This window comes from Gordonia sp. ABSL11-1 (genome assembly GCF_030315685.1).
GTDB lineage: Bacteria > Actinomycetota > Actinomycetes > Mycobacteriales > Mycobacteriaceae > Gordonia.
Genome location: NZ_JASXSI010000016.1, coordinates 1 through 57,671 on the forward strand (window position 1 = coordinate 1; position 57,671 = coordinate 57,671).

Below are 57,671 nucleotides of genomic sequence, written 5' to 3' on the forward strand. Positions count from 1 at the left end.
TGTCGACGGCGAAACCGTGCCCCTCGACGTCGGCAGAGACAAACGGCTGTTCACACCCGCCCAACGAAAGGCCCTCTACATCCGCGACCGATGCTGCATCAAGTGCGGTGCGCCCGCTGAACGTTGTCACGCCCACCACTTCGTCCATTGGAGCGATGGCGGTGACACGTGTTTGGAGAACGGCTGCCTGCTGTGTCCGTCGTGTCACGCCGATGTCCACCACAACGGGTGGGACGTGTTCATCGGCGCCGACAAACACGCCTGGCTGATACCGCCGACAACCGTCGACCCCCACCGACGACCCGTACCCAGCTACAACCGACGCACCCTGACCCTCGACACCGCCGCCTGACCCGACCACCATCCCTGGACCAGTCAGCACCCCTGCACCCGGTCACCACCGGGACCGCATCCGTACTTTGACAACTCCACAGTGTGAAAGCCGGCATCGTAGGATGTCGCGTATCCGACGGCCCGATCAGACACCCATCTGCCGGAGTGCGCGATACGTGGCATCCACGGCGGGCGAGCGATCAGCCCACCAGCTCGGCGAGCCTCCGGATGGCGAACTCGTAGCCGCGGATGCCGTAGCCGACGATGATGCCGGCGGCCACTGGCGAGACGTAGGAGTGGTGACGGAACGCCTCGCGCTTGTGCACGTTGCTGATGTGCACCTCCATGATCGGCACCTCCGGGACCACCAGGGCGTCGGCGAGTGCCACCGAGGTGTGGGTCCAGCCGGCCGGGTTGATGACGATGCCACTGATCTGTTTACGGGCGTCGTGGATCAAGTCGATCATCTCGCCCTCGTGATTGGTCTGCGCGGCCCGCAGACCGAAGCCGAGTTCGGACGCCGTCCGTTCGGCGAGATCGACTACGTCGGCCAGCGTCGCCGACCCGTACACCTCCGGCTGCCGCACACCCAGTGTGTTCAGGTTCGGGCCGTTGAGCAGCAGGATCGGGAGCGGTTCGCGGCTGGTCTCGGTGTCCGGCATGGCATCAACCATAGTTGAGCGGTTCGGCCGGACAGGGCGCCCAGGGCCAACGGTTACCATCTCTCTTTGTGCCAGTGCAGACGGTCCGACGAGCCAAGATCGTCGCCATCATCACCGGACTGCTCGGTTTGCTGATGGCACTGGCGACACCGCTGATGCCGGTGCACCAGACGACGGCGCAGATCTCCTGGCCGCAGGACGGCACCGTCGGGTCCGTCGAGGCGCCGCTGATCAGCTACGTCCCGATCGATCTCGACGTCCACGTCCCGTGCAGCGCGATGGAGCAGCTCGGCGACGGGGAATCGGTCCTGTTGTCGACGACACCGAAGCAGGCGGAGAAATCTCCCGAGCGCGGCCTGTTCATCCGCAAGACCGGGCAGCCCGGCGACCCGGCGGATAGACAGACCGTCGAGGTCGTCATCCGCAACATGCCGCTGGTATCGGCGACGCTCGCGCAGATCCGGTCCCAGGATTGCCGCGAGATCTCCGTGCACGCCGACTCCGAGGCGGTGTCGGCCGAGTTCGTCGGCATGCGCAACGACGACGGCGAACCGCTCGACGGCACGACCGCCGGACGTGAGTCGAACACTTACAGCGAGGATCAGCGTCCGCAGGTCACCGGACTGTTCACCGACCTCGACGGCCCGGCTGCCGGCATCCCGGGTCTGCGCGCCCACGTCACCATCGACTCCCGCTACTCGACCGCCCCGACGATCCTGAAGTGGCTGGTGCTGATCGTCGGCATCATCGCCACCCTCCTGTCGCTGGCCGCGCTCGCCGTGCTCGACTCGACCGACGGTCGGAAGCATCGTCGGTTCCTGCCCGCCCGATGGTGGCGACTCAACGCCCGCGACTACGTGGTCATCGGGTCGCTGATCCTGTGGCACTTCATCGGACCCAACACGTCCGACGACGGTTATCTGCTGACGATGTCGCGAGTCGCGCAGGACGCCCAGTACACAGCGAACTACTTCCGCTGGTACGGCGCGCCCGAAGCGCCGTTCGGCTGGTACTACCAGGTCTTCGGTCTACTCAGTCACGTCAGTGTCGCCAGCCCGTGGATGCGGATACCGGCGCTGTTGTGCGGTATCGGCGTCTGGCTGATCATCAGCCACGAAGTGCTGCCACGCCTGGGCCGGGCCGCGATCACCCGGCCTGCCGTCGGGTGGACAGCCGCGTTCGTGTTCCTCATCTCCTGGTTCCCGTTCAACAACGGACTGCGCCCCGAGCCGATCATCTGTCTCGGCGCATTGCTGACATGGTGCTCGGTGGAACGCGCCATCGCGACGGGCCGCCTGTTGCCCGCCGCAGTCGCCTGTCTGATCGGCGCGTTCAGCCTGGCCGCCGGACCCACCGGCCTGCTCGCGGTCGCCGCGTTGATAGCCGGTGCGCGGCCGATGATGCTGGCGTTGATCAAGCGCGCCAAGGTGATCGGCAATGATCGGTGGGCATATGTGGCCCTGCTGGCACCGATCGTCGCCGCCGGGACGTTCGTGATCTTCGTGGTCTTCTCGAACCTGACATTGCGGTCATTCGTGGAGGCGTCGCAGATGAAGTCGGCGCTCGGGCCGTCGCTGCACTGGTACAACGAGATCGATCGCTACTCGTCGCTGTTCGCGTTCTCCGCAGACGGATCGATCGCCCGACGCTTCGCGGTCCTCGCAATGATCCTGGGTCTCGTCGTGTCGGCGGCGATGTTGATCCGACGCAGTCGCATCCCCGGCACGGCGTTGGGACCGTCGCGACGCATCGTCGGGATCACGTTCGCGTCGTTGGTGTTCCTGATGTTCACGCCGACCAAGTGGACGCATCACTTCGGCGTGTTCGCCGGACTGGCCGCGGCGCTCGCCGCCATCGCGGTGATCGCCGCGAGCAACGACACGATGCACTCACGGCGCAACAGAACGCTTTTCGCGGCGCTCGTCCTGTTCATCGCGGGCCTCGCCTTCACCGCACCGAACTCCTATTACTACTCGTCGTCCTGGGGTATGCCGTGGGGCATCCAGCAGGTCACCTTCGGTCTCAAGCTCGCCGACATCCTGCTCTACGGAGCATTGGCATTGTTGCTCGCCGCCCTGTGGTTCCACTTCCGGGAACCATTCGCGGGCACCGACCCCGCCGACCCGGCGCATCACCGACCGCGGACCTGGTATCGCCGCGCGTGGTCGGTCGTCGCATCGGCGCCGTTGGCGTTCATCTCCGGCGGAGTCGTGATCTTCCTATTGATCACCGCGGTGTTCGCCGGGATCCAGCAGAGTTCGTCGTACTCGGTGCCCCGCTCCAATCTCGAGGCGCTGCGCGGCCAGGAATGCGGCATGGCCGACAAGGTCTGGGTGGAGACCGACCCGAGTCGCTATCTCCTGCAACCCGTCGACGGGTCCATCGCCGATCCGCTCGCGGGTCCGGCCACCGCACCGCCCGACGGCACCCGTCCCGCGACAACCGGATTCACCGCGAACGGCGTGCCGGTCGATCTCGAGACGACCGCAACGGAAGGATCGTTGGGCGTTCTTGCCGGGTCGGCCTCGGCGTCGCCGGACGTGTTGACAGCCAACACCGGTGGCACGGGCGGCGGCGTCGAATCACGGGCCGGCGCCAACGGCAGCTTCGCAAAGCTGCCGTTCTTCCTGGACCCGGCGACGACCCCGGTGATGGGCAGTTACTCGACGACGGATCAGGTTCCGGCCCGCCTCACGTCGGCCTGGTATGCGTTGCCGACGGATTTCCGTGACCGTCCGCTGCTGACTTTCTCCGTCGCGGGCCTCTACGACAACCCCAACCTGTTGTTGGAGTACACGACCGACCCGGTCGGACCCGGCACGCGGGACGCGTCGTTGAAGGCTGCCGGTGACACCGAGCTGGTCGACCCCGGCCCCCGCCCGTCGTGGCGCAACGTGCGGGTCACCACCGACACCATCCCGGAGAACGCCACCGCCGTTCGGATCGTCGCCGACGACGACAACCTGTCGACGGATCGCTTCATCGTCGTCACGCCGCCGAGGTTGCCGGAGATGGAGACCCTGCAGCAGGTCGTCGGCCGTGAGGATCCCGTCCACGTGGACTGGACGTCGGGACTCGTGTTCCCGTGCCAGCGTCCCTTCACCCACAAGAACGGCGTCGCCGAGATCCCGAAGTGGCGCATCAAGCCCGGCGCCGACCTCGCCGCCGCGGTGTCGGCCTGGCAGGACTCGTTCGGCGGTGGGCCACTCGGCTGGATCGAGGTGTCGCAACAAGCTGATTCGATGGCCACCTACCTGCAGGGTGACATCGGACGCGACTGGGGCTCACTCGAGCGGTACACCCCGTACGGGGACGTCACAACCCTCGCCGACATCGACACCGGCACCGCCACCCGCAGCGGGTTGTGGAGCCCGGCACCCATCCGTCACTGAGCCACGCCGCGAGCCACCACGCGCTTCGTAGTACGAACACGCGCCAGCCGCGTGTACGTACTACGAGGTCGGGTCAGTTCTTGATCGCCCGCATCGGACCCGGCGTCCACATACCGCCGTGCACGTCGTCGGTCACCGTGATCTCGGCGTCGACCTGAGGCTTGAGCGGAGTCAACCGTTGCAGACTGCCCCAGTCCTTCGCCCAGTCGTTGCGGAGGTACGCGGGCAGTACGACGGGACGGAGCTCGTTCTCGACGATGCCCAGCGGTCCGCCGTAGTCGCCGGCCATCCAGCGCCGCGAGTTGACGCGCTCACCCTCGGCGTCCGGGGTGATCCGCCACTGCGGTGTCTCGAACACGCCGTTGACCGCGGACGCCGGACGCTGACACGGAAACGCGAACGCAACCTCCCAGTCGAGCAGGACCGGGTCCTCGCTCCCCACGAGATCGTTGAGCGTCACCATCGACGACACCCGCGGCGGCGTGACGGCCAACCACTGGGCGGGATCACCCGAGGTGTCGTCGGCGACGATGCGCGCGACCGTCGCGCGCGGCGGGGCCTGATCGAGCGGGAACCGCATGTTGCGCCACTCAGGTGCCGAGTCGAGTCCGAGCGGCATCATCGACGCCACCGTCGTGACGCGGCCGTCGGGCTCCACTCGCCCGAACTCCAGTCGCAGCTTCTGTCCCGGGTGCGTGACAGCCAGTTCGTCGACATACTCGACCTCACCGGCCACCGCCATGGTGACGATCGGGCGATCGTCCGCACGCGGTGGCAGCTGATACCAGTCGGACGTCAGATGTCCACGCCCGGTCGGTGTTCCGTAGGTACCGAGCACCGGCACGCGCTGCTGATCGAGACCGAAGGGCAGTTTCACCGACGACCCGTTGACGCCGCGGGTCGAGGTCGTGCCGCCGCCGGTGTCGGCGGTATTCGCCGTCCCGCTCGGCTCCTCCTGCGCGTCGGCCGGATCGGTCTGGGTGCGGTCCTGCCCGGTCGCCGACGACGAGTCGGAACTCTCACCGTCGGCGGAACTCTCGAGGTGCGCCGACACGCCGTTCGGATCGAACCCGGTCGTTTCGCTGCCGGTTGAACCGGCGCCCGCCGAACTGGGCCCGCTCGCTGCGCTCCCGGCGCCCGCCGAACTGGGCCCGCTCGCTGCGCTCCCGGCGCCCGCCAGCGCCGCACCCGGCGACGGATTCCGCTGTCCCGCGACATCAGCCGCCGACAGCTCGCCCTCGTTCGGGTCGGCCTCGACGAGCACCGCATCGGCCAGCGCGCACGGGTTGCCGCGCAACGCATCGATGTTCGAGCTCGTCCACGACCACGAATCACGCTGTGTCTGATACGCCTTGGCGAACGACACGAACGTGAACAGCAGCATCACGGCGGAGATGATCGCCAATGAGTAGGTGGGCATCCGCTGGATCAGACTCGGGTTGCCGCTGGTCTCCGGCAACTCACCGCGCTCGGCGAGACGGTCGTCGCGGTAGTACTGCCACGCTCCCCACGCCGTCAGCAGCACCGCGACGATCAGGATCGGGATGAACAGTCCGTACCCGCGCACATTCGGTGTGTCGTCGCCCCACGGGATGCCATAGCTGCCTACGTACCACCACTGGTTCCGGCCGGCGAACGCGACGGCCAGCGCATAGGCGCACGCAGCGGCGATGAACGTGCGGTTGCATCGTCGGCGCATCACCGAGGGAGCGAGGAAAGCCGTTGCAGCAGCGGCGAGTACACCGGTCAGGCACGCGAAGGCGCCCATCTGGTGGGTGGCCTTGGTCGGCACGAACGCGAGCACCGCGACCGCGCCGGAGGTGACGGCGACCAGCCGCCACAACGGCGCACCGGCGATACCGGGGACCCGCCGCTTGCTCAGCAGGGTGAGCACGATGATGAGGACGGCCAGAATGGTCACGAAGATGCCCACGCGGCGTGCGATCGAACCGTCGGGAGTCGGATTGAGCAGGATGTAGTACCGCATCGCCTCGGTCCACCACTTGTTGGTGGGGCCGACGATGCCCTGCACCTCGATGCCCTCCAGGATCGCGGCCAACGGTTGATCGGCGAAGATCTCGAACAACACCGCCAACCCGGCCGCCACGATCGGCACCAGCAGCGGCAGTAGGCCGTCACGCCGTCGCCTCTCCCGCAGCCGTTTCAGCAACGGGCGGATCGCCGCGAGCAATGGCAGAACCGCGATCGCACCCGCCGGATGAATGGTCAGCGTGAACGCCGCCGCGATGATGCCCAACGCGAGCGGCAGGAATCGTCCACTGGCGATGGCCCATTCGATCAGCACCCAGGTGAGGAGGATGCCGACACTGAGCGCGGGTTCGACGCGCAGTCCGTTGTTGAACGGCAGCCACACCGCGAGGAAACCCAGTGCGGCGGCCCATCGGGCGGCCTGCGACGACCGCACCGCATGACCGAGTCGCGGCAGTGCGGCACGGCTGATGAGCAACCAGCCGACGAGCGCGAACAGCAATGGCAGCAGACGAAGCCACGGCGTCGCGGTGCTCACCTGCATCCACAGCGCGAGGTACTGGTAGTGCCAGCCGAACGGATCCTGTGGCGCACCGAAGTAGCGGTAATAGTTGTCCAGATAGCCCGCGCCGGGAGCGATCCGGCCGACGGTGACCTGGTAACCGTCGTCGGCCGTGTTGCCCCCGACGAACAGCCACACGATCAGGATTCCGGTCACCACCAGATCGAGCGGCGTGACCCGCCACCAGCGGGCCGGCAGCAGCCGACGGAGGCGTCTGCCGTCCTGTGCGTCGAGGACGGCCAGCGCGATGAGGGACACGATCGTCGACAGCACGCCGACGATGAGTGCGAGTCCCTTGATGAATGTCGGGCTGGAGATGAACCGGGTGTCGATCGTCGACCGGTACGAGAGTCCTTCGGTGGAAGCCGATTTCGGCAGATCCGTGTACACACCGATGATCTGCGGACGGGCGTTCGGATCGGCGAGGTCGAAGTCATGCTGCCCGCCATCGGGATCGGCGAGGCCCTCGATCGCGCCGCGCGTGCCGCTCGTGTCGGAGTGGATCACCACGCGGCACTGGTCATTGCCCTGCGCCTCGGCGCGGGGGACACTCAGCAGCACGGCATTTCGCTGGGTCACCAGGATGCGGTCGGCCGTGGCACGAACGAACAGCCCGACGGTCCCGGCCTCGGCACCGTTCTCCGGCACTGTCGACAGGAGCACACCACCCGACGCCGGCAGGTCGGCCGCGAGATCGCAGGGGACCGAGATGTCCATCGACACCGGCACATACGACACATTCGGCGCCGCGACGTTCTCGACGACGTTGTTCTGCGGCCACTGGAGCTCGGACTTGGTGTAGGTGACCGGCAGAAAGGGCGAGGCCAGCGCCAGCAGGATGCCGAGGGCGCCCGCGACGACCGCGACGATCTTGGCGGTCCGGATGGTCCTGTCACTCATACGTGTGCGTTCAGTCATCTTGCGGCACCACCCTGATCGCGCCGGGTCGTGTCCAACCCCATCTCGTCGTCGTCCCGGATGTCACCTCTGCCGGTGTTGCGTCCGGTATCAGTGGTGACAGTCGTTGCAGGCCACCCCAGTCCCGGTACCAGTCGTTGTTCAGGTAGGTGGCGACGGTGCTCGCCCGGGTCAGCGCCTCCGGTGTGGTGAGGATGCCGCCGTTGACCGAGGCCTGCCACGTCTTCGATTTCGAGTTCGTGGTCGTCTGGTCCGGCACGATCCGCCACTGGGGGACCTCGGACACCCCGTGGCGCGAACTCATCGGGTGCTGGCACGGGAACTGGCTGCCCACCGACAGATCCAGCAGCACCGGCGTCTCGCTGCCGACGACCTCCTGCAGCGTGCGCAGTTCCGGTGCGCGCGGCGGGGTGAACGCCACCCACTGATCGGGGCTGAGGTTGTTGTCCTCGGCGACGATCCGCATGGCAGTCGCATTCGGCGGCACCGCCGTCATCGGGATGCGGAGATTTCGCCACGGCCGATTCGGACGCTCGGGGCCCGGGTCGATCGGGATGAACGGCTCACCGACCTGCGTGAACTCGCCGCCGTCGGTGCGACCGAACTCGACTTGCAGCGAGCGTCCCAACTGCCCGATGCCGTCCTGGTCCAGGGCGAACACCGGGCCGGCCGCGGTGATCGCCAGCAGCGGCGACGCCGCGCGGTCGGGCAGTCGATACGGCATCGAGGTGAGCTCCGCGGTGCCGTTGTCGTGGCCGTAACTGCCGAGTACCGGGGTGGTCTCGGGATCGAGGCCGAACGGCAGTGCAGCGGTCGACCCGTTGATCGTGCGGGGCCCGGTACCGCCGGTGGTGCCGGGCGGACCGCCGGTCACGACGAACGGTCGCGACAGATCGCCGGACGTGTTGATGGTGCCCGCACCGAGCGACGTCGGCTCGGGCATCAGGTCGCCGGCCACCCCGTCGGGGGTGAACCCGGTCGACTGCCCCCGCAGGGCACGAGAGATGTCGGACGTTCCGATCGGCTGCAGCGCACCGCGATTCGGGTCCTCCTCGACGAGGACGTCGTCGGCCATACCGCAGGGATTGCCGGCCAGCGCCTGCATGTTCGCGCTGAAGGTCGTGTACGTGTCGGTCCGCGCGGCGGCCGCCTTGGCGAACAGCGCCAACTCGCCGACGACGACGAGAGTGGCGATCACCAGCATCGGCGCCGAGGCGATCGCGATCTGGGTCTTCGACACCGGGCGGTCGTCCCGGCTCACGCCGCGCCCGCCATCCCCGCGTTCTGCCTCGATGTCGATCCGCAGGTGGAACCAGATCGCCACGGCGAGCGCCAGCACGGTCAGCACCAGGAAGACCGACGACAGTTGGGTTCCCGCGATCGTCGGCGCCTTGTCGAACCAGGAGATGCCGAAATCGTAGGCCCAGCCCCACGCGTTCTCGCCGGCGACGGCGACCGCACACGCGAACATCAGGACGGCGATGTACATCCACAGGTTTCGTGGTGACCTGCGCGCCGACTGTGCGACCGCGACGGTCGCGACCGCGGCCATCGCGGCGGCCACCCCGGCGTAGACGCCGAACTGCACCGTCCACTTGGTGGGGGTGAACGACAGCAGCAGCACGGTGAGCAGGATCGCTCCGATGAGGCGCCACACCGGGCCGGGATCGACACCGCGGATGTGCTTGCGCCGCAACATCACCGCCATCGTGACGAACACCGCGGCCAGCAGCAGCAACAGCGGGACGCGACGGACGAGGCTGCCGTCCTGAGTCGTGAGCGACAGATAGTAGAACCGCAGCAGCTCCTGATACCAGACCAGCGTCGGTCCGACGGTGTACCGGATGCGGATCGTCTCGGCGATCGTGGCCAGAGTCTGATCGCGGAAGACGACGATCACCACGAACGCCGCGGCGGCGCCGACCGGCGCCAGCAGCGGCAGGAGTCCGTTCTCCCCGCGTCGTCGGCGGATGGTGCGCAGCATGGGTCGCGAGCCGGCGATGAGGAGAGCCACGGCGATGAGCCCGTGAGGGGCGACGGCGAGGGTGAGTCCGGCGGCCAGGGCCGCGCCCGCCGCCGGGAGCATGCGCCGGGTGGCAACCGCCTGCTCCACGCCCCACCATGTCAGCAGCGAACCGAGGACGACGATCCCTTCGCTGCGCAGCCCACTGGCCAGCGGCATCCAGAAGGCGACGAACACCGCGGCGGCGGTCAGCATCGCCCATTGAGAACGGCGGACGGCGCCACCGAGACGCGGCAGCAGGACGCGACTGAGGATGAACCACGAGACGAGCCCGGCGATCAACGCGGGCAACCGCATCCACACACCGGCCGTCGACACCGACTCCCAGTGCGCGAGGAAGCTGTAGTACCAGTCGAACGGCGCCTCCGGGATCCCGAAGAAACGGTAGTAGTTCGCCAGGTAGCCGGCCTGGTCGGCATTGCGACCCATCGCCAGGATGTAGCCGTCGTCGGACGAGCCCGCACCGAGGAAGTGCCACACGACGAGCGCGGCGGTCACCGCCACATCGGCGAGGCGCGGTGCGAACAGATGGCGCGCCCGTGTCCACCATGATGTGGCCTGCCGGTCGCCGTCGCGGCGTCCCACGCGGCGGTGATAGCCATGGGCGACGTCGAGGGCGGCGATCGCGATGAAGGTGATGATCGCTGCGAGGATGCCCACAATCATCACGATGAGCTTGAGGATCGACGGGGTGGTGTCGAAGCGGTTGTCGACGTCGACGTGGACCGCGAGTCCGTCGGCGGCCGCTCGCGACACGACGTCGGGGTCCAGTGCGGTGAAGATGCCGGACACCTGTGGACGGTTCTCCGGTCCGGTGGTGCCGACCGCGCCGAGTCCGACGGCACGCGCCTCGACCCCGGCCGGCGACGACCGCAGCACGAGCTGGTCGCATCGGGCGAGGTCGGACCGGGGGACCCGCAGCAGATCCTTGCCGCGGACGGTGACCGTCACCGCGTCGGCGTCGGCGGTCACGTACAGCGCCTTGTCGCGTGCGTTGAGGCCCGACGTGGGCATGGTCGCGAGCACGGTCGTCGACGTGTCGCTCGGTGTCGCGGCGAGGGTGCGGCAGCCGATGCTCGCGTCCATCGCCGCAGGTGACTGGGTGGTCAGGGGTGCCGTGACCGACGCGCCGGCCGCGGTCGCGACATCCCGGTTCGGCCAGTCGATCGAGGCGGTGCGCTCGGTGACCGGCAGCAGCGGGGTCAGCACGGCAGCGACGATCGCGACGAGTCCGGCAACGGTGGCGATCAGCGCCCAGACACGCGGAGTCGCCGATCGAGAAAAGGCAGTCATCAGACGCAGACCCTATCGACCCAGGTTCGACTAGGTCCTCTCAGGTAAGTCGCTTAGCATCAGACATCGTGCCTGTGACAGCCCCGTCCTCCACGCCGGACGAGACGAGACCGACCGCGAGGGTGTCCACCGGCACCGCCCGAACGGTGGCCGTCGTCGCCGGGGTCATCGGCATCGTACTGTGCGCGCTGACACCGTTTCTGCCGGTCAAGGCCACCGACGCATCCTTCGACTGGCCGGCGGGCCAGAACCTCTCCGAATCGTCGGCCGATGTCGTCGCGCCGCTCATCGCACAGACCCCGCGGTCGCTGGACGCCCGCATCGGATGCCGTGTGCTCGAGCAGCTGCCCGCCGACGGCGGCGTGGTGCTCGCGACCATGCCGACCAACGCTCCGAAGAGCAAGTCATCGGCGCTCTATGTGACCGCCACCCGCGACACCGTCGCGGTCACCTTCCGCAACACCCTCGCCGCGAGCGCGCCCCGCGATCAGCTCGCCCGATGCACCGAACTGCACATCTGGTCGGCACCGTCGGGTGTGGGAGCCGAGTTCGTCGGAGGTGTGGGCGAGTCGACTCCCCTGCCCCCCGACAAGCGCCCACAGGTGGACGGCATGTTCACCGCCCTGAACGCCGCCGAGGTACAGGACGGTGACGTCCGCGTGCACGTGGAGATCGACAACCGCTACGTCAGCTCGCCGAGCGTCCTCAAACTGATCGTGATGGTGCTGGCCGTCGTCGCGGTGGTGATCGCGCTCATCGCGCTGGGGCTGCTCGACCGCGCGTACGGCTATCACCGACGGATCGGTCGACGCGCCGCCGAGTGGTGGCGGACAGCGATCCCGCGCACCACGGACATCGCCGTCACCGGCGTCCTGCTGATCTGGACCGTGCTCGGCGCGGGAACCCCCGATGACGGCTACATCCTGAACATGGGGCGCACCGCAGATGCGTCCGGCTACCTCGCCAACTATTACCGCTGGTACGGCATCCCCGAGGCGCCGTTCGACTGGTATTACAGCTTCCTCGCGCACTGGTCGTCGATCTCGCCGTCGCTGCTGTGGATGCACATCCCACCGCTCATCGCGGGGCTGGTCTCGTGGTTCATCCTCAGCCGGGTGTTGCTGCCGAGACTCGGTGCCGGTGTGCGGCGCAGTGGCTGGGCGCTGTGGGCGGCGGCACTGGTGTTCATCGCGTTCTGGCTGCCGTTCAACAGCGGCCTGCGCAGCGAGCCGATCATCGTCCTGGGGTCCCTGCTCACGTGGTGGGCCGCCGAGCAGGCGATCGCGACGCGACGGCTGCTCCCGGCCGCGCTCGGAGCGGTTGCTGCAGGTTTCACCCTCGCCCTCGCCCCGCAGGGGGTGATCGCGGTCGCCATCCTCCTGGTGTCGGCGCGACCGCTCCTGCACATCCTGCTCGAACGCCGCCGGGAGACCGGCGCGGCCGCCTTGTTCGCCCCCATCGTCGCCGGCGGCCTGCTGGTCGTGGTGGTCGTGTTCCGCGATCAGACCCTCGCCACGGTGCTCGAGGCGATGAAGCTGCGATACCAGGTCGGACCGGTGATCAGCTGGCACCAGGAGTTCCTGCGCTACTACTTCATCTCCGTCACCACCGACGACGGTGCACTGACCCGTCGGGTGCCGGTGCTGCTCCTGCTGGCCGGGCTCATCGTCACCGTCGCGGTCATGTTGCGGCGTACCCGCATCCTCGCCGTCGACCCCGGCCCCACCTGGCGTCTGATCGGGTCGATCGGTGTCACGCTGCTCCTATTGGCCTTCACCCCCACCAAGTGGACGATCCAGTTCGGCATCTTCGCCGGACTCGCGGCGGCGATCGCGGCGACCGCGACGCTGGCGGTCGCGCAGTCGGCGGCCCGCTCGGCGCGCAACCTCACCGTCTTCGTCTCGGGGCTGTTCTTCGCCCTGGCCGCCGCCATGGCCGGCTACAACGCATGGCCGTTCGCCTACGACTACGGCATCTCCTGGTTCGATCGCGCGCCCGTCCTCGCGGGACGCCCGGTCTCGACGGTGTTCCTCATCTTGGCCGTGATCACCGCCGCGATCGCGGTGTGGCAGCACCTCCGCCTCGACTACGTCGAGAACAAGGGACTCTCCCACGTCAGCGACGGGCCGGGCGAGACGCGCGCAGATCGTCGTCGCCTTTTCCTGGCGTCGTCGCCGATCGCGATCATCGCCGGTCTGATGGTCGTCGCCGAGCTGTTGGTCTTCACGAAGGGCGCGGTCACCAGGTATCCCGCGACGACGGTGCTGACCGAGAACCTGAACACGGTGCGCGGCAACAGCTGCGGTATGGCCGACGAGGTCCTGGTGGAGTCCGACCCGAATGCGGGCATGCTCACACCGGCAGACGGTGAGTCGGCGTCGGCGGCGCTGAACGGTACGGGGTCGGTCGGGTTCACCCCGAACGGTGTCGCCGAGGACTTGTCCCCCGAACCCGGCAGCCAGCGCCCCGGACAGATGAACGTGTCGGCAAGCCAGGCGAAGCCGTTCGCCATCACCGGCGGACTCGGCGCGGGGACCACCGGCGGTACCGGCCCACGGACGGTGAACGGCTCGACCGTTGCCCTGCCGTACGGACTGGATCCGGCCACCACGCCGGTCCTGGGCAGCTACGGCTTCCCGGGAGAGGCGCGATTGACGACCGGGTGGTACGACCTGCCCGCGCGCGACGCCTCCCCGCTGCTCGTGTTCAGCACGGCCGGTGCGGTGTCCACGATCGACACGTTCGGGGTCCGCAACTTCGGGCAGAAGCTCGTCGTCCAGTTCGGCCGCCCGGGACCGGACGGTTCGTTCACCCAGATCGGGCCGGACGTGCTGCCCATCGACCCCGGACCGGTCATCACCAACCGCCCGTGGCGCAACCTGCGGGTACCGATGAGCGCAGCTCCGCCCGCGGCGACCGTCATGCGGATGTCGTTGCTGGACAACAACCTCGGCCAGGACCAGTTCATCGGGATCACGCCACCGCGGGCCCCGCAACTGCGGTCACTACAGCAGGTCGTGGGGTCGACGTCGCCGACGGTGATCGACTTCCCCGTCGCCGCGCACTTCCCGTGTCAGCAGCCGCTGATGGTCAGCAACGGGGTCGCACAGGTCCCGCAGTGGCGCATCCTGCCCGACTACCCGATCGCCAACTCACAGTCGAAGACCTGGCAGGCGGCGGCCGACGGTGGCCTACTGTCGGTCTCCGAGTCGACGACGTCGGCGCAGGCGGTGCCGACGTATCTCAAGGACGACTGGGCGCGCGAATGGGGTGCGCTGGAACGACTCACACCGCTCGTCGAGGACGCCTCGATGGTGCGGGTCAACACGTCACAGACGACGCAATGGGGCTGGACACGTGCCGGTTCGATCAGGGTGGAGCCGCAATCCGATGACGAGTGACACACCGACGCCCGACGCGCCGTCGCGACCCGGCACGCGAGCCGTAGGCACGAGGACGAATTACCGCACCGTGAAGATCGTCGCTGTGGTGACCGGCCTGCTCGGCTTCCTGATGGCCATCATCACGCCGTTGCTGCCGGTGAATCAGACCACCGCCGAACTGAACTGGCCGCAGGGCCAGGCGGTCGGAAATGTTGCGGCACCCCTGGTCTCGTACGTGCCGATCGACATGGACGTGTCGGTGCCGTGCTCGCTGGCGCGTGATCTTCCCGCCGGCGGTGGGTTGCTGCTGTCGACGATCCCCGAAGGAGGACAGGACGCCGCGGCACGTGCGCTGATGATCCGCGCCACCGACGACGCACTGCTCGTCACGGACCGCGACGTCGTCATCCTCAACACCGAGCGCGCCGTCGCGCAGGCGAACCCCGACTGCGGCATCGTCTTCCATGCGGACGGCACCGGCGTCTCCGCCCGCTTCGACAACCTGGCTGCGACGGATCAGGGGTTGCACTCGTTCTCGGTGCCCGACCAGGAGATGCGACCGCAGATCGTCGGCGTGTACACCGACCTGCCCGCCTCGACCTCGCGAGACGGACTGTCGTTCCACGCCACGATCGACACCCGCTATGTGAGCACCCCGACGGCACTGAAACTCGCCGTGATCGTCCTCGGCATCATCCTGACGGTCCTGTCGCTGATCGCGTTGGGCATCCTCGATCATCGGGATGGCCGGGGTCACAAGCGTTTCCTGCCGTCGGGCTGGTGGACGATCCGCGGACCCGACGTCGCGGTGTTCGCGATTCTCGCGTTCTGGTGGATCGGCGGTGCCAACACCTCCGACGACGGCTACAACTTCACCGTCGGCCGCATCGCGGGCGAAGCAGGCTACGCGGACAACTACTTCCGCTACTTCGGAGTGCCGCAGGACCCGTTCGGCTGGCATTTCCAGGTGATCTCGGCGATGACCCACGTGAGTCTCGCCGCGCCGTGGATGCGGTTACCGGCCTTCCTCCTCGGTCTGCTCGGCTGGTGGCTGATCAGTCGCGAGGTGATCCCCCGCCTCGGACGCGCGGTACGCAACAGCACACCGGCCGTGTGGTCGGCGGCCTTCGTGTTCCTCGCGATCTGGTTGCCCTACAACAACGGTCTGCGTCCCGAACCCGCCGAGGCGGTCGGCGCCCTGCTGACCTGGTGCTGCGTGGAACGGGCCATCGCCACCCGGCGGATGCTGCCGTATGCGGTCGCCGTCGTCGCGGCGGCGTTCACGCTCGCGCTGGCACCCGGCGGCCTGATGGCGGTCGCCGCGCTGCTCGCGGGCGTCCGCCCGATCGTGAAGACGCTGGTGAGCCGACGTAGGCGCGACGGCCTGCTGCCCATGCTCGCGCCGGTCCTGGCCGCCGGAACGGCTGTGCTGTATCAGATCTTCTACGATCAGCCGCTGATGCCGCTCATCGTCGGCAACAAGGTCGCCTCCGACGTCGGTCCGACGCTGGAGTGGTGGCAGGAGCCCGTCCGCTACTACTACCTCATCCTGCCGACCGCCGACGGCACGCTCGCCCGCCGCTTCGGTGTGCTGATCATGATCCTGTGTCTGGTGGTCGTGCTGCTGCGACTGCTCCGTCGTGCACGCCCGAACGGTGTTGCGCGCGCACCGATCTGGCGACTGATTGCGGTCACCCTGGGCACGATGTTCTTCATCGCGTTCACCCCCACCAAGTGGACACACCACTTCGGCGTCTATGCAGGTATCGCCGCCGGCCTCGCCGCCGCGGCCGGAGCGATGATGGCACCGGCCATTCTGCGTTCGCGCCGTAACCGGACCTTCTTCGCGGCCGCGGTGTCGGGCGTGACCGCCATCGCATTCACCGGCACCAACGGCTGGTGGTTCGTCGGGAGCTTCGGCATCCCGTGGTGGGACCGCCCGCCGTCGATCGCGGGCATCAAACTCGGCTGGGCAATCCTGGCGCTCGCGGTGATCACCGCGCTCGTCGGTCTCTGGTTCCACTTCCGCGACGACTACGTCGACGACCGGACGCGCGCACGGGGTGGCACGGGCTGGACCTCGAAGCTCAAGTTCTCCCCGCTGCCGGTGATCTCGGGCCTGGTGGTCATCTTCATGGTGCTGTCATTCGCGAAGGGCGCGTACGAACAGCGCGACAGCTGGTCGTGGCTGAAGTCGAACGCCCGCGCATTGGCGGGCAACGAGTGCGGCCTGGCCAACGACGTCCTCGTCGAGGCCGACCCCAACACCGGTGTGCTGCGGCCCGCCGCGGTGAACGGGCAGCCCGCCCCGAGCATCTCGGCGGCGTTGAGCGGGCCGAATGCAACCGGCTTCACACCGAACGGCGTACCGGGCCGGCTGTCGGTCGACTCGACCGAGGAACAGGACACCGCGACGTCGACGGCACAGAACACCGCGCAGTCCGGTGCAGGTGCCGACGAATCCACCGAGACCAGCGAATCATCGCAGGGTGGGACCGAGGGCGGGCAGGGCGCGCGCGGGGTCAACGGCTCCACCGTCGGTCTGCCCTTCGGGCTGAACCCGGCGACCACACCGGTCCTCGGCAGCTACGGCTCGCCGACCGGGACCGGTTCGCTGACCACCGATTGGTACTCGCTGCCCGCACGCAACGCGGCAGCACCGCTGCTGACGATCGCGGTCGCCGGTTCGGTTGAGGCCATCGACGGTCTGGGCGTGCAGCACAGCGGTCAGCAGGTGCGGGTGCAGTTCGGCCGGACCGAGGCCGACGGGCGGGTCACGCCGGTCGGGATGATGTCGCCCATCGACATCGGTGAGGTGCCGACCTGGCGCAATCTGCGGTATCCGCTCGCCGACGCCCCGCCACGCGCGGACGTCGTCCGTGTCGAGGTCCGCGACACCGCCGGTGCGCCGTCGGAGTGGGTGGCCATCACCCCGCCGCGGGTCACCGAGATGCAGACGCTCAACGACGTCGTCGGCACCACCGACCCGGTGTTCATCGACTGGCTGCCCGGGATGGTGTTCCCGTGCCAGCAGCCGATGATGGTGCGTGACGGCGTCCTCGAGGTGCCGAAGTGGCGGATCATGCCGGACGCGGAGGCGACCCGGAAGAACAGCCAGACGTGGATGGCCGGCAAGGCCGGCGGCCCGCTCGGCATCACCGAGGCCATGCTGACACCGACCCTCGTCCCCACGTACCTGCGCAACAACTGGGGCCGCGACTGGGGCGGGCTGCAGCGGTTCATCGAGATCGATCCCGCGCCGCCCGCCCAGCTGGAGACGGGCACCGCACGGCGTTCCGGGCTCTACAACCCGGCGCCGATGCGATCCAGCGGGTACTGACGCCGGTCGTCGGTCACGGTTTCGTTGTCGTGGCATTGCAGTTTGTGCCGGATTCCGACACGAACCGCCGGTTGGCGCCCATGATGGGGCATGACCGTCGTCGACCGATACCAGCATGCCCACGTCTCCGACGTCCGGCCCGCACGACGGCGTCGGAACGTCCGCCGCACCGGCGACCTCGTCACCGGGCTCGGCCCGACGATCGCCGGTGCCAACGTCATCATGCAACTGGCGCATCCGAAGGTCGGGCACGGTGTCGTCGAGAGCCGGGTCGACTCGGGCAGTGCCGTGAAACATCCGATCAAACGCAGCCGGACCACCGGCACCTTCCTCGCGGTCGCGCTGCTCGGCGACGACGAGGACCGGGCCTTCGTCCACGACGAACTGCGGCGCATCCATGACCTCGTGTACTCGACCGAACAGAGTCCGGTCCGATACAGCGCCAACGACTCCCGTCTCCAGCTGTGGGTTGCGGTGTGTCTGACCAAGTACTTCATCGACCAGTTCGAGCTCCTGTACGGGCCGTTGAGCGATGAGGAGCGGGAGCGGGTCGTCGCCGACTCGCGATGGCTGGGCACGACACTGAACGTCACCGGCGATCAGTGGCCGTCCAGTTACGCAGAGCTGCAGGAGTATTGGGCCGCACAGCTGGAGTCGATGTCGATCGACCCGCCGGTTCGCGAACTCCTGCAGCGGCTGTCCGATCTCTCGTTCCTCTCCTATCGTCTCGGTCCTGCCGGAATGTTGGCGCACAAAGTGTTCGGCCGGCAGATGAACTTTCTGATCAATGCCGGACTGCCCGACGAGTTCCGACACATGATGCGCTGGCGATGGAGCGACCGGGACGAGCATGCGTACGAACGCACACTCGACGTCGCACGTGTCGTCGACCCGGCGGTAGGACGGCTCGTGCGCACCCTACTGCAGACCTACATCTACGACATGCGGCTTCGGCGTCGGTTGGGGCTGAAGGTGTTCTGAGTCGTCGTGTTCTGAGTCGTCGCGGATCGTCGGGAGTGTCGTGATTCGACCCGGTGTCACATGAGAGTCACCAGAGAGCGAAGCAAAGTGGATAATCCACTCGACGAGCCGCTGACGTGACCCTCATGTCGCCCGCCCCGATCATCTCGACTGCGCGATGCACCACCGCGTTAGGCAACCGTGTCCTTGCTTGCATGAAAGTCGCTGTGGCAGTTGAGTTGACCCATGTCCGTCGACCACGAGCATCAGCACGCCGACGAGCCGCACACCGGGACCCTCGCCAACCGGCTGAACTGGTTGCGGGCCGGTGTGCTCGGGGCGAACGACGGCATAGTCTCCACGGCGGGCATCGTCGTCGGCGTCGCGGCGGCAACCGCCGAACGTGCGCCGGTGTTCACGGCCGGTGTGGCCGGGCTGGCGGCGGGTGCGGTGTCCATGGCGCTGGGCGAATACGTCTCGGTGAGCACCCAGCGCGACACCGAACAGTCGCTGCTGGCCAAGGAGCAGCGCGAACTCGCCGAGCAGCCCGAGGTGGAGTTCGACGAGCTCGTCGGCCTGTACGAGGCGAAGGGGCTGTCGCACGACACCGCGTGCCGGGTGGCCCGCGAGCTGACCGAGCACGACGCGTTCGAGGCCCACGCGCAGGCCGAGTTGGGGATCGACCCGCACGAGCTCACCAGTCCGTGGCAGGCCGCGTTCTCCTCAGCGGTGTCGTTCACCGTCGGCGCGCTGATCCCACTCGTCGCCATCCTCATCCCACCCGCCTCCTGGCGGATCCCCGTGGCCTTCGTCGCGGTGCTCGCCGCACTGGCGTTGACCGGTGCGACCGGTGCGACACTGGGCGGGTCCCCACCCTGGCGGCCGATGGTCCGCGTGGTGATCGGAGGGGCCATCGCCATGGTGGTGACGTTTGCGATCGGGCGGCTAGTCGGACACACCGTGGTGTGAAACCCGGCCGAACCGCGTCGTTACGCTTCCGTGATGGGCGATCTCGGTTGGATTGCCGTCGCCGATCGGATATGGCCGAGGGCGCGTTGCCGGTCCTAGCGTCGATGACATGACTTCCTTCACCGCTCCCGGACTGTCCACCGACTCTGCCACTGTGGTGTCCGAGTGCCTGCAGGAACGTCTCAGCGCGCTCAACGACCTCCACCTCACGCTCAAGCACATCCACTGGAATGTGGTGGGCGCCAACTTCATCGGTGTCCACGAGATGATCGATCCCCAAGTCGACCTGGTACGCGGCTATGCTGACACCCTTGCCGAGCGCATCGCGACCCTCGGGTCGTCGCCGAGTGGCACCGCGAAGGCCATCGAGAAGGATCGCTCGTGGGCGGACTACTCGATCGGTCGCGACACCGCTCAGGCCCATCTCGGAGCGCTCGACCTGGTCTACGACGGCTTCGTCACGTCGCATCGGTCCGCGATCGAGAAGGTCGGCGAGCACGACCCGATCACCGAGGACATTCTGATCGGGCAGACGGCCCAGCTGGAGAAATTCCAGTGGTTCGTGCGGGCCCATCTCGAGAGTTACACCGGTGAACTCGCCAACGCCGGCCAGTCCAGTGAGGCAGGGGCCGCCGCGGCCGCCCGTGCGGCCGGATAGAACCCGACGATGAACGTCCCTGCCGCCGGCGGTGCCCGGGCCCAGCGCCCGCGGCGCCGCCGGAACCCCCGTTCCTCACCCGGGGACCCGGCAGCTCCTTTGTTATCCTGGCGAGAGGCACCATGCATGCTCTGACCAGGATGTGAAGAAATCGCATCCTCCCACATCACGCAGAGTTCTCTGCAGCTCTGCCGGGAGGCGCACGAATGACAGCGATTCACCATGACGTCTGAGGCCGGGCCCGCTTCGGTTGCGGACAGCGGTTTCACGCTGTTCGAGGATCTGGAGCTCCACATGCAGTTCGCCCCGGTGTGCCGTCTCACCGACGGTGCCGTCGCGGCCGCCGAATTGCAGCTCCGCGGACCCACGGGCACCCGTCTCGGCACGGCCGCGGCCCTGCGTCGCGCCGCGCGGCTGATGGAGGAACATCTCGTCGTCGACCGGCGCAAGCACGGGTTCGCACGTTCCGCACGGGCGGAGTCCGTCGCCAAGATCCTGCCACTGCTCGTCGGCTACGACCTCGACCTTCTGGACGACATCGACGACGCCGCAGTCGACACCCTCGAGCGGCACGTGATGGTCGTGTTGCCGACCGCCGTCGAGCGCAGCCCGCAGCACACCCTGGCGCGTGTGGCCAAGGCACGTACCGCCGGGAAGATCATCTGCGTCGACGGCCTGCAGAACAACGGACACGCGGCGACGCTGCTGTCACTGATCGAGCCGGACATCATCGTCACCCACGCGGATCTGTTGCGGCAGAACGTCAGCGAGGAATCCGCACACCTCGCCCACACGATTGCCGCGCACACCGAACGCAGCCGCGCGGTGGTGATCGCCGAGGGCGTCGACGACGAGGCGCGACGCGTGACCGCGATGACCATGGGAGCGTCCTTCGGCATCGGCGCTCTGTATCCGTCGGTCGAGAGCCCCGACGCGCTCGCCGTCCAGACCATCGTGCCGTTGCCGCAGATGCCGGTCTGGTCGACTCCCGGCCCCGATCGCGAGACCCCGTACGCCATCGCGTCGAGTTCCATCACCCCCCGACTGGGCGACAAACGGCTGCTGATCGAGATGAGCAAGGCCCTCGAACACCAGGCGTCCATCGGGGGCGCCGCTATCGTGCTGGGGACGTTCCAGCACGCCGATCACTTCACTTCGCGTACCGCCGAACGGTGGCGCGTCATGTCCGAGAACACCGGCCTCGCCGGCGTCTACGGGGTCGGCCTCGCCGACATCCGGGACGGCAACGTGCACCGCGCGCCACTGTCGCCCGACGACGACCTCGTGGACGAATGGAACGTCGCCGTCCTCGGGCCGCACTTCGCCGCGTTGTTGTCGGCACGCGATCAGCACAGCGGCGCAAGCGATCTCGACCGCACCTTCGATTTCGTGCAGAGCTACGACCGGATCACGGTCACGCAGGCCGTGCACTCGATCCTGAAGCGGTTCGCCTGAGGCGATCGCGTTCCCGGAACCGCACTTTCGACAGCGCACCCCGACCGCGCGCTTCCGGAAAACCGCCGTGCTAGATCGGCATCAGGAAGTGCTTGCGCGGGGTGCGGAGCATCTGCTTGTCCCGCAACTGCGCCAATGCCTTTCGGAGCTGCAGCCGGGTCTCCGACGGCTCGATCACGGCATCGATGTACCCGCGCTCGGCGGCAAGGTAGGGCGTCGCCATCATCGTGTTGTAGAAGCCGATGAAGTCGCGGCGGACCTTGTCGGCCTCGGCGGCGGACATGCCCTCGGTCTGACGGCGGGTGAGCACTGCCGCAGCCGATTCGGCGCCCATGACCGCGATCTTCGCTGTGGGCCAGGCGAAGTTGATGTCGGCGCCGAGCTGTTTGCAGCCCATCACCGCGTACGCGCCGCCATAGGCCTTGCGCAGCACCACCGTCACCTTCGGGACGTCGGCCTCGACGTACGCGAACAGGAAACGGCCGGAGCGGCGGATCGTGCCCTTCTGTTCCTCGACCAGCCCCGGCAGGATGCCCGGCGTGTCCACCAGGAACACCAGCGGGATGCCGAAGGCGTTGCAGGTCCGGACGAATCGTGTCGCCTTCTCCGACGAGTCGGTGTCCAGCACTCCCGACATCACGCTCGGCTGATTCGCGACGACGCCGACGGCGCGACCGTCGACTCGTGCGTAACCGGTCAGGATGTTCGGCGCGAAAAGCTCCGCGACCTCATGAAAGGCGCCGTCGTCGAACAGCTTGATGATGATGTCGTGCATGTCGTAGCCGGCATTGTCGTTGTCCGGCATGAACTCGTTGAGCGAGAGGTCCGTCTCGGTGATGTCCGGTTCGAGACCGGGATTGACGATCGGCGGCTCCTCGTACGCGCTCGACGGCATGTACTGCAGGTACTCCCGCACCCAGTCGAACGCCGATCTCTCGTCGGGCGCGACGTGATGGATGTTGCCCCACCGTGCCTGGTTGTGCGCGCTGCCGAGATCCTCGGCGGAGATGTCCTCACCGTTGACCTGCTTGAGCACATCCGGACCGGTGACGAACATGTAGCTCTTGTCCTCGACGGCGACGAGGATGTCGGTGTTAGCCGGGGTGTAGACCGCACCGCCGGCGCACTTGCCGAGGATCACCGAGACCTGCGGTGCGAGACCGGACAGCAGATCATTACGACGACCCATCTCGGCATACCAGGCCAGTGACGTGACCGCGTCCTGGATGCGTGCACCGGCCGAGTCATTGATGCCGACCATCGGGCAGCCGATCTTGCCGGCCCACTCCATCAGCGCGGAGACCTTGCGGCCGAACATCTCTCCGACGGTGCCGCCGAAGACGGTCTGGTCGTGTGAGAACGCCGCGACCGGACGGCCGTGGACAAGTCCGTGACCGGTGACCACGCCGTCGCCGTACCCGGAGTGGGCGGCACCCGGCATCTTCGCGAGCGCACCGATCTCGACGAACGTACCCGGATCGAACAGCATCGCCAGTCGCTCCCGCGGAGAGCAGATGCCCTTCGCCTCACGCTTGGCGATCGCCTTCTCGCCGCCGGGTTCCTGTGCGGACGCCAGCTTCTCGCGCAGATCCGCCAGTTTGGCCGCGGTCGTGGACGCCGGCTGTGCGGTCGTGCCCAGGTCGTCGGTCGTATCAGTCACGTTCACTCGCTTTCGGTGCTACTGCCGGCCGCGCGACCCGACCTCGCCGAGACGGCGGGTGAGGTCGGCGCCGATCTTGCCGATGTACGGCTCGTCGACAATGGAGAGGTGATCGCCACCGATGTGGATGATCTCGAGGTCGTCGACCACCTCACCCCAACGACCGTCCTCGTCGATGGTGGCCCACTGCGGTTCCAGTTCGATGGCGCCGTCGTGCATCTTGTCCGCGCGGTACAGGATGACCTTGCCGTCATAGGCCGTCGGCTCGATGTTCGTCAGGGCACGATTGTCGAGGAAAGAGGTCCGCTGATGCTCGATGATGCCGCCGGGGATCTTGGTGCCCGACATGGACATCATCTCCATGATGATCTGGAACTGCCCCTCGTCGTCGGCCTCCACGAGACGGTCCATCGGGATCGGCACGTCCTCGTCGAGGTCGTAGGTCTTCACCGCGAAGTCGCGCCACCGTTCGAGCCGGGCCCGTTTGGTGTCCGGGGTCTCGACGACCGGTTCGGACGGACGGACGACGTCGATCAGTCCGACGAAGTCGACGACCTCACCCTGCTCGCGCAGTATCTGTGCACAGCCGTACGCGAGCGCGCCACCGAGCGACCAGCCGATGAGCGCGTACGGGCCGTGCGGCTGTATCTCCCGCAGACGCGGCATGTACTGCAGCACACGCTCTTCGATGGATCCCTCGACGCGGTCGAAGCCGATCACCGGTTGATCCTCAGGCAGGCGCTTGAGCAGAGCCTCGTAGGCCGAGGTGTTGCCACCGGCAGGATGGAACAGCAACGCCGGGACGGGATCCCCCGCCGTCGGATCGTAGGCCTTCTTGCCGTCGACCAACCGCAGGTAGCGCAGGAAACCGTCGGTGTCGGCGCCGGCGTCGAGGAACTCCCGGACGTAGTTCGACATCTCCTCGATGGTCTCCGAGTCGAGGATGTCCTCCACGTCGATGTCACCGCCGGTCCGCTCGTTGAGGCGATCGGTGAGTTGCTGCGCGACAGCCTCTCCGAGGACCGGCAGCTTGGTGAAGATTCCTCCGGCCGACTTCTTGGTGACGACCGCGTACACACCGAAGGTCAGTCGCTCGGCCGCGTCCCGCGGCGGGACGTCCGAGCCCGCGGCGTCGGCAACGGCCTGCTGGGAACTGAGGTCGGCGGCCGGGGTCTCGATACGCCCAGCGGGCGAGGCGGGCTCCTCGGCACCCGATCCCTGAGGAGCGAGCTCGTCCGTACCCGACCCCCGGGGAGCGAACTCGCGAACGTCACGAAGGGCGCTCTCGGCCGGATCGAGGGTGCTCTCGGCGGGCGCGGGAGTTGCCTTGTCCACATCCGCATCCGCATCCGCATCCGCATCGATCATCGCGTTGAGGGCGGCGGTGTCGAGATCGCCTTGTCCCTGCGCACCTTCGGCGAGCGCGGCGACCTCGTCGCGGTGCTCGACGGCATAGGTGACGAACTTGACGACGTCGGCGAGGTTGGCCTGGCGCATCGCCTGCAGCTGGAGTTGCGGGATGTCGAACTCGAACTCGACGCGGTTCTTGATCCGTACGGCCATCAGCGAATCGAGGCCGAGCTCGATGAGCGGGATCTCCCGGGGGAGGTCCTCCGGGTCGTAGCCCATCGACTCACCGACGATGGTGGCGAGCCGATGTTCCACCGTCTCACCGGAGTCCGGACTCCACTTGTTGTCGATGTCGTCGACGATCTCGTCCTCGGTGACGACCTTGTCGTCGGCGAAGACGGCGGCGGGCGATTCCGTTGCCGCGGTAGACGGTTGCGTCGCGGCGGCGACCTCACCACCCGTGACGACGGCCTCGAACAGCAGCCGGAAGTTCTTGTCCTCCTTGGCATGCACGGTCACCGATGCACCACCCGGGTGCGGGCTGAGCGTCGTCGTCAGCGATCCACTCGTCGGGACGTCACCATGTCCGACAGCGGCGCCGACCTTCGTGTCGGGCAGCACCTGGGCGGCGGCCGCCCGCACCAACTCGCGCGGATCGGTGACGGCGGCGGCGTTGACCTCCCACGCGTGCCGGCCGTCCGGCAGCGCGACATGCGACCCGGGGACCGAGCCCGACGATCCGCCCGAGGAGACCTGCGCCTTGAGCCAGAACTCCTTGCGCTCGAATCGCGTTCGTGGGATCTCGGCGAAGCCGCCGGTACCGGTGCCGAACAGCGAACCCACGTTCACCGGATGCCCGTGGACATACAGCTTCATCAACGCATTGACGAGACCGAAGCTCTCGTCCTCCTTGCGGCGCAGGGTCTCGATGAGCTCTGCGTCGTGCAGGCCCGCCGAGAACGTCACCGCCGCAACGGAGATGAGCACCGCCGGGTTCGGCGACAGCTCGAGGAAGGTGCGGTGGCCGTTCTCGACCGACTTCGCGATCGCCTGGCTGAACCAGACGCTGTGGCGCAGTCCCTTGGTGAAGTAGTCGATGGTGTGAACCGGCTCGTGTCCGGGCCGATAGAAGGTCTCCCGGTCGACCGAGCTGTAGAAGCCGACCGTCGGGCGCTGCGGTTCGATCCCGGTGAGCTCGTAGGCGAGTTCGCCGAGCAGCGGATCCATCTGCGAGGTGTGGCTGGCACCCTTGGTCTGCAGTTTGCGACCGAGCTTGCCCTCCTCCTCGGCACGCGCAACGATCGCGTCGACCTGTGACTCGGGTCCGCCGATGACGGTGTGCGTCGGAGCCGCGTAGACACAGATCTCGAGATCCGGATAATCGACGAGCACGTCGTTGATGTCCTCGGCGCTGTACTCGACGAGCGCCATGAGGCGGATGTCGTCGCCGGCCAGCATCGACTCGCCCTCACCCATGAGACGCGACCGCTGGCAGATCACCCGCGTGGCGTCCTCGAGCGACAACCCGCCGCTGATGTACGACGCCGACGCCTCACCCATCGAATGGGGCACCAACACACCGGGTTTCGCGCCGAAGTGCCGCAGGGTGTCGGCCAGCGCGACCTGGATCGTGTAGATACCGACCTGACTCGTCTCGATCCCGTAGGTCTGCTCGTCGTCGGTGAACATCTCGGCGATCGAGTAACCCAGCTCGTTCTGCACGTACTCGTCGACGCGATCGACATGCCTCGCGAAAACCGGGTTCTCTTGGTAGAGCTGCTTGGCCATCTTGCGATGCTGCGACCCGAATCCGGACAGCAACCAGACCGCCGACGCCGCGTCGGGCGCATCGGCGACGTAGACCAGCGGGTTGTTCTTTCCCTCGGCGACCGCGCGGACACCGGTCACCGCGTCCTCGTGCGTGCGGGCCATCACCACGGCACGCGAGCGACCGTGATTGCGGTGGGCCAACGCGCGACCGATGTCGGCGAGCGGAGCAGCCTGTCCCGCTTCGGATTCCAGCCATTCGAGCAGATCGGCGGCCGACTTGCGACGACGCGAGGGCAGGAAGCCGGAGATCACCAGCGGGACGACCGAACCGTCCACCGCGCACGGGGCGAACCTGTCCGCGGGATCGGTCTCCGTGGTCGCCTCATCGGTGGCGGCGGCACGCTCCTGCGCGGCGAGCACAGCGCGTTCGGCCTCGGTCAGGAAGTCGTCGTCATCGTCGTCGGGGGTCTCCGCCGCGACGGCGGGGAGGTCGCCCTTCGTGACGCTCGCGAGCTCGCTCCTCAGGGAGCTGTCCTGCGATTCGGGGGCACCGAGATCCGACGGCAACACCTCGCGCACGACGACGTGTGCGTTGGTCCCGCTGAAGCCGAAGCCGGACACACCGGCGATGGCGTGGCCGCTGTAGCGCGGCCAGGCGGCCGCCTCCGGGATCACCTTCAGGCCGGAGGAGTCGAACTGGATGTACGGATTGGGTCCGCTGTAGTTCAGCGATGCGGGCAGCCGATCGTTCTGCAGCGACAGTACGACCTTGGCGAGCGCACCGGCGCCGGCCGCCGACTCCATGTGGCCGAAATTGGTCTTCACCGAACCGAGCAACGCGGGCTTGCCGACGGTCCGTCCCCGACCGACGACGCGGCCGAGTGCGTCGGCCTCGATCGGGTCGCCGAGAACCGTGCCGGTGCCGTGTGCCTCCACGTAGTCGACGGTGCGCGGGTCGATCGCCGCGTCGACGTAGGCGCTGCGCAGCACATCGACCTGGGCCTCCGGATTCGGTGCGGGCAGGCCGTTGGACCGTCCGTCGGAGTTGACCGCGCTGCCGGCGACGACGGCGAGCACCTGATCACCGTCGCGGCGCGCGTCGGTCATGCGCTTGAGGACGAACAGTCCGCCGCCCTCGGCACGGATCATGCCGTCGGCATCGGACGAGAACGCCTTGATGTGGCCGTCCTTCGCCTGGGCCCCGATCTTGTCGAAGCCCAGTGTGGCGGCCGGGGTGAGGATCATGTTGACGCCACCGGCCAGCGCGACGTCGGATTCACCCGATCGCAGACTGCGCACCGCCTGGTGCACGGCGACCAAAGACGACGAACATGCCGTGTCGACGGCGACCGCGGGACCGTGGAAGTCGAAGAAGTAGGAGACGCGTCCGGCGAGCACCGAGGTCGAGGTGCCGGTCAGCGCGTAGGCCGCGGTCTCCTCGGCGCCGTCGGCCAGCCCGAGGGTGGCCAGCATCTGGTAGTCGTTGGTCGAGGTGCCGATGAAGACGCCGACCTGCTCGCCCTTGAGGTCGCTCGGCGGGATGTGCGCGTGCTCGAGCGCCTCCCATGTGAGTTCGAGCGCGAGTCGCTGCTGCGGGTCGACCATCTCGACCTCGCGCGGACTCATCTGGAAGAAGTCCGCGTCGAACGTCGTCACGTCGTCGAGGTAGCCGCCCTTGATGTTGGACGATTCGAGGATGTCGGCGATCCGCGGATCGGAGGTGAACTCCGACCAGCGTCCTTCCGGGAGATCGGAGATGCCGTCGCGGCCGGAGATCAGGGCCTCCCACGTGGTCTCCGGGGTGTGGCCGGCCTTGGGGAATCGCGTCGACAGGCCGACGATGGCGATGTCGTCGTCGGAACTTCGCTCGCGCTGCCAGAACGTCTCCGCGGTGTCGTCGAGGCCCTCGTCCGGATCCCCCTCGATGATGCGCTTGGCCAGCATCGCGATGGTCGGATGGTTGTAGGCGACGGTGGCGGTCAGGATGACCCCGGTCTTGTCCTCGATGTCGGCGGCCAGCGCCACCGCGTCCCGCGACGAGAGCCCGAACTCCTCCATCGGCCGGTCGTCGGAGATCTGGTCGGTCGGGATTCCCGTCGCGGTGGAGACCCAGGAGCGCAACCAGTCGCGGAGTTCACCGACGGTCAGGTCACCAACGGTTTCCCCGGCGGTCCCCTCGGTCGAGGGTTCTGCGGGCGCGGTGGGTGTGGACTCGTCGGTATTCAGTTCAGACATCGCTTCCAGACTACTGATCGGTGACTATTCGGCGTCCGGGAACGCGGTCTGCTTGTAGCCGCCGCGCAGGCTGCCGTCGACATAGGCGGTGCGGGTGGCGCGCCGGGCGATCTTGCCACTCGAGGTACGGGGGATCGATCCGGCCGGGACGAGCAGGATGTCGCGGGCCATCACGCCGTGACGTGCGGCGATGGCCGCTCGGACGGTGTCGGCGATCTCCTGCGGGTCCGTCTTCTTGCCCGGGCCGCGCTCGGCGACGATGACCAGCTGCTCGGAGGCGTCGTCGGCGTCGAACTTCAGTCCGCTGGTCGACTGCTCGAACACGACCGGCGGCAACTGATTCGACGGCACCGAGAACGCCGCGACGAAGCCGGGGCGCAGGCTCGAACTGGCTTCCTGCGCACTGTATTCGAGGTCCTGCGGGTAGTGGTTGCGGCCGTCCACGATCACCAGGTCCTTGACGCGGCCGGTGATGTAGAGCTCGCCGTCGAGCCAGACGCCGTAGTCGCCGGTGCGCATCCACGTGGCGTCGGCGGGTGTGCCCTCGGCGTGGCTGCCCTCGGACAGCGGGTGACTCAGCGCGTTCGCGAAGGTCTCCTCGGTCTCGCCGGGCTTGTTCCAGTAGCCGGCTCCGATGTTGAGCCCATGCAGCCAGATCTCGCCGACGTGCCCGTCGGCCTGCTCGGTGGCGGTCTCCGGGTCGACGATCGTCGCCCACTGGCTGAGCGCGACCTGGCCGCAGGACACCTGCGCCACGGCGTTCGGTGCGTGCTGGTCGACGATCTTGAACTGACCCGCGTTGAGTTCGTCGCGGTCGACGTAGATGATCTTGGCCTCGTTCTCGCGCTGCGTGGCAGAGACGAAGAGGGTGGCCTCGGCCATGCCGTAGCAGGGCTTGATGGCGGTCTTCGGCAATCCGTACGGCGCGAAGGCGTCGTTGAACTTCTTCATCGAGCTGACGGTGACGGGCTCGGACCCGTTGATCAGACCGATGACGTTCGACAGGTCGAGGTTCTCGCCCTCCTTCGGCAGGCCCCGCACCGCGGCGTGCTCGAACGCGAAGTTCGGGGCGGCGGCGTAGGTCTCCGCGCCGTCGCTCGCAGCGGCGAGTTCCTTGATCCAGCGTCCCGGTCGTCGGACGAACGCCTGCGGGCTCATGATCGTGATGTAGCGGCCGCCGAGCGCCGGCAGGATGACGGTCAGCAGGCCCATGTCGTGGAACATCGGCAACCAGGTGACACCGCGCGCGTTGCGGTCGATCTCGATGGTGTCGTAGATCTGCAGCACGTTGGCCGCGACGGCCTCGTAGGTGATCTCGACACCGGCGGGCACGCGGGTCGAGCCGGAGGTGTACTGCAGGTACGCGACGGTGTCCTTGTTGTGGTCCTTGCCGGCGACCGGCGCGACCCAGCTCGACCCGACGGAATCGGGGACCGCGTCGACCGCGATGACGCGGGGGCGCTCCTTGGCGGGCAGCGGCTTGAAGAAGTCGCGGACGGCCTCGGCCGACTTGGTGGACGTGAGGATCGCGGTGGGCTTGCAGTCGTCGAGCACTGCGGTGAGGCGATCGGTGTGGCCGGGCTCGTCGGGGGAGAAGAGGGGGACGGCGATGTTGCTGGCGTAGAGGGCGGCGAAGAAGCCGATCACGTATTCGAGCGATTGCGGCGCCAGGATGGCGACGCGGTCCCCGGGCTTCGTCACCTGCTGGAGACGAGCCGCCACCGCACGTAGGCGCTTGCCGAACTGCGCCCAGGTCAGATCCTGGGGTTCGCCGTCGCGCTCGCGGCTGTAGTCGATGAAGCGGTAGGCGAGGGTGTCCGCCTCTTCCCGGACGTTGCGCTCGACATAGTCGACGAGCGTCGCGTCATCGGTGAAGTGCAGCTGTCCGTTCTCATCGAGGAACTGCTCAAATTCTGTGTTCAACATCCATCGCTCCTGTGGCCCCCGCGTGGAAGTCGGCATCCTCCGCCGAGCGGTCGGCACTCCCCCATCGTGCCGCCGACCTGCGCCGTCCACGCCCTCTAGTACTACCGCGGTCACGGTAGTCCAAACTGTTATCTGCTCGAAATACTCACGATCGTGAACTCGATCTTCGTATCCGCACACACCGGGCGAAAGCCCGCTGCGCACGGCACCCGATGTCCGTTCACCTCGTCGTTCGCGTTCAGGCCGTCGGCAATCCTACTCCCCCTTGAGAAGCTGGATGACCGGGGCGAACGCGTCCATCTGCGTCGGGAAGACACCTACGTAGGACATGGTTGTCCGTCGTCGTACCTCGCGCATCTGCTCGGCGATCTCGTCGAAGGTACCGATGGCGATGTACGGCGAGTGCAGCACGTCGTCGACGGTGAACTCCGTGTCGTGCGCGATGTTCGGCGGATAGCCCTGTTCCAGCGCCTTCAGTGCCATCTCGGCGGTGGCCTCGCGATCGTCGGTGATGACGATCACCGCGATGGTCCAGTTGAGCTCGATGTCGTCGAACCGGTCGCCGGCGGCCTCGCGGACGCGGTCCACCCGCTCGGCGGTCTTCTCGATCGTCATGTCCGAGAGTCGCATCTTGCCGTCGCGTGTCGTGCTCGGCGCGACGGAGATGATGTCGGCGTGCTTGGCGGCCAGGGCCAGCATCTTGGGGCCGCCACCGCCGACGGCGATCGGCGGACGTGGTCCCTGCCGCGGGCGTGGGCTGCCCTCGAGTCCGTTGATCTCGTAGAACTCGCCGGAGAAGTCGACCGTCTCGCCGCGCATCAGTCCGTCGAGGACGGTGAGCGCCTCGTCGAGGCGACGGATCCGCACACCGGGCGACTCGAACTCGATGCCGGCCTTGTCGAACTCCTCTTTCATCCAGCCTGCACCGATCCCCAGCTCGAGGCGGCCCTTGGACAGCACGTCGATGGTGGTGGCCTCCTTGGCCAGGAGCGCCGGATGCCGCCATCCGTTGGCAAGCACGGACGTGGCGAGACGGATGGTGTCGGTCGCCTGGGTCAGCGCGCCGAGCGCCGCGATGGGACCGACCTGATTGCCCAGGTGGTCGGGGACGGCAAAGGTGTCGTAACCGTACTCCTCGGCGGTCTGGGCGAGCTTCACGAACTTGCGTGCGCCGCCCTCGTCCTTGTTCCCCTCACCGCCGGCACCGAACCGGAACTTGCGCAGGTTCCCGGTGTCGCTCATTCAGTACTCCTCATGCGCGTAAGGCGCGTGTCGTCGTGCGCGTGTCATGGCGCGCATCTGCGCGGTCGCATGTATCGGTGTCCCGATCGCCCAATCACGGTAATGCAGGGTCAGGGCACCACCAAACGAATCGGTGGCATCCGACGCCCCGGATCGACAACACCACATCTGGGACCATCGATCCATTCCGGGTTTCTCTCCGGTCCGCAGCGGGTACGGACACCGGGACCTCGACGACGCCGACACCGCAGGAGACCGTGGCCCGATGACAGGATCCCCCGCACCCGTACCGGATCGGGCCACGCGAATCGTGGTGGTGGGGGCGGGCTTCGCCGGATTCGAGACCGTTCGCAGACTGCTCCGCCACCAGCGCCGGTCGACCGACCGGCCGATCCGGGTGACGCTGATCTCCCCGGACGACTTCATGCTGTACACGCCACTGCTACCCGACGTCGCCGGCGGACTGCTCGACGCACGCTTCGTCGCGATCCCCCTGGCCGAGAGCCTGCCGGGCGCCGAACTGATCGCCGGTCGCGTCGACTCGGTGGACTTCGACGGCCGCACGCTGCAGGTCCGCAACCGAGAGGGTGCCGCTGAAACCGTGGAGTGGGAACGTCTGGTCCTCACGCCCGGCTCGGTGACCCGACTCTTCGACATCCCCGGGCTCGCCGAGCACGCCCGCGGGCTGAAGACGGCCACCGAGGCCCTCTACCTACGCGATCAGATGCTCGAACAGATCGAGCTGGCAGCGCGCGAGACCGATCCCGCCGTCGCGCGGGCGCGACGCACCTTCGTCGTCGTCGGTGCGTCGTACGCGGGTACCGAACTGACCGCGCAGTTGCGGGCGCTCGCCGACGAGGCCGCCCGCCATCGCGGGACCGTTCCCGACGACGTGCGGTTCGTGCTGCTCGACATGGCCGACCGGGTGATGCCGGAGGTCGGCGAGAAGCTGGGCGACCGGGTGCTCGAGGTGCTGCGCGGCCGCGGCATCGACGTCCGGCTGGGCACCACCATCGACCGCCTGACCGCCGAGGCCGCCGAGCTGAGTGACGGCACCACGATCGCCACACGGACCGTCACCTGGGCGGCCGGCGTCACCGCGAGCCCGCTGATCCAGGAGCTCGGACTGCCGACGGAGAAGGGGCGGTTGATCGTCGGGGCCGACCTGTCCGTACCCGGCGATCCCGATGTGTTCGCCGCCGGGGACGCGGCCGCGGTTCCCGATCTCGCGCAACGCAGCGGCAAGGGCGCGGACGACGCGATCACCCCGCCGACCGCACAGCACGCCGTCCGGCAGGGAAAAGTGGTGGCGCGCAACGTTATCGCGAGTATCGGTGTCGGCACGCGGAAGGACTACAAACACAACGACCTCGGCCTCGTCGTCGATCTCGGACCACGCTTCGCAGTCGCGAACCCGGTGGGTGTGCACCTCTCCGGGTACCCGGCGAAGCTGGTCACGCGTGCCTATCACCTGTTGGCGCTGCCGCGCGGCGCCAACCGCATGGCCGTCTCGGCCGCCTATCTCGGTGACGCCGTTTTCCCTCGTCCGCTCGTCTCGTTCGGCCTCGTCAGCGCCGACGAGGCGTCTTTTCCACGTAGCCAGGGGATTCCGGCTCCCGACAGCGATTAGCTGATTCCGCCCACGGGTTGCGGTGGTCGGCGAGTCCACAGGTGACGTCGAACGTATCGGTCGGCGTTACGTTCGACGTCATCTGTCTGTGGCACGCCACCGGTCGTGAGTGCCCGAACGCTCAGTTGTGCTTGGGCCGCGGGGCCTCGGCGATGACATCACTCGCCCATCCGTACATCCACTGCGTGGCCGTCGTGCCGTCGTGCGACCAGTATCGCGGCGTCGCGTACATGGCGTGGACCGGGTTGTTGATCGCGCCGGCCAACTGCCGGACGGCACCCAGCGGATTGGTGACGGTCGGCGAGTCACAGATGAGATCACCTGGCGCACAGATCGATTCGACCCGGCCCTGGAGATCGCCGAATCCACCGGTGCGCGGACCGGTCATGGTGATCCCGGGCACCAGACTGCTCATCCCGGACAACGCGATCTCCGCGCCGACACCCGGTGGCGACGGGGTGATGTCGTTCTGTTTCCCCGGTTCGCGGCGACCGTCGGCGATGAGCCCGACACCGAGGACCAGATCCTGATCGGCCGGATCCAGGACGCCGCGTCCGTTGCCGATGTTGCTCGCGAGGTCACCGGCGATGACGGCTCCCTGCGAGAAGCCCATGATCACGTAGCGCGTCAGCGGACATTTCTTGTTGGTGTCGATGATCTTGCCCGCCGCGCGCTTGTAACCCTGTGTGCGCGAGACGTTGTAGTCGACCTGCCGGTCGGCGAGGTTCGTCGGGTTCCGGAACTGCGCGATGTAGGGCACGGTGTACACACTCGTCCGAGAGGTCGGGAACTCCTCGTCGATGGCACTGGACACCCGCAGCATCAGTGACCGCGGATTGGCCGACGGGTTGTACGGGTCGTCGTCGGCCGACGACTCCCACGTGCCGGGGATGACCACGGTGAGCACGTCCGGACAGTCGGCCGACTGCGCGTCGGGCCGCTCTCGTGGTTCCGAGGTCGACGGTCCGGGACCGCCCGGAATCCGTGGCGGACCCGGCTGGATCAGCACGATCACCAGGATCACGATCAGGATGATCGCGATGACGGCCAGCAGGCCGAAGAACAGCAGGAGTTTCGGCAGCCTGCGCTTGCGGCGTGGCGTCGCCCTACGTGCACCCACCGTCAGCAGTAATGCTCGTCAGCGGCCTTGATCACCTTGTCGGCCTTCGAGTTCGCCTCGGCGACCGTCTTGGTGCCCGGACCCACCGAGGCCGTCACGAAGGCCTTGACGGTGACCGGGTCGGTGCCCTTGCGTCGCTCGCTGCAGACGTACTCGGCCATGGTCAGGGCGACCGAGTTGTCGGCGTCACCCATGAAGGTGACCTTCTGCGCCTTCAGTGCGGCCAGGTAGGCCTGCCCCTTCTGCCCGACCTGCTGCCCGTTGGGACCCGGGAAGTTCTGCGGGACGTTCGTGCTGGGGTTCGGCGCGGTCGCCGGCAGCTGCGATCCGGCCGCGGCGGACTGCTGGTCGCCGGGCCGGGCCGAGGGAGGGGCCCCGGTGGTGCTGGTGGTGTCACTCGCCGTAGAAGGCTGGGTCGAGTACATGGATGTGGTGGTGACGGGGTTGCTGGTGATCGGTGCCGTGGCCGTCGAGTCGTCGGCGCAGGCCGACACCGAACCCAGCGCCAGCGCGGCCCCCACCGCCACCATCGCGAGTTGCAGAAACTTACTGGTCATCGTCACTTCCTCGTCGCGCCGGGACGAGGAAGTGACGATGATCTCGTAACTCCTCGTCGGCCCGGCTCTCACACCTGCTGCGTGCGCCGCCATCTGGCGACCCGCCTTGCGTCAGGCTACCCGCTCGCGGAGACGTTTCCGGCCCAGCGACCCGCTCGACCTGCGCAAACACCAGGATTCCTCAGCGAAGTCTCAGCACTGGTGTCCCTCGTGCTCAGACTGCGGGCCGCGTCGGCGCGACGCGCCGCGCCACCTACTTGGTGACGCGGGCGCCGTCCTTGGCGGTCCAGACGATGCGGCCGTGTTCGAAGGTGTTGACGCGACCCTTCCCGTCCCGGGTGGGCATCTCGCTGCTCGTCGGCAGACCGAGCTTTCCACCGGGTCCGCCGGCCGAGACGTAGGCACCGCCGATACCGCCGCCGATGATCTTCGGACCCTTGGGCCCGGTGATGATGCGGCCGCCGCGGAAGTCCTGCGCCTTGCCGCCGGGCACCCCGTACACAGGTGTCAGGCACTCGCCGAGCGTCGACTTGTTGGGGTCGTACACCTTCTTGAAGGCACCGGTGACCCGGCAGGCGGGCCGGTCGTTGAGGAGGCCGAGCGCCCCGGCCGCCTGCGGCCAGGACTGCTGCAGCTCGAACTGCCAGTAGGGCCACGTGTGCGTGCCCGACGGCCGGTAGACGGCCTGTCCCGGGATACCGAGCTGGTTGAGCTTGATCGCGAACTGCTGCGAGGTGACGCGGCTGAGCACCTCGAGGCCGACGCCGGAGTAGTTGGTGGCGAGCATCGGGATGTCGGACGGCTTGTCGTACGGACCGACGAGGCCGTTGCCGGACGAGATGTAGAGGCTCGTTCCGCGCAACTTGTCGGCGAGCACGTACGGATCGTGTTCCTTCCACGCCGGATCGCTGGGCGGACCGAACATGTTCATGGAGTCGTAGCCGCCACCGTCGCGCAGCGCGAACTGGATCGCCTGCGGCATGCCATACGACGTCATCTGCAGGATGCCGGAGAACGACGCCGCGTACGTGAACCAGCCCGGATTGCGTGTGGCCAGCATCATCGCGGCCGAACCACCCATGGACAGGCCCTGGACACCACGCACGTCGGTGGAGCGCCACTCGCCCTCGAGGATCGGGGGCAGCTCCTTCATCAGGAAGGTCTCCCACCGGTAGAGCTTGCTCTTGTCCGGCTCCTTCCAGTCGGTGTAGAAGCTGGACTCACCACCGATCGGCAGGACGACGTTGACGTTCTTGTCCTTGTAGAAGTCCTCGATGTTCGTGTTGATGATCCACCCGCTCTGATCCTCCTGGGCCCGGAGACCGTCGAGGGTGAGCAGCTGCGGGAACTTGTCCTTCGGCTTGGCCCACCAGTCACGGGCCAGCAGGATCTGCACCTGGATGTTCTTGTCCATCGCCGGGGAGTAGACCCACAGCGCCACACGGCGGTCCGTGTACCAGAACGTGTTGGTCACCCGGGCCGGCTGATTCGACGCCGCGAGCGGCGCAGGCGCGGGGGCCGCGGGTTGCGGTGCCGCAGGCGCCGGTGCAGGTGCCCCGGGTGGCGCCGGCGCGGCGGGCGCGGCCGGGGCCGGGGCCGGCGCGGGTACGGCACCGGCGGGAACGACCGGTGCCGCGACGACGAGTACGGCCGCGGCAACACCCACGGCACCCGCCATCGCTCGGACAGATTGCGTCTCGCGACGCCCAACCACTCGCCAGTTCACCCTCGGAACTCCTTCACACCACCTGAGCAACGTGGCGTTCGGCCAGGTGAGCGTGTAACTCTTTCCCCAGAAGTCACACCAACCTCACAGACAACAGAACGCCCTACGTGTTGTTTACACGTAGGGCGTTCTGTTGTGCGTGCGCCACGCTGTTACGCGTGGGATTTGTGTTACTGATGTTGCTCGGCCGGCGGGTACCCGGCCGAGGGCATCAGCGGAAGAAGCCTCGGTTCTTGGCGTTCCACAGCATGTCCTGCCAGTAGCCCCAGGCGTGGGTGCCGTTGGCGTAGTAGGTCATGAGCGGCAGGCCCTGGACGAATGCGGCAGCCTCGAAGGCCTTCGCCTGTGTGAATGCCAGGACCTCCAGCGTCGAACCCTTGAACAGGTCGTCGAACACATTGGGCAATGCGTTGTACTGACCGAACAGACCGTTGCCCGAGCCGATGAAGATCTTCATGCCGTGCATGCGGTTGATGTTCATGAACGGGTCATTGGAGAACCAGCGCGGGCTCCACGGCGGGCCCCACATCGCGTCGATGTTCCACGGCTTCGGGTCGACGTCGAACATGGCCAGACGCAGCGCGGTGCGCATACCCGGCGCGTTCAGGAAGTTGTAGCCCGACAGCGAGGCGGCACGGTCGAAGTTGCGGCGGTTCTGAGCGCCGATCACCAGCGCGGCGTTGCCACCCATCGACAGACCGGCGACGGCGTACTTGCGGCTTGCGCCGACGCGGAAGCCGCGGGCGTCCAGTGCGCGCACCAGGGTGTTGGTGATCACGCAGTTCCACTTGTACGTGTACCTCTGACCGTTGAAGTTCGACGGGGAGTCCCAGTCGGTGTAGAAGCTCGCGGGTCCACCGATCGGCTCGACGACGTTGACGCCGGACCGGACCATCTCCTGGACGTTGCTGTTGATCTCCCAGCCGCTGTAGTCGTACTGGGCGCGCATGCCGTCGAGCAGGATGACGGTCTTGTAGTTACCCGGACGCTTCCACGCGCGGACCTTCACGTTCGGCATACCGCAGCCGTTCACATAGAACTGTTGCAGCCCCACCTGGGTGCCGCCGATCCGAGCGTTCGCCTGTCCGGCGCCGACGACCACACCGGCCAATCCGACCACCGTCGCCATCGCGACGATGACGGCGATGAATCGGTTACGCGCCCGACCGGCCACTCGCGGCTTGGCAGAAGCTTCGCGCATCGACTGATATCTCCCTCTGTCACCCGGATCGAACAGGGGATTCCTCCCCCGCACCATCCCGGTTCGTTCTGCGACACCCGGCCGCCGGCCCTCCCCGAACAGGCGCCCGGCGAAGCGTGAATACGCTTCCAGCAGCCTCAATTCGGCCACCAGAGCACCGTTGTGGGAGCCTATTGCATCCCCCTAGTGCTGACAAACCCTGTGATTGCACTCACACGAATCTGACGACAACCTGTGATCATGCACGGCACGGACTCGGCGTCGGTGTGTCCTGGTCACGCTGGTCTATCGACCGCGACCCGCCGAACGTTACCGATTCGAGACAATGAGGCGCAAACGCTGCGCTCAGGACGCTCTCAGCGTGGGTTGATCCGGGGCGGCATCTGCAGCCCGCACCGCTGGATCTCGTATTCGGGGTCCCGTTCGATGCGGTACTGGTTGAACGTGAACGACTGCCGGAGGTTGTGCTTGAACCGGGTGAAATCCCACGGGTCCTCGTAGGAGCGGAACCGCGCCTCGGTCTCCGGGCAGGTCAGCGCCACCTCGGCCTCGCGGACGGTGTCCTCGTCGAGATACCCGGGCAGGACGGGCTTGCGGCCGAACGCTCCCGACTCCGCGACGACCCACTCCGACGGCAGCACCTTGTCGTGACCGATCCGGCCGTCCTCGAGGCGTTCGGTGTGCGCGGCGAGCGGATATGCCAGGCCCATCTGATCGATGACACGGACGTCGAGCGGCGCATTCATGCTCGTCATGCCGAGATTGAGGAAGTAGACGCTCAGCTTGCGCTTGTCGGGCGGCACGTTGCCCGGCAGTTTGGCGATGTACCACTCGTCGTAGTTGAACGACGGCAGCACGACGCCGCCCTCGCCCCGGTACTTGTCGATCCACTCGACCATCGCATGCATGCGCGGGTAGTCGAGGTAGTCCTCGGCTGTGACCGGGTTCTCGTTGCCCATGTTCGTCACGTAGAAGCGCCGCTCGTCGACGATCCCGCTGCGGCCGATGTCGATGCCGGCGTTGGGCAACACGTTCTGATGGCAGACGACGGCCCACACGACCGTGGTGACCCACATCGCCGCCATCACGAAGGAACCGGCGAGCTGCAAGCGGGTCTTCCGACGGCGGTCGGGGGACTCCGTCTCAGGCGTCTCCCCCTCAGGGGTCGCTGCTGACTCGTCCGCCGGGAACTTGTCGGTCTCGACATCGTCGGTCTCGACATCGTCGGTGTCGTCGGTGTCATCGGAGACGGCAGGGGCCGCAGGTGCCGCAGGTGCGGCAGGGGCGGCAGGTGCGGCAGGTGCGCCACGACGGAAGGCGGCCCGCACATGGGCGGGGATCGTGACCGGCAGGATCATCAGCGGCAGCAGCAGGATGAACAGCGGGACGAGCAGCACGCGGCCGTGCATGAAATCGCCGCCCTGCCGGACCCAGTAGGTGCCGCCGATCAATCCGGCGACGAGGACCGTCACCACGACAGCGGTCGGGCTCTGCAGGGTCGACGACCAGCGGGAGATCCGGGCGCGCCACGACTTGTCGCGCGGTCCGGTCGGTTCCGCATCCGCACCGTTGTCACGCCGCAGCCGCAGACCGACGACGATGAGCACGCCCGCGACGACGGCCAGCACCACCGGCAGGATCAGGACGTACGGACCGAACAGGTTGCCCAGGTAGATGAGGCCCTGATGCCACTTCGATCCGCTCGCGTCCTTCGCGACGGCCGGGTTCGGAACCAGGAGGGCGTAGTAGCCCATCCGGAAGATCTGATAGCCGACCGGCAGCACCGCCGCGACGACGACCATACCGGTGCGCATGAGCCACGTCGACGGCGCCAGCAGTATCAGCAGCATCGCGAGCCCACCGAGAACGGTGAGTTCGGGCCGGACCAGCGGCGCGAGACCGGCGGTGAACGCCACCAGCAGCGTCGCGGTACGTTGCCAACCCGTGTCGCCCGAGCCCCGGCGCCGGCTCCACGCGACCAGCTGACACCACAGGACCGCGGCCCAGAAGATGCAGAGCCCGTTCTCGAGACCGCTCGTCGCGAAGTCGCGGGCCGGTGGCAGCGAGATGTAGATGATGGCGCCGAACGGCAGCAGGAGGGTGAACCCGTCGCCACCGATGCCGCCGAGGCGGGTCCGGTACAGGCGGGCGGTGCCGTACATCGCGATCGGGATCGCCGACACCGACAACACCAGCGCCACCCACAGCGCGACGTACTCGAGTTGTCCGTCGGTGATCCAGGCCCAGAACCAGAGCAGGTAGGTCCACGCGGTCGAGGTGTTGGCCTCGACGCGCTCGCCCGCGTTGAACACCGGTCCGTTGCCCGCGAAGAGGTTGCGCAGTGTGCGCAGGACGATCAGTCCGTCGTCGGCGATCCAGCGACGCTGCCACGCACCGATCGTGAAGAACGTCGTGACGGCGACGGCACCCACCAGGAAGCTGATCGTGGGAGCCCACTGACGCGGCCCCCAGGCGCGCACACCGGTCGTGGCGCGTTGTTGGGTGGTCGGGGTGCTGTCGCTGGTGGTCTCGGTGTTGTCGAGCTCAGTTGACTGCATAGACCGCGACACCCACGCATACTAACCAGGCGACGGCGAGCAACTGCAGGACGCGGTCACCGAGTGCGATCTCCTCCGGCTCACCCGCCTGTCCGCCGTCGATGTCGACGGCGTAGCGCAGGATGGCGATGGTGAACGGGACCATCGAGATGGAGTAGGCGACGTTGGTGTCGTGGTCGGAGTTCTTGTCGAACGCCCATAGTCCGTAGAAGATGACGACCGCGGTCGCGGCGAGCGTCCACACGAACCGTAAGTAGCTGGTCGTGTAGTACTGCAGCGCCTTGCGGATCTTCGCGCCGGTGCGCTCGGCGAGCTGCAACTCGGCATACCGCTTGCCGGCCGCCATGAACAGCGAACCGAAGGCCATCACCAGCAGGAACCACTGCGACAGCACGATCTCGGCGGCGACACCACCGGCGATGGCGCGCAGCAGGAAGCCCGACGACACGATGCAGATGTCGATGACGGGCTGGTTCTTCCAGCCGAAGCAGTACCCGAGCTGGATGACCAGGTAGATCGCGATGACGACGGCCGTCTGCCAGTTCGCGAGGAACGAGATCGCCAACGAACCCACGGCCAGCACGACGGCCAGGATGTAGGCCAGCGACACCGGCACCACGCCCGCGGCGATCGGACGGAACCGCTTCGTCGGGTGATTGCGATCGGACTCGACGTCACGGGCGTCGTTGATCAGATAGATGCTCGACGCCACGAGGCAGAAGGAGACGAAGGCGATGGCGACGGGCCCGAGCACATCGCCGTCACCCACGCTGCCCGCGGCCAGCGGCGCTGCGAGAACGAGGACGTTCTTCACCCACTGCCGGGGCCGGACCGCCTTGATCAGGCCGGTCGCCAGATTCTTCGGCGGTCCCAGTACCGGTTCGTGCTCGATCGGCTCTTCGCTCATGTCCTCGGGCTCATCTCGTTCCTCGAACGCATCGGCAACTACCGACGGTCGTGTGTCGCGATCAGTCTGTCACCCGCCACGACGGCGGCCGCGCTTGCGGCACCGATGGCGGCGCCCGCGAGCACATCGGTCGGGTAGTGCACGCCGAGCACCAGTCGCGACACCAGCATCGGCGGGACGAGTACCGCCGGCAGCGCGGCCGGCGGCAGACCCGCGGCGCGACCGATGAGGATCGCGGCGGCCGTCGTCGACGTCGCATGCGACGACGGGAAGCTCAGTTTGCTCGGGGTGGACACCCCGACACGGATGCGCTCGTCGTGCGGCCGCTTGCGGCGGACGACACGTTTGATGATCACCGATGCCGCATGGGCACCGAACGCGCCGACTCCGGCCTCCGCCCAGCGTCGGACCCCGGCGTCGTCCCCGCGGCGATACGCGGCCGCCGCACCGACACCGGCGACGGCGAGCCAGCCCAGCGAGTGCTCGCCGAAGTGGGACAGTCCACGAGCCGCCGACGACACGACGGGCCGGCCCTCGACGAGACGTTGGATGCCGAGCAACGCGGCCACCTCACCGCGCGCGGGTGGCAGCACCACCGGCTGGTCGGCCGACCCTGGCGTTCCAGCGGCTTCAGTCGATTCCGAAGACACGCGCCCAACTCTCCTGACTCGTCAGTTCCCGATGCTTGGCGCGGTAGGACTCCTGCATTGCCGGGAACCGCTCCCTGAGTTCGCGGACCAGGGCCGCTGATTCCTTCGCCAGCGCGATCATCTTGTCACGGTCACGCTGCCGATAGACGACTCCGCGGCCGTCGGCGGTGGTGACGGTGACCCCGTCGACGCGGCCGAGGCTGAACCAGCGCGCCTCGATCGGTGGGTAGTTGGCCTGCGGCACCTCGTGATGGCGCGGATCGGCCGGGCGCGCGTTGTTGACGACCGCCGCGGCCAGCGACTTCAGCTTGGCCACCGGGTTCGTCGGGATCGAGGTACCCAGGTGGGTCGCCTCCCCGCTCGTCTTCGGGAGCGCGGTCGCCGACGGCAAGACCACGGCGTCGGGGTACTCCTTGCGCATCGTGGCGATCTTGGGCAGCGCGGTGGGGAGCAGGCTGCGGATGTGGTCCGGACCGGCCAGGAAGTCGCGGATCGCCTCGTTCTGGATCGCGACCGTCGAATACTCCAGGCAAAGAAGATGTTTGGCGGTCGCCTTGGCCATCGACTTGAGGATTCCGTCGATCGGACCGTCGTGGACGATCGACGCGACCACGAGACGGTTGCGCAGGTGGAAGTACGCCTGCCAGTCGATCGCGTCGTCCTTGTCACTCCAGGCCATGTGCCAGATCGCGATGCCGGGGATCGTGGCCGTCGGGTAGCCGGCCTTGGCGGCGCGCAGCGCGAACTCCCAGTCGTCCCATTTGATGAACAGCGGCATCGGCAGGCCGATCTGCTCCGCACACTCGCGCGGGATCATGCACATCCACCAGCCATTGCCGTCGACATCGATGCGGCGATGCAGGTTCTTGGAGTTCTTCCGGTCCCGCAGTGGATGTTTCGCGAAGTTGTGGTCGTACTCGACGAAGGGCGCGGCCGTCCACATGAAGTTGTGGCGGTTGATCACCTCGCCCATGCAGTGCAGGTGGCTGCGATCCTGCAGGTTCAGCATCTGGCCGCCGACGAGCATCGGCGTCTTGGCGAATCGCGACATCGCGAGCGCCCGCAAAATCGAGTCCGGCTCGATCATGATGTCGTCGTCCATGTACAGGATGTACGGGGAGTCGGTGCGGCGCAACGCTTCGTACATGATCCGGGCGTAGCCGCCGGAGCCGCCGAGGTTGGGCTGCTCGAAGATGGTGAGGCGTTCGCCGAGCGCTGCCGCGGCCTCGGTGTAGCCGGGCTCGTCGACGACCTTGCGGGTGCCCTGGTCGGGCATCAGGACGGCGTCGATGACCTCGTCCACCAACGGATCCGAGGTGAGTGCGGCCAACGCGTTCACCGCGTCGGTGGGCCGATTGAACGTCGGGATACCCACGGTGACCCGCCTGGTCTCGTCTCCTGACGGGCTCTCCACGGGCGAATACCAGCCGGCCGCGACGATCTCGGTGTCGGTGTCGGTGTCGGTGGTGATGTCGAACCAGATCCAGCCGCCGTCCTCGAACGGGCCGAGATCGAGCTCGAATTCTGCTACTCCCCTGCCGTTCTCGTCGGTGGCGATGAGGTCGCCGCCGATCCCGATCCGGGAGCCGTCGAACTTCGACCGGTACAGGTCGACGCGGCAGGTGCCGACGACCTCGATCCGCAGGACCACCGAGTCGAGGATGCTCCACCGCCGCCAGTACGACGCCGCGAACGCGTTGAAGTAGGACTCGAAACTGACCTCGGACTCGGCACCGAGCGCCACTGCGGTCCGGCTGTGGGCGTGAGCGCGCCGCGAGTTGTTCTCCGACTCCACCAGATACAGCGAACGGACGTCGATCGGCTCACCCGGGCGCGGGAAGATCACGCGCTGCAGAAGCGCTTTCGCCTTCGATGGGCCCGCACCCGCGTCGGGGATGTCGGTCTGGTCCACGGGGGTCACAGTCATGTCTCCGCCTCGGTTGTCGGCCGTTTCCCGGCCCGGTTGTCGTCAGGCAAGCGGCGCGCCATCGGTCAGATGCGGCGCCAGGGTGTTGTCGAACAGGGTCAGCGCGCTGGCGATCGCCATGTGCATGTCCAGGTACTGGTAGGTGCCCAGTCGGCCACCGAAGAGCACCTTGGACTCCGTCGTCTCGGTCTTCGCGAGATCCCGGTAGGCCGAGAGCTTCTCACGGTCTTCCGGGGTGTTGATCGGGTAGTACGGCTCGTCGTCGTCCTTGGCGAATCGTCCGTACTCGCGCATGATCACGGTCTTGTCGGCCGGGTAGCTGTCCCGCTCAGGATGGAAGTGCCGGAACTCGTGGATCCGGGTGTACGGGACGTCGGCGTCGTTGTAGTTCATCACCGGAGTGCCCTGGAAGTCACCTGTGTCGAGTACCTCGGTCTCGAAATCGAGTGTGCGCCAACCGAGTCGACCGGCCGAGTAGTCGAAGTAGCGGTCCAGCGGGCCGGTGTAGACGACGGGGGCGTCCGGGGAGGCCGCTCGCAGGTCGTCGCGCACGGAGAACCAGTCGGTGTCCAACCGGACCTCGATGCGGTCGTCGGCGGCCATCTTCTCCAGCCACGCGGTGTAGCCGTCGACGGGCAGACCCTCGTAGGTGTCGTTGAAGTAGCGGTTGTCGAAGGTGTACCGGACGGGCAGTCGCGTGATGTTGCTCGCCGGGAGGTTCTTCGGGTCGGTCTCCCACTGCTTGGCGGTGTAGTGCTTGACGAACGCCTCGTAGAGGGGGCGGCCGATCAGGCTGATCGCCTTCTCCTCGAAGTTCTCGGCCTTGCCGGATTCGATCTCACCGGCCTGCTCGGCGATCAGCGCACGCGCCTCGTCGGGAGTGAAGTACCGGCCGAAGAACTGCGACACCAGACCGAGGCCCATCGGGAACTGATAGGCCTGGCCGTCGTGCATCGCGAAGACCCGGTGCTGATAGCCGGTGAAGTCGGTGAACTGGTTGACGTAGTCCCACACCTTCTGATTGGAGGTGTGGAAGAGGTGCGCTCCGTACTTGTGTACCTCGATGCCGGTCGTCGGCTCGGGTTCGGAGTACGCGTTGCCACCGATGTGATGCCGGCGCTCGACCACGAGAACCCGCTTGTCGAGCTGCGTCGCGGCCCGTTCGGCGATGGTGAGCCCGTAGAACCCGGATCCGACGATGATCAGATCGAAGGGCGCATTTCCGGCGTCGTCCCCCCGACCACCGCTGCCCTGACTATTGCCTGCCACGGGAGTTCAGGGTAACCGACCCGACCTGAGGAATCCCCGTGCACACGGCGATGGAACCGGACCGGCGCCCGACCTGGCAGGACACGGTGACGAAGGCCACGGACCGCGGGTAATGTCGCGAGGGCGGCCTGCAGCCAATCGGGCCTGGACAACGCCGACCACGTTCAGGGGCTGCCAGTGACCGATCTTCCCAGTTCATCCGTCGTCCGACCGCGAATCGACCGAGTCGTCGTCGTGGTCCCCGCGCACAACGAGGAACGCCTGCTCCCGGCCTGTCTGGCGTCGATCGACCGGGCCGCCGGAGAGCTCGACATCCCGGTCACGGTCACCGTCGTCCTCGATGCCTGCACCGATACCTCGCGGCGCGTCGTTCCCGCACACGTCGGTGTGCTCGAACGCGAGACGAAATCGGTGGGGGCGGCTCGCCGTGCCGGGTTCGCACCCCATCTGGAGACCGCAGCCACGGCCGACACCTGGTTCGCCACCACCGACGCCGACTCGGAGGTGCCCAGGGACTGGCTCGTCCGTCACATCGAATCCGCCGACGCCGGCTCCGACGTCTTCGTCGGCACCGTCCGGCCCACGAGTTGGGAGTCGTGGTCCCCGTCGGTCGCCGCGATGTTCTCCGAGCGCTACGTGTCAGAGGACGGCCACCATCACGTCCATGGGGCGAATCTGGGAGTTCGTGCGGACTGGTATCGCCGTGTCGGCGGATTCGCCGAGCGCAGCGGCGACGAGGACGTGGATCTGGTCCGCCGCCTGCGCAGTCGGGGCGCCGGCATCGATCGAAGCGGGCGGGCGCCCGTGCTCACGTCCACGCGGGCCGACGGCCGCGCAGACACCGGCTTCGCCGCCTACCTCTACACGCTCGAGGTCCTCGCACGGTCCGTCGATCCCGAATCGGACCCGGCGTCGGTCACCGCCGGGGAGGCCAACCGATGATCTGCGCCGCCACGGAACTCGCCCATCGGATTGTCACCGACGGTGACCTCGACGTCCCGCTGCCGGGACGCGGCGAGACCATCCATCGACTCCGTGCGCTCGAGGAGTTCTGTCACCGCGACATCGCCGTCGGCCGGTTGGTCGAGGCGCATCTCGACGCCGACGCGATCCTCGTCGAACTGGCCGGGGAGCGGGTCGGGCCGGACGAGTTCTGGGGCGTCTGGGCTGCTGAACCGCCGGAACCACAGGTCATCGCCCACGAGGTGAGCGCGCAGACCCACGGGTCGCGGTGGGAACTGACGGGCGGCAAACCCTGGTGCTCGGGGGTCGTCGCCTGCACGCATGCGCTGGTCACCGCCAGCGACGGCGACCGTCGACGACTCTTCGCCGTCGATCTGCGGCAGCCGGGCGTCCGCGGTGAACGCGGCGGCTGGGCCGCCACCGGGATGCGGGCCACCGAGACCGGCACGGCCCGCTTCGATCGCGCCACCGCCCGCCCGATCGGTGAGCCCGGCGAGTACCTGACCCGGCCCGGCTTCTGGCACGGCGGCATCGGGGTGGCGGCCTGCTGGCTCGGCGGCGCCCGCAAGGTCGCGGATCCGCTGCTCGCCGCGACCGACAAGCTCGACGACGAGCTCACCCTGATGCACGTGGGCGCCGTCGACGCCCTGCTCGCCGGCGGCGAGGCGATGCTCGAACACGCAGCAACGCAGGTCGATGCCGCTCCCCACGACGTCGACCTGGCGACGCGACTGGCCCATCAGGTGCGCTGGAGCATCGAACAGATCGCCACCGCGACGATCGATCGCGTCAACCGCGCCCTCGGGCCCGGCCCGTTGGTCCACGAACGCGAGCACGCCCAGGCCGTCGCCGACCTCGCCGTCTACATCCGGCAGTCGCACGCCGACCGTGACCTCGTGACGCTCGGCCGGCTCGCCTCGGCAGCGCGCGCCGCGGTCCGTGATGGGGTGGTGACGTGACGTCGGCCGCAGGGTCCGGCCCTCCCGCCGACGACCCGCACGGACTCGCCGCCACCCCGGTCTGCGCCGACGGCACACCCGAGTCCGTCTGGCAGCCGTGGCTGGCGGCACGCCCGCCGTGGCCGCGGCTGGATCTCGACGTCGACCGGCTGGTGGTGCTCGGCGCGCACCCCGACGACGAGGTGCTCGGCGCCGGCGGAATCATGACGGCCGCCGCTCGCACAGGTATCGAGGTCGTGGTCATCTGCATGTCCGACGGAAGGGCGTCGCACCCCGGCTCACCGACCCTGACCCCCGATCAGCTCGCGGGTATCCGGCATGCCGAACTCGACACGGCCACCGACCTTCTCGCCATCGATCGATCGCGCTGGTTCGGGCTGCCGGACGGCTCACTCGCCGATCATCACCACTCGATGGCCGGCATCGTCGACAGTGTCCTCGACGAACGGCCGCACACGAGCACCGCCCTGCTGTCGGTGTGGTCGGGCGACGGCCACCCCGACCACGAGGCCGTCGGACGATGCGCCGCCGACGTCGCCGGGCGCCGGGACCTGCCGCTGTCGATGTACCCGATCTGGATGTGGCACTGGGCGACTCCCGACGATCCGACGATCCCCTGGGACCGGATGCAGGTCCACCACCTCGACCCGACGGCGCTCGCCGTCAAACACACCGCCATCCACGCCTTCGACACCCAGGTGCGCCCACTGTCGGCGGACCCTGCCGACGGTGCGGTCCTACCGCCGCACATCCTGGCCCACCTCATCCGTCCGTGGGAGTTGGTGTTCGTATGATCCGGCCGGAGTCATTGCCCGACAGCTACTTCCACGACATGTATGCCGCGGACGACGATCCCTGGGGATTCGCCGATCGATGGTATGAACGTCGCAAGTACGCGTTGACCCTCGCCGCGTTGACACGCCCCCGCTACCCCCGCGTGTTCGAGCCGGGCTGCTCGATCGGCGTCCTCAGTGCCGCCCTCGCCGAGCGCGCCGATCACCTCCTGTGCACCGATGTGAGTCCGCGAGCGGTCGAGCTGGCCGCCGGCCGGCTGGCCGTCTTCGGGGACCGGGTACACCTCGCCGTGGGCGACGTTCTCGCGGACTGGCCCGAGGGCCGGTTCGACCTGATCGTGCTCAGCGAGGTGCTCTATTACCTCGCTCCCGCCGACCTCGACACCGTGATCGACCGGCTACCCGGGTCGCTCACCCCGTCCGGCGAGATCATCGCGGTGCACTGGCGGCACGAGGTGCCCGAGTACCCGCAGACCGGCGACGCGGTCCACGACCGCCTCCTCACATCGGACCTGCAGCATGTCGGCGGATACGTCGACGACGACCTCCGGCTCGACGTTCTCGTCCGTGAACTGGAGCAATCGGTCGCCGAACGAGAGAATCTCGTAGGCTGAGGACAGTGTCGGATCGAGGTGGTCCGGGATGGCGTGGCAAGGAGACCGTGATGTTGTCGGATCAGAGCATTCGTATGGCCGAGATCATCCGCGAACTACGCGCCGACAGCGACGACACCGAGACGATCCTGCGGGCCATCTCCAAGACCGCCGTCGACTCCGTTCCCGGTACCGAGTACGCGAGCGTCACCCTGGTCACCAAAGGCCAGATCGAAACTCCCGTCGTCGTCGGCGACATCGCGGGCAAGTCCGATGACCTGCAACGCGAGTTCCATGAGGGTCCGTGCGTGCGGTCGGCCGTGGACGACACCACGATCATCATCGACGACATGCGTCATGAACAGCGGTGGCCGCGCTACGCGGACTCGGCCGCGGAACTGGGCATCGGATCGATGGCCTGCTTCTGCCTCTACATCAACGGCAACGATTTCGGCGCGTTGAATCTGATCAGCACCACGACTCATGCGTTCGACGGCGACGCCGTCGCCGTCGGTGAGCTGTTCGCCGCACACTGTGCAACCGCCTTCTCCGCCGTCCATGAGAAGGAACAGCTGCGCGCCGCCCTCAGCTCCCGAGACGTCATCGGGCAGGCGAAGGGGATGGTGATGGAGCGCTACCGGATCGACGCGGACGCCGCCTTCCGGCTGCTGGCCCGGCTGTCGCAGGACTCGAACGTCAAGCTCGTCGACATCGCGCATCAGATCGTGGAGGCGGGGCCGGAGTAGGTCACCTCAGCCGACCCCGACCAACTCAGCCGAGGCCGACCACAATCCGTCGATGATGTTCTGGTCGTGGGCCTGACGGTTCTCGCGACCGTTCGCATGATGCCGCGAGAAGTACACACCGTTGATCTCCGGATCGGCCCCGCGGCGGGCGAGCGCGATCAGCGGTTCGGCGCCCTTCTCCGGGGTGATCGTCGCGAGATTGCGCAGCGGAGTCCGGTACAGCAACCCGACGAAGAACGAATCACGCCCGAAGCTCGACGCCACCGGACCCGGATGCACCGCCGCCGAAAGTATTCCGTCGTCCGACCACCGCTCGGCGATACCACGGGTGAACAGAATGTTCATCAGTTTGCTCGTGCCGTATGCCCGTAGTTCGAGCGCGCGGCGTCGGCAATAGTCCAGATCGGCGAGGTCGACGTGGCCCGCGAGGTTTCCGATGCTGGAGGTGTTGAGCACCAGCGAACCGCCGTCGGCTGCGGCGAGGCGGTCGCGGAGCAGGTGCGTGAGCAGGAACGGCGCGAGGTGATTGATCTGAAAGTTCGGCTCGTGGCCGTCGGCGGTACGCTGACCGGGATCGAAGGTGCCACCCGCATTGTTGAGCAGGACGTCGATGTGGCCGACGCGATCACGGAGCTTGCCGGCGAGCGCGCGCACGTCGTCGAGCCTCGCGAAGTCGGCGGTGAACCCGGTTGCGCCGGTGTCGGCGACGACCGGTTCTAGCTTGGCGGCCGATCGGCCGACGATCACCAGGTCGACGTCCGGTCCGGCCAGTTCTCGTGCCGTCACCGCCCCGATCCCGTCGCTGGCCCCAGTGATCACCACTGTGCGTTGTGCGGGCATGTCTCCCCTCTGTGGTCGTTGACCCATCTCTTCGGATTCTGCACGGTCGCCCCGACCACGTCGACCACCGGCGCACACCGATCAGGTGAACGCGTCAACGATCCAGTTGCTGAATTCGCAGGCGAGATGCCACCGATGCGCCGAGATCATGTTTGACAGCGTCGGGAATGGAAACTCGACAGTCAGGCGAGCATGCATCCCGTCCTCGGTATCTCGGAACTGATGACGGACTCCGCCGATCGCCCGGCTTCCGGAGTCGAGCGCGACGCCCGCGATCTGATGCTCGAACTCGCGATCTGGAAGCGTCACCAAGCCGCTGATGTCGGAGTAGTCGACCATGAAGAGCGCCGCGAACGGACTCCCGCCGGTCGTCTCGAGGACCTCCTGCCGCCCGTCGGGACGGGAGCGGATGATGAAGTGGTCGGGGCATGCCCGTAACATCGTGCGCTGATCGGACTCGGCTGTCGCGGAACGAAACCAATCAACGAAGTCGTTCGCCCCCGCTCCCGGCGCCATCAGATCGACACGACTGATGCGGCGTCTCCCCGACACCCGCGCCTGGATGGCTGCTATCGGCCCCGACAGGCGGAGGTCCCGCTGAAGACGCGCGGAGATCTCGTCGGGGCCCAGCTCGAGTTTTCGCCTCACCAGCTCATCACGCCGATCGGCGACCGAACTGTCCCCGAGCGTCGAGACGTGCAATCGTCGCGCCGCGGCGTCGATACGACGGTTCTCCCAACTCAGCACCTCTGCTCGTCCGACGATCCGCCGTCCGATTTCTGCGGTGATCGCACCGTCGCTGACTCGTGTCATCTGTACCCTAACGCTAGTATTGGCATCGTTAGCGGACGATAGGGCAACGACGGGATGCCGTCAACGCCCCGCGTTGGAAGGAGACTCAAATGGCACGTGAGCGCGACGCTGACCTGACCGAACGGAGCCCACGCAACCGTCGGCCCGGCGGGCGCAGTGCACGGGTGCGCCGAGACGTTCTCGACGCCACGGTGCAGCATGTCTTCGATCGGGGCCTCGAGGGCCTGACGATCGCTGCCGTCGCCAAGTCCGCCGGCGTGGCCGAAACAACTGTCTACAGACGGTGGCCGACGCCACCGGCGCTGATCGCTGACGCCATGGGCGACCTCGCCGAATTGCGCAACCCCATCCCCGACACCGGCGATGTGCGGACCGATCTGCGACAGCTGCTCGAACAGGTCGTGGTCCTCGTATCAGAACCAGCACTCGGGCGACTGCTCGGCGCTACGCTGGCGCTGTCGGCCGATCAGGACGTGCGCGCCGCGCGAGAACGGTTCTGGCGCCTACGGTTCGTCGCGGGTTCTGAGATCGTCGACAACGCAGTTCGGCGAGGGGCGATGATTGCAACCGTGGACCCGCGCACGATCATCGAAACCCTGGTCGCGCCGGTCTATTTCCGGGTGACGGTCACCGGAGGAATGATCGACGACGACTTCCTCCAGCGGTGCGTCGACGATGTACTCATCCTCTATGGCACGTCAGACCCGTAGTCCGACAACAACGCGCGATCGTCGTGCCCGTACTCAGCGCAACCGATCCCGCACCGGGAATCCCAGCACCGGTTGGCCCCCACGCGCAAGGTAGTCCGCGAGTCCCTGCCCGGCAAGGGCGCGCGCACCCGTCTTCTGACTGAACAGCATCAGCCCGCGCTGGAACAGTTGGACGACGCCATTGCCGTCGGGCGTCAGGTTCGGCACCCCGATCGCCTGCCCGAGCGGCCCGGTCACACCCCCGAGGTCGTCGAACTTGCCGTTGAGTGCCTCGGTCCCGACGTTGAGCAGTTGCGACGACCCGGGCAACAGGCGATCCGGCAGACTCATCAGGCTGCCGAGGTCGAGCGAACCACCGGGGCTGTCCGGCCCGGTCGGCGGTCGCACGATGCGCGGTTTCGTGGCCTGGCCGCGAACCGAGAAGAACGACGACTTGAGCTGCAGCCTCGTGCGCGCCTCTTCGCCGCTGACCTCGACAGTGCCGCCTGATCCGACCGCTCGGACCTTGACGGCGCGACCGTTCTCCGGCCCGAGTCCGTTCGCCTCCACGACTTCCAGACTCCGTAGGGCACCCACCCCGAAGGCGGAGCCTGCACTGCCCGCACTGACCGTCGCGGTCCAGTTGTGGTTCGGTGAGGCGGTGTCACCGTCGTCGCGCACCGCAGGGAAGCGGCCGCCCGCGGTGTAACCACCGGTGGACGAGGAGAATTCGGTGAACGCGGGTTTGCCACCCTGGAGCAGGATCTGACCGGCGGTGGCATCGGCGGCCCGGTTGGTCCGCGGATCCTCCCCGGCGACACCGCCGTACACCTGGGAGTTCTGCGTGTCATCGATCTTCTTGCCACCGGCGATCGCCGCGAGCGCATACGTCCGCGCCGCGACCGCCTGCGCCTTGAGGGCTTCGGCGCCGCCGGAGTCGGCCCACTGCGGCATGCTCTCCTTGGGGATCACGCCCTTGACGTAGTCGTCGATGTGGATACGGTTGGCGACGCGTCCGCCGTCGAATCCGAGTGCGCCGCGGTAAGTCTGGTTGGAGCCACACATCTTGAGGAACTCGGCCGGCGGCCGGCTCGGGCCCATGTTGATCGGCTCGACGAAGGGGGCAGGCACCGACCGTACGACCGCGCCACCGCATCCGTTGGTGATGGTGGCCGTGGCCCCGGACAGACTGACCGCCTGTCCGGGAGCCACCGCTTGGCCACCGACTCGCATCCCGGCGTCCGCGTGCACATTCACCGAGTTCTTGCCGGTCAAGATCACCGAGATCTCGGGTCTGTCCACCTTCCCCGCGGTGGTGCCGCCGTAATAGTGGCGCAAGATCTGGGTCGCCGACCATCCCTTCCGGGCGTAGCCGTAGGCACCCCATTGCCCCATCCCACGTCCGTGTCCGAGCCCGTGCCCGATCAGTGTCAGCTCCGAACCTGCCGAGAGAGTGACCTTGTCGGTGGTGGTGCTCGGGCCTCCGACGGTGAGCAGACCACCGGCGATCAGCACAGGTGCGAGCCCGATCGCGGCCAGGGACAGCGATCGGGTCCGGGCGTGCCGAGGGCGTGCTCTGACCAACGTCTTCGGAACCTTCCGTGGGGGCGAGCCGTGTTGCTCGTGTGACTGTTGTGACGATAGTTAACGATTGTCCGAGTCGACAACCTCCGGAGGTCACAACCCCGTCACGAGTTCCGAACGTCGTCGTCGAGGACACAGAATTGACCCCGGGTCGCCGACACCAGGATCACCGATCCCACACCGTCAACTGGATAATCCAGTCGTCCACCCGTCAGCGGTGATCCTGATGTCAACTCCACGACCGGCGACCGGCTGCCATCCTGGGTGGATGATCAGGGCAGCGCACGCCGGAGACCTCATGTCCGTCGAGGCCATCGTGGCTTCGGCCTACCGGCCCTACGTCGACCGCATGGGTCGTGAGCCGGCGCCCATGTCCGTCGACTACGAGGATCTGCTCACCACGACCGATCACGTCGAGGTGCTGGTCGACGGGGGCGAGGTCGTCGGCGTGATCGTGCTCGTCCCGATGCCCGACCACCTGCTGATCGAGAACGTGGCCATCGCGCCGACCGCGCAGGGTCGAGGATTCGGTCGACGACTGCTCGAACACGCGGAGCGTCGAGCCGCCGGCCTCGGCCATCGGCAGGTGCGGCTCTACACGAATGCACTGATGACCGAGAACCTCTCTGTGTACACGAGATTCGGCTACTCCGAGACCGGGCGCCATCGCGAGGACGGTTTCGATCGGGTGTTCATGACGAAGGAGTTGGCGGGCGCCGGCCCATCGGCGGGTGGCGCTACGGAGCCCCGATCCGATCCTTCATGATCTCCGCGAGCTGTGTGCGCGCCCGATTCAAGCGCGATTTGACCGTCTGCACCGGAACCCCTTGTTGCGCAGCGATGTCCGCGTAGGTGAGGTCGCCGAACTCGCGGAGCACGACGGCTTCGCGGAACTCGTCGGACAATTGGGCCAGGGCATCATGGACCGCATCCCGCAACGCGACGCGGTCGTCGAAGGCCGGGCCGTCGTCGTCGACGAGTTCGACCGGCTGATCCGGGTCGGTGAAGTCGGTCAGCTGTGTGTTGGCCTTGCGCCGACGCACGATCGACAGCGCATTGTTGGCGGCGATCCGATGCAGCCAGGTGGAGAAGCGTGCCTCGCCGCGGAACTTGTGCAGGTTCTGCCAGGCTGCGACGAGAGTGTTCTGCAGCGCGTCCTCGGCGTCGTGGGGATTGGTGCAGATGTTCAGGCACACGGCCCACACCTGATTGCGGTGCGCACCGACGAGTTCGGTGAAGGCGTGCTGATCGCCGTCGCGCGCCCGGAACAGCAGGACTGCCTCGTCCATCAGCTCCCCCAACCCGATTCAGATGTCGTCGTGGCCGGCATCGGTGTCCTGACCGAAGTCGTGGTCGTGATGCGTGTGGTCGTCATACCCACCGGTGTCATCGGCGTGGGGGTCATCGGCATGGGAATGGTCGGCGTGATCCACAGAATCGGTCGCGTCCCCACCGTCGCCGGAGGCGGAACCGGCAGGGACGTCGCCGAAATGAGCATCACCACTGTGGCCCGCCTGCTGTGTGTGATCGCCGTCGCGACCCGGGTCGTCGACGACGAGACCGTCGAGGTCGTCGTCCGACGAGTCGGCGGGCGCGGTGTCGTCCATGTCGGGGACGGTGTCCGGGTCGGCGACCGACGACGGGTCGAACGCGGCCTGCACCGCCGAACTCCAGACGTGGTCCGGTGGTGCCGGTGTGATGACGGTGGGGTCGATGCCGAGCGAAGCCAGAATCGACGGCTCCTTCTCCTGCATGTGGTGACCTCCGATCGGGTGTGGTCGTTGCCGCCATCGACATGATGGCCGGTCACAGAGTTCGATGCTACGGAAGCCCCGGGAAGTTCCGGGAGAAACCCTTCGTTCGGTGGAACATTCCCGGCGCCGGCATGCGTCAGACTTTCGACAAGCTCGAACACCTCGACCGAAAGGCCACGCCATGTCCGGCAACCCGACCTCCGACTACACCTCCTCGGCCCCTGCGGGCTCGATCCCGAGCACCGGCGACGACCAGGTCCGACACACCACCGACGCCCAGGGCAACGACGTGTACGTCCACTACGACGCGTCCGGCAACGTGACCCTGGTCGAGGCCGACACCGACGGCGACGGCCAGATCGACACCGCCGCCAAGGAGGACCCGAACGGCGGCGTGCTGGTGGCCAAGGATCTCGACGACGACGGCGAGGCGGACAAGATCGTCCACCTGGACCGCTCGGGCGACATCACCCAGGTCGACACCGTCGAAGACGGTCGCGTCGTGGCCTCCACCCTCGACACCGACCGCGACGGCGACCCGGACACCGTCATCGTCGACAGCAATCGTGACGGCAAGGCCGACGCCGTCGGTGTCGACAGCGACGGCGACGGCCGCCTCGATCGATTCGGATACGACACGGACGGCGACGGCAAGGTCGACCGGTACGCCGCCGACACCGATGGCGACGGGCAGATCGACGCACACTCGGGCGACTCACCGTCCTACGACGATCCCCCCTCGTACGACCATGATTCGCCGTCCTATGACGACGACGCCCCGTCTCAGGACGAGCCGAGCAGCGGCTACGGCGACACGATCCTCTGAGTCACGGCCCTCCGAGCCCCGGTCACCACCAGGTGGCCGGGGCTCCGAGCGCATTCGGCCAAACCGCGGGCAAGGGTGTCGCCACCTGGAGGACCATGGACGTACGCCAGTTCGTGTACGGGACCACCAACGCACTGTCGCCGAATGTCGCCGACCGCGACGTCCTCGCCGCGTGGAACGCGTATGTCGCCCAGAACACGGGCCGGGGTGTGATCCTGATCGGCCACTCGCAAGGCGCGTTCATGCTCCGGAAACTGATCCGCGAGCAGATCGATCCCCAACCTCGTGTACCCACCGCTGTCGTTGTTCGGCAACAGCTCGCTCGACATCGCCTCCCTCGGCGCGGGTTTGCCGACCGGACCGCGCTACGAGGTGGCCTGCACCGACCCCGCCGTCATCAGCGGCGACGACGATGCCGTCGGCATCACCGTCCTCAGTGCGCCGTATCCGACGGGAATCCTTGCCGCGTTCCTCGTTCATACGGCGTTTCCCGAGGCCAGCCCGTCAACGAGATCCCGCTGTTCGACTCGCACGTCATCGACGTCAACGTCGGCCCGGACCGACTCGTCGACATCGCGTCTCGGCAGGCGGAGTCCTGGCTGGCCGACACCCGTTGAGGCTCGGCGACACATCCGTGGGTTACCGATCCCGTGTCAACCGTCCCACCGTGTAGCTGACGAGCATCGTCGACATCAGCAGCAGCGCACTGTAACCGAGGATCGCGCCCAGGATTGCGGATTCCCACAGGGATGCCCCGGAGGTCTGTGGGGCCAGGGGCGCGATCGCGGTGAGGTCGACGGCGCCTGCCGAGGTGGCGTATCCCCAGTACGACGGGAACAGCCAGGACATCTGCGCCAGGCCCGGGGTGGTGAGGCGAAACAGTCCGCCGCTGAACACGAGTTGGGAGATCACCAGGATCACCAGCGGTGGCATGGTCTGCTCAGCAGACCGTACGGTCACCGAGATGGCCAGGCCGACAAGCACTCCGACGGCACCGGTGGTGGCGAGTGACACAACGAGCTCGACCGGCGCGAGCCCTGTCACACCTCCGGTCGGCACTCCCTTGCCGAGATAGGTGATCGCGGCCATCACCGCGGTCTGCACCGCGACCACGACGACGTAGACGACGATCTTCGCCGCGAGGTAGGCGTCGGGCCGGAGTCCGACGGCCCGCTCACGCTCGAAGATGTCGCGCTCCCCCACCAGATCACGCACGGTGATCGCGGTGCCCATGAAGGTCGCGCCGATCACCAGGATGACCAGGATCTGCAGGGCCTCACCAGCGGTGTCGGCGACACGGTTCACGTCGAATCCGACCGAACCGGGAATCACCAGCGTCAGCAGCCCCAGGACGATCGGCATCACCGCGAGGAAGGTGATATAGCCGGGATCGGCGAGGATCACGCGGCACTGTCGTCGCACGACGGTATTGCATTGCCGGAGTG

General features: G+C 67.4%; 40 protein-coding genes (1 of these 40 running past the window's edge). 18 read left to right on the plus strand and 22 right to left on the minus strand.

Features of this window, described 5'->3' with window-relative positions; translation table 11 throughout:
* A partial coding sequence (locus tag QSJ19_RS17455; protein WP_286322204.1) for an HNH endonuclease occupies positions 1–352 on the plus strand: 352 nt, incomplete at its 5' end.
* A 181-nt stretch (positions 353–533) separates the two neighbouring features.
* On the opposite strand, the gene aroQ is transcribed toward QSJ19_RS17455, so the two are convergent.
* Positions 534–1,007 (minus strand): type II 3-dehydroquinate dehydratase, encoded by a 474-nt coding sequence (gene aroQ / locus QSJ19_RS17460; protein ID WP_502876220.1) that lies wholly within the window; start codon positions 1,005–1,007, stop codon positions 534–536.
* Between the two features lie 56 nt (positions 1,008–1,063).
* On the opposite strand from aroQ, the gene QSJ19_RS17465 reads away from it, so the two are divergent.
* Positions 1,064–4,387: an arabinosyltransferase domain-containing protein gene (locus tag QSJ19_RS17465; protein WP_286322206.1), complete on the plus strand. Its 3,324-nt coding sequence runs from the start codon at positions 1,064–1,066 to the stop codon at positions 4,385–4,387.
* Between the two features lie 73 nt (positions 4,388–4,460).
* Here QSJ19_RS17465 and QSJ19_RS17470 read toward each other — a convergent pair whose 3' ends face one another.
* Positions 4,461–7,856: an arabinosyltransferase domain-containing protein gene (locus QSJ19_RS17470; RefSeq protein ID WP_286322207.1), complete on the minus strand. Its 3,396-nt coding sequence runs from the start codon at positions 7,854–7,856 to the stop codon at positions 4,461–4,463.
* Positions 7,849–11,172, minus strand: coding sequence for an arabinosyltransferase domain-containing protein (locus QSJ19_RS17475; protein WP_286322208.1), 3,324 nt, complete (start codon positions 11,170–11,172; stop codon positions 7,849–7,851). Before QSJ19_RS17475 ends, QSJ19_RS17470 begins: the two co-directional genes overlap by 8 nt.
* A gap of 68 nt (positions 11,173–11,240) precedes the next feature.
* On the opposite strand from QSJ19_RS17475, the gene QSJ19_RS17480 reads away from it, so the two are divergent.
* From QSJ19_RS17480 to QSJ19_RS17505, 6 genes are all read left to right on the plus strand, one after another.
* Entirely contained in the window at positions 11,241–14,573 is a 3,333-nt protein-coding gene (locus tag QSJ19_RS17480; protein WP_286322210.1) for an arabinosyltransferase domain-containing protein, read from the plus strand.
* Between the two features lie 112 nt (positions 14,574–14,685).
* Positions 14,686–17,895 carry an arabinosyltransferase domain-containing protein gene (locus tag QSJ19_RS17485; RefSeq protein ID WP_286322357.1) on the plus strand — a complete coding sequence of 1,070 codons (3,210 nt, stop codon included), beginning with the start codon at positions 14,686–14,688 and terminating at the stop codon, positions 17,893–17,895.
* 90 nt (positions 17,896–17,985) lie between these two features.
* A complete protein-coding gene (locus QSJ19_RS17490) occupies positions 17,986–18,876 on the plus strand; it encodes an oxygenase MpaB family protein (protein WP_286322212.1) in 891 nt (296 codons plus the stop codon).
* Between the two features lie 225 nt (positions 18,877–19,101).
* The gene (locus QSJ19_RS17495) at positions 19,102–19,824 is read left to right on the plus strand and encodes a VIT1/CCC1 transporter family protein (RefSeq protein ID WP_286322213.1); all 723 of its coding nucleotides are present in this window, start codon (positions 19,102–19,104) and stop codon (positions 19,822–19,824) included.
* A gap of 109 nt (positions 19,825–19,933) precedes the next feature.
* Positions 19,934–20,482 (plus strand): Dps family protein, encoded by a 549-nt coding sequence (locus tag QSJ19_RS17500; protein ID WP_286322215.1) that lies wholly within the window; start codon positions 19,934–19,936, stop codon positions 20,480–20,482.
* Between the two features lie 222 nt (positions 20,483–20,704).
* Positions 20,705–21,937 (plus strand): DICT sensory domain-containing protein, encoded by a 1,233-nt coding sequence (locus QSJ19_RS17505; RefSeq protein ID WP_286322217.1) that lies wholly within the window; start codon positions 20,705–20,707, stop codon positions 21,935–21,937.
* 70 nt (positions 21,938–22,007) lie between these two features.
* On the opposite strand, the gene QSJ19_RS17510 is transcribed toward QSJ19_RS17505, so the two are convergent.
* The 4 genes from QSJ19_RS17510 to QSJ19_RS17525 form a co-directional block, all read right to left on the minus strand.
* Positions 22,008–23,597: an acyl-CoA carboxylase subunit beta gene (locus tag QSJ19_RS17510; protein WP_286322219.1), complete on the minus strand. Its 1,590-nt coding sequence runs from the start codon at positions 23,595–23,597 to the stop codon at positions 22,008–22,010.
* Between the two features lie 18 nt (positions 23,598–23,615).
* Positions 23,616–28,952 (minus strand): polyketide synthase Pks13, encoded by a 5,337-nt coding sequence (gene pks13, locus QSJ19_RS17515; protein WP_286322220.1) that lies wholly within the window; start codon positions 28,950–28,952, stop codon positions 23,616–23,618.
* Between the two features lie 24 nt (positions 28,953–28,976).
* Entirely contained in the window at positions 28,977–30,878 is a 1,902-nt protein-coding gene (fadD32, locus tag QSJ19_RS17520) for a long-chain-fatty-acid--AMP ligase FadD32 (protein ID WP_286322224.1), read from the minus strand.
* 255 nt (positions 30,879–31,133) lie between these two features.
* On the minus strand, positions 31,134–32,120 hold the full coding sequence (locus QSJ19_RS17525; protein WP_286322226.1) for an LLM class F420-dependent oxidoreductase: 987 nt from the start codon (positions 32,118–32,120) through the stop codon (positions 31,134–31,136).
* Between the two features lie 265 nt (positions 32,121–32,385).
* On the opposite strand from QSJ19_RS17525, the gene QSJ19_RS17530 reads away from it, so the two are divergent.
* Positions 32,386–33,750 carry an NAD(P)/FAD-dependent oxidoreductase gene (locus QSJ19_RS17530; RefSeq protein ID WP_286322228.1) on the plus strand — a complete coding sequence of 455 codons (1,365 nt, stop codon included), beginning with the start codon at positions 32,386–32,388 and terminating at the stop codon, positions 33,748–33,750.
* Positions 33,751–33,871: 121 nt separating this feature from the next.
* On the opposite strand, the gene QSJ19_RS17535 is transcribed toward QSJ19_RS17530, so the two are convergent.
* The 9 genes from QSJ19_RS17535 to glf form a co-directional block, all read right to left on the minus strand.
* Complete coding sequence (locus QSJ19_RS17535; RefSeq protein ID WP_286322231.1) at positions 33,872–34,870, minus strand: cutinase family protein; 999 nt, start codon at positions 34,868–34,870, stop codon at positions 33,872–33,874.
* 2 nt (positions 34,871–34,872) lie between these two features.
* Entirely contained in the window at positions 34,873–35,427 is a 555-nt protein-coding gene (locus QSJ19_RS17540; RefSeq protein ID WP_286322233.1) for a DUF732 domain-containing protein, read from the minus strand.
* Between the two features lie 253 nt (positions 35,428–35,680).
* The gene (locus tag QSJ19_RS17545) at positions 35,681–37,105 is read right to left on the minus strand and encodes an alpha/beta hydrolase-fold protein (RefSeq protein WP_286322235.1); all 1,425 of its coding nucleotides are present in this window, start codon (positions 37,103–37,105) and stop codon (positions 35,681–35,683) included.
* A gap of 259 nt (positions 37,106–37,364) precedes the next feature.
* On the minus strand, positions 37,365–38,354 hold the full coding sequence (locus QSJ19_RS17550) for an alpha/beta hydrolase (protein WP_286322238.1): 990 nt from the start codon (positions 38,352–38,354) through the stop codon (positions 37,365–37,367).
* A 356-nt stretch (positions 38,355–38,710) separates the two neighbouring features.
* Entirely contained in the window at positions 38,711–40,912 is a 2,202-nt protein-coding gene (locus QSJ19_RS17555) for an arabinofuranosyltransferase AftB family protein (RefSeq protein ID WP_286322241.1), read from the minus strand.
* Complete coding sequence (locus QSJ19_RS17560) at positions 40,899–41,819, minus strand: decaprenyl-phosphate phosphoribosyltransferase (protein ID WP_286322242.1); 921 nt, start codon at positions 41,817–41,819, stop codon at positions 40,899–40,901. The genes QSJ19_RS17555 and QSJ19_RS17560 overlap by 14 nt, the downstream gene beginning before the upstream one ends.
* Before the next feature lie 38 nt (positions 41,820–41,857).
* Positions 41,858–42,469, minus strand: a complete 612-nt coding sequence (locus QSJ19_RS17565) for a phosphatase PAP2 family protein (RefSeq protein ID WP_502876222.1) — start codon at positions 42,467–42,469, stop codon at positions 41,858–41,860.
* The gene (locus tag QSJ19_RS17570; protein ID WP_286322244.1) at positions 42,450–44,396 is read right to left on the minus strand and encodes a glycosyltransferase; all 1,947 of its coding nucleotides are present in this window, start codon (positions 44,394–44,396) and stop codon (positions 42,450–42,452) included. The genes QSJ19_RS17565 and QSJ19_RS17570 overlap by 20 nt, the downstream gene beginning before the upstream one ends.
* A gap of 42 nt (positions 44,397–44,438) precedes the next feature.
* Positions 44,439–45,665, minus strand: coding sequence for a UDP-galactopyranose mutase (gene glf / locus QSJ19_RS17575; RefSeq protein WP_286322246.1), 1,227 nt, complete (start codon positions 45,663–45,665; stop codon positions 44,439–44,441).
* Between the two features lie 177 nt (positions 45,666–45,842).
* Between glf and QSJ19_RS17580 the strand changes: the two genes are divergently transcribed.
* The 5 genes from QSJ19_RS17580 to QSJ19_RS17600 are packed head-to-tail and all read left to right on the plus strand — an operon-like array spanning position 45,843 to position 49,720.
* Positions 45,843–46,607 (plus strand): glycosyltransferase family 2 protein, encoded by a 765-nt coding sequence (locus QSJ19_RS17580; RefSeq protein ID WP_286322247.1) that lies wholly within the window; start codon positions 45,843–45,845, stop codon positions 46,605–46,607.
* On the plus strand, positions 46,604–47,587 hold the full coding sequence (locus QSJ19_RS17585) for an acyl-CoA dehydrogenase family protein (RefSeq protein WP_286322249.1): 984 nt from the start codon (positions 46,604–46,606) through the stop codon (positions 47,585–47,587). The genes QSJ19_RS17580 and QSJ19_RS17585 overlap by 4 nt, the downstream gene beginning before the upstream one ends.
* Positions 47,584–48,381, plus strand: coding sequence for a PIG-L deacetylase family protein (locus tag QSJ19_RS17590; RefSeq protein WP_286322250.1), 798 nt, complete (start codon positions 47,584–47,586; stop codon positions 48,379–48,381). Before QSJ19_RS17585 ends, QSJ19_RS17590 begins: the two co-directional genes overlap by 4 nt.
* Entirely contained in the window at positions 48,378–48,995 is a 618-nt protein-coding gene (locus tag QSJ19_RS17595) for a class I SAM-dependent DNA methyltransferase (RefSeq protein WP_286322253.1), read from the plus strand. Before QSJ19_RS17590 ends, QSJ19_RS17595 begins: the two co-directional genes overlap by 4 nt.
* Positions 48,996–49,045: 50 nt before the next feature.
* A complete protein-coding gene (locus QSJ19_RS17600; RefSeq protein ID WP_286322255.1) occupies positions 49,046–49,720 on the plus strand; it encodes a GAF and ANTAR domain-containing protein in 675 nt (224 codons plus the stop codon).
* 6 nt (positions 49,721–49,726) lie between these two features.
* On the opposite strand, the gene QSJ19_RS17605 is transcribed toward QSJ19_RS17600, so the two are convergent.
* Both QSJ19_RS17605 and QSJ19_RS17610 read right to left on the minus strand, forming a co-directional pair.
* A complete protein-coding gene (locus tag QSJ19_RS17605) occupies positions 49,727–50,560 on the minus strand; it encodes an SDR family NAD(P)-dependent oxidoreductase (protein ID WP_286322257.1) in 834 nt (277 codons plus the stop codon).
* An 81-nt stretch (positions 50,561–50,641) separates the two neighbouring features.
* Positions 50,642–51,373 (minus strand): hypothetical protein, encoded by a 732-nt coding sequence (locus QSJ19_RS17610; RefSeq protein ID WP_286322259.1) that lies wholly within the window; start codon positions 51,371–51,373, stop codon positions 50,642–50,644.
* Positions 51,374–51,462: 89 nt separating this feature from the next.
* Here QSJ19_RS17610 and QSJ19_RS17615 point away from each other — a divergent pair, with 89 nt between their 5' ends.
* Positions 51,463–52,083 (plus strand): TetR/AcrR family transcriptional regulator, encoded by a 621-nt coding sequence (locus QSJ19_RS17615; RefSeq protein WP_286322261.1) that lies wholly within the window; start codon positions 51,463–51,465, stop codon positions 52,081–52,083.
* A 33-nt stretch (positions 52,084–52,116) separates the two neighbouring features.
* Here QSJ19_RS17615 and QSJ19_RS17620 read toward each other — a convergent pair whose 3' ends face one another.
* On the minus strand, positions 52,117–53,646 hold the full coding sequence (locus tag QSJ19_RS17620; protein WP_286322263.1) for a SpoIID/LytB domain-containing protein: 1,530 nt from the start codon (positions 53,644–53,646) through the stop codon (positions 52,117–52,119).
* 268 nt (positions 53,647–53,914) lie between these two features.
* On the opposite strand from QSJ19_RS17620, the gene QSJ19_RS17625 reads away from it, so the two are divergent.
* Positions 53,915–54,412, plus strand: a complete 498-nt coding sequence (locus QSJ19_RS17625) for a GNAT family N-acetyltransferase (protein ID WP_286322264.1) — start codon at positions 53,915–53,917, stop codon at positions 54,410–54,412.
* Here QSJ19_RS17625 and QSJ19_RS17630 read toward each other — a convergent pair.
* Entirely contained in the window at positions 54,384–54,935 is a 552-nt protein-coding gene (locus QSJ19_RS17630) for an RNA polymerase sigma factor (protein ID WP_286322265.1), read from the minus strand. The two genes, QSJ19_RS17625 and QSJ19_RS17630, sit on opposite strands and share 29 nt — an antisense overlap.
* 18 nt (positions 54,936–54,953) lie before the next feature.
* Complete coding sequence (locus QSJ19_RS17635) at positions 54,954–55,400, minus strand: hypothetical protein (RefSeq protein ID WP_286322268.1); 447 nt, start codon at positions 55,398–55,400, stop codon at positions 54,954–54,956.
* Between the two features lie 181 nt (positions 55,401–55,581).
* Here QSJ19_RS17635 and QSJ19_RS17640 point away from each other — a divergent pair, with 181 nt between their 5' ends.
* Complete coding sequence (locus tag QSJ19_RS17640) at positions 55,582–56,226, plus strand: hypothetical protein (protein ID WP_286322269.1); 645 nt, start codon at positions 55,582–55,584, stop codon at positions 56,224–56,226.
* 95 nt (positions 56,227–56,321) lie between these two features.
* The gene (locus QSJ19_RS17645; RefSeq protein ID WP_286322270.1) at positions 56,322–56,843 is read left to right on the plus strand and encodes a DUF3089 domain-containing protein; all 522 of its coding nucleotides are present in this window, start codon (positions 56,322–56,324) and stop codon (positions 56,841–56,843) included.
* A 22-nt stretch (positions 56,844–56,865) separates the two neighbouring features.
* Here QSJ19_RS17645 and QSJ19_RS17650 read toward each other — a convergent pair whose 3' ends face one another.
* On the minus strand, positions 56,866–57,671 hold the 3' portion of the coding sequence (locus tag QSJ19_RS17650) for an ATP-binding cassette domain-containing protein (RefSeq protein WP_286322272.1). 1,459 nt of this gene lie beyond the right edge of the window; 806 of the gene's 2,265 nt are visible here — the last part of the coding sequence; its start codon lies beyond the right edge, outside the window — the gene reads right to left on this strand; the stop codon is at positions 56,866–56,868.

What these genes read in the sequence shown, in the direction of transcription:
- aroQ (WP_502876220.1), bottom strand. Translation starts at nt 1,007, where the DNA reads ATGGTTGATGCCATGCCGGACACCGAGACCAGCCGCGAACCGCTCCCG.
- QSJ19_RS17470 (WP_286322207.1), bottom strand. Translation starts at nt 7,856, where the DNA reads ATGACTGAACGCACACGTATGAGTGACAGGACCATCCGGACCGCCAAG.
- QSJ19_RS17475 (WP_286322208.1), bottom strand. Translation starts at nt 11,172, where the DNA reads ATGACTGCCTTTTCTCGATCGGCGACTCCGCGTGTCTGGGCGCTGATC.
- QSJ19_RS17485 (WP_286322357.1), top strand. Translation starts at nt 14,686, where the DNA reads ATGGCCATCATCACGCCGTTGCTGCCGGTGAATCAGACCACCGCCGAA.
- QSJ19_RS17490 (WP_286322212.1), top strand. Translation starts at nt 17,986, where the DNA reads ATGACCGTCGTCGACCGATACCAGCATGCCCACGTCTCCGACGTCCGG.
- QSJ19_RS17495 (WP_286322213.1), top strand. Translation starts at nt 19,102, where the DNA reads ATGTCCGTCGACCACGAGCATCAGCACGCCGACGAGCCGCACACCGGG.
- QSJ19_RS17500 (WP_286322215.1), top strand. Translation starts at nt 19,934, where the DNA reads ATGACTTCCTTCACCGCTCCCGGACTGTCCACCGACTCTGCCACTGTG.
- QSJ19_RS17505 (WP_286322217.1), top strand. Translation starts at nt 20,705, where the DNA reads ATGACGTCTGAGGCCGGGCCCGCTTCGGTTGCGGACAGCGGTTTCACG.
- pks13 (WP_286322220.1), bottom strand. Translation starts at nt 28,952, where the DNA reads ATGTCTGAACTGAATACCGACGAGTCCACACCCACCGCGCCCGCAGAA.
- fadD32 (WP_286322224.1), bottom strand. Translation starts at nt 30,878, where the DNA reads ATGTTGAACACAGAATTTGAGCAGTTCCTCGATGAGAACGGACAGCTG.
- QSJ19_RS17525 (WP_286322226.1), bottom strand. Translation starts at nt 32,120, where the DNA reads ATGAGCGACACCGGGAACCTGCGCAAGTTCCGGTTCGGTGCCGGCGGT.
- QSJ19_RS17530 (WP_286322228.1), top strand. Translation starts at nt 32,386, where the DNA reads ATGACAGGATCCCCCGCACCCGTACCGGATCGGGCCACGCGAATCGTG.
- QSJ19_RS17540 (WP_286322233.1), bottom strand. Translation starts at nt 35,427, where the DNA reads ATGACCAGTAAGTTTCTGCAACTCGCGATGGTGGCGGTGGGGGCCGCG.
- QSJ19_RS17545 (WP_286322235.1), bottom strand. Translation starts at nt 37,105, where the DNA reads ATGGCGGGTGCCGTGGGTGTTGCCGCGGCCGTACTCGTCGTCGCGGCA.
- QSJ19_RS17550 (WP_286322238.1), bottom strand. Translation starts at nt 38,354, where the DNA reads ATGCGCGAAGCTTCTGCCAAGCCGCGAGTGGCCGGTCGGGCGCGTAAC.
- QSJ19_RS17555 (WP_286322241.1), bottom strand. Translation starts at nt 40,912, where the DNA reads ATGCAGTCAACTGAGCTCGACAACACCGAGACCACCAGCGACAGCACC.
- QSJ19_RS17560 (WP_286322242.1), bottom strand. Translation starts at nt 41,819, where the DNA reads ATGAGCGAAGAGCCGATCGAGCACGAACCGGTACTGGGACCGCCGAAG.
- QSJ19_RS17570 (WP_286322244.1), bottom strand. Translation starts at nt 44,396, where the DNA reads ATGACTGTGACCCCCGTGGACCAGACCGACATCCCCGACGCGGGTGCG.
- QSJ19_RS17585 (WP_286322249.1), top strand. Translation starts at nt 46,604, where the DNA reads ATGATCTGCGCCGCCACGGAACTCGCCCATCGGATTGTCACCGACGGT.
- QSJ19_RS17595 (WP_286322253.1), top strand. Translation starts at nt 48,378, where the DNA reads ATGATCCGGCCGGAGTCATTGCCCGACAGCTACTTCCACGACATGTAT.
- QSJ19_RS17600 (WP_286322255.1), top strand. Translation starts at nt 49,046, where the DNA reads ATGTTGTCGGATCAGAGCATTCGTATGGCCGAGATCATCCGCGAACTA.
- QSJ19_RS17605 (WP_286322257.1), bottom strand. Translation starts at nt 50,560, where the DNA reads ATGCCCGCACAACGCACAGTGGTGATCACTGGGGCCAGCGACGGGATC.
- QSJ19_RS17610 (WP_286322259.1), bottom strand. Translation starts at nt 51,373, where the DNA reads ATGACACGAGTCAGCGACGGTGCGATCACCGCAGAAATCGGACGGCGG.
- QSJ19_RS17615 (WP_286322261.1), top strand. Translation starts at nt 51,463, where the DNA reads ATGGCACGTGAGCGCGACGCTGACCTGACCGAACGGAGCCCACGCAAC.
- QSJ19_RS17625 (WP_286322264.1), top strand. Translation starts at nt 53,915, where the DNA reads ATGATCAGGGCAGCGCACGCCGGAGACCTCATGTCCGTCGAGGCCATC.
- QSJ19_RS17630 (WP_286322265.1), bottom strand. Translation starts at nt 54,935, where the DNA reads ATGGACGAGGCAGTCCTGCTGTTCCGGGCGCGCGACGGCGATCAGCAC.
- QSJ19_RS17635 (WP_286322268.1), bottom strand. Translation starts at nt 55,400, where the DNA reads ATGCAGGAGAAGGAGCCGTCGATTCTGGCTTCGCTCGGCATCGACCCC.
- QSJ19_RS17640 (WP_286322269.1), top strand. Translation starts at nt 55,582, where the DNA reads ATGTCCGGCAACCCGACCTCCGACTACACCTCCTCGGCCCCTGCGGGC.
- QSJ19_RS17645 (WP_286322270.1), top strand. Translation starts at nt 56,322, where the DNA reads ATGGACGTACGCCAGTTCGTGTACGGGACCACCAACGCACTGTCGCCG.